The sequence below is a fragment of the Peptococcaceae bacterium genome, from assembly GCA_024655825.1.
Lineage (GTDB): Bacteria > Bacillota > Peptococcia > DRI-13 > PHAD01 > JANLFJ01.
Genome location: JANLFJ010000021.1, coordinates 1 through 52,480 on the forward strand (window position 1 = coordinate 1; position 52,480 = coordinate 52,480).

A 52,480-nucleotide genomic window follows, 5' to 3' on the forward strand; every position below is an offset into this window, starting at 1 on the left:
GCCGGGGTTATCGGTTCCGCCGTCGCCGCCGGCGTCCTGCTTTCCCTGTTCAAGTAAAAATAACAATAAAAAAGAGCCTGCGGGCTCTTTTTTATTGTTATTTTTTGCCAGGCGAAACCAGGTATTTAATTTAAAAAAGAATAAAAAATATCAACGAGGGTATTAGTAAAAATAAACCTTAATTGGTAAAACATTTTAAAAAAATATTTTAGTATGAAGGTATAAACGATTTGTGTACGGATAATACTAAGCTTGCATATGAATATTTCCCTCAAGGGAGTTAGAGGCCTGAGAAGGGAGGTGAAAAGGAAATGACGAGGAACACCAACAAGCCAGCTGTTCAAGGCGCGGAAAATGCTCTTGACCAACTGAAGTATGAAATAGCCGGCGAACTTGGCCTGACCAACTATGGCCAGATCGACAAGGGACAGTTGACTTCCCGCCAGAACGGCTACGTCGGGGGATATATGGTCAGAAAGATGATCCAGTTTGCTGAAGAAAACCTGACCAGGGGCGTCAGATAAATCAAAAACAAGCAGGAATAATATTCCTGCTTGTTTTAAAGTTTATAAAACGCTTCAGTTAATGAAGATAATGCTCAACCTCGCCAGGGGGCATTCCTGGATGAAGGGCGATTGCTAGTGACATGGCTATAACCCTTGCTGTGTTGGAAATTTGTTCGTCAATTTCTTTGGGCGTGACCATGAGTTCACCGCCAAATGGCTCCAGTACCCTGGCGATCATTTCATTTACGGCCACGGGACGCAAGCCCATGTAAACGCTCTGCAGGGCCGGCGTGGCACGCAAGTGGTTGAACAGTTCCTCCATGGCCTGGTGAGCAATGATCCCTGCCGGGACAACCGTTGGGACACCGATTGCTATGACCGGCACACCCATCGTTTCCATGTTGATACCCATACGTTTATTTCCTATCCCGGAACCCGGACTGATACCGGTTGTAGCTATCTGGATGCTGGCATTTATTCTTTCCACGCTTCCTGCCGCCAAAGCGTCGATGCAAATCAACAAATCAGGTTTGACATGGTCCACGGTCCCTTTGATGATTTCAGCAGTCTCAATTCCTGTAATACCTAGAACACCGGGAGCCAGTACCGCGACAGGTCTCAAGCCTTGGCGCAGTTCTTCGGGCGCGTATTGAAACAGGTGACGGGTGGCCATGGATAAATTGACAACCTTGGGCCCTAAAGAATCGGGGGTGGCGTTCCAGTTGCCCAAACCAATGACCAGGATGACCGAGTCGTTCTTTAAAGGTAAAATTTCTTTTAATTTTTGGGCAAGCGTTTCACCGATAATTTTATGTTCCGTCCTGTTGTTGTTCCTGAGAGATGCCGATTCAAGCGTTATGTAGCTTCCTCGCGGCCTTCCCATTATTTGTTCGCCCTGTTCGTCAAGAATGGTTATTGTTTTTATTGTGCCATAATCAAATCGGCTTTCTTCCATTTTCACGCCTGGTACTTCACGCCCGGTCTCTCCCCTGATAAGATTATGCGCTTCCACGGCAAGACCAAGATGAATTCCCAGCAGTCTATATAACTCGCTTTTTGTTTTCAATCCGGGGACCTCCTTATGCCTTACTGGCATTTATTTTCTCCTGCCCTGTGAGCTTTTATGTAATCCGACGCTTGACAACATGCCAGAAATAAAAAGTAACAGTGAGTTTTTATGACTCATATTATATTAAGGGCAGCATCCATAATTAAATAAAAGAAAGGAGAGTTGGGCTAATATGGTTGAAACTCAACAGGCTGGTTGCGGCTGGGGATTTGGCAGCACCGGCATGCTCTTCCTGATCATCCTCATTCTAGTGCTATTCCCGGGATGGCCCTTCGTCGGATACGGTAACTAGGCAGCCAGGATGTATCGATAAACAATCGATTTATAGTGAAAGAGGCGGCGGGTAACCCCGCTGTCTCTTGCTGATAAATGGGATTTTTAACGTGTTCTTAAAGCATAATTTTATGAAAAAACAAGGCTAAATAAAAATAAAAGGCCCGCAAAATGCGGGCTGGTAAGCCAAAGGGACTGATGAGGAAAGATTTTACCGGTAATTTGTCCTTTTCTCCTTTTCTTTTATATTATAAACGAAAAGGAAACTCGATATGAGCGGCGAATAAAGGAAATAAAGGAAATATAAAATAAAGGCAATAATGTGATATAATTTTTTAAAAGGAGCCAATGAAAGACGTTGCGCGTGATCGCTGGTACGGCCCGGGGCCACAACCTCAAGTCGTTGAAAGGTTTGAAAACGAGGCCCACATTGGACAGGGTAAGAGAAGCTGTTTTTAATGTTATCGGCAGCAAGGTTCAAAGTGCGGTTTTTTTGGACCTTTTTGCCGGAACGGGAGCGGTAGGGATTGAGTCTTTAAGCAGGGGAGCACGGTGTTGTTATTTTAATGATATTGATAAAAATTCGTGCCGTCTTGTCCGTGAGAACTTGCTGCGCTGCCGCTTCCAAGAAAACAGCCGGGTCTTCAACATGGATGCTGTAGATCTGCTCAGATTTCTTGAGAAAGAAGGTGGCGCTTGCTTTGATGTGGTGTATGTGGACCCGCCGTATGAAAGAGGTCTCTATGACCTTGTGCTGGGGCTGCTCGGGAAATCAAATCTTGTAAATGATCAATCGCTGGTTATCGCCGAAACTGGTGGTAAAACAATCCTGCCAGAGAGGTTTGGACAGCTGGCGCTTACCAGGACAAGCCGTTACGGGGATACGGTTATTTGGTATTACCAGTATGATGCCAATAGATAAAAAGCATATGTAAAAATGATGGAGGAATAAAACATGGAAATTTTGCGCTTGCTTGATGAATTTGAAAACACAATAGAAGAGTGTTCTCGTATTCCTATGACCGGTAAACTGATTATACACGAAGATACGCTTTACAGTATTCTAGACAGGATCCGTGCCGTATTGCCTGAATCGGTCAATGAGGCCGAGTGGATTATGCGGGAGAGAGAAAGGATCATCAGTGAAGCCAACCGCGAAGCAGAGACAATAATCGAAACAGCCAAGTCCAAACTGCAGAGAATTGCAGGGGAAAGCGAAGTGGTTAAGCTTGCAAAACTGCAAAGCGACGAGATAATAGAGAACTCCAAGAACATTGCCAAAGAAGTGACCCAGGGAGCTTTTAACTATGCCGATGACGTTATGCTCCAGCTCCAGAGCGAGCTGGAAAAAATACTGCAGGTGGTAAGAAAAGGACGGGAGGAGATAAGGCAAAACCTGCAGAAAAAGGGGTAAGAGAAGGCGCCGTTTGGCCATAATGACTGTCCTATCAAGCTTTGAACCTGATGGTATTCAGGTTTTTTGCTTTAATAATCATTTTTGAAAAAGCAAATAGCTAAAGAGACGAAAACAGTTACGACCATGATAAGAATTGACCATTTGCAGGCAGACCAAAAACCGTAAATAAGGTTGTATTTAAAAACAAAAAGAGGAGAACCATTTACCGGGAATGTAGAAAAGGCAGGGACAGCTGTGAAGTTTTCCCAGAGCCGGCTGGTGATAGAAAGTAAAAAAGCGATTGCTCCAGCCAAAACGCTTTGGATTATCCTGCCTAAATAATAAAGGCGCGGTCTTATTCCCGAACCTGCCAGCACGCTGGTAACCTGGGCTTGGATAGAAAGCCCGCTCCACCCGAGGATGACGCTAGCGGAAACGGCCTTTACCGTCAAAGGTAAATCGCAGCGAGAAAGCTCTTTTAGACCAAGAGTTATTTCCCAGAAGCCTGTTGTAAAAGGTGTCTTTAAAGCCGGGTCCAAGCCCAGCATGTATAATATGGCCCTGATGGTGTTTTCGATGTGCTCCTGTATGCCGGAAGTTTGGAGAACCCTTATTAGCACGGCAAAGAAGACTATAAAGCCGCCGATGAGGGTAATTGTATTGATCCCGGAGCGAATAGCTTCCCCAAGCAATTGACCGAGAGGTTTTTTCTTTTTCCAGGTCTCAAACAGGGTGCGGGCACTTTTTTTTAAAATGCCCCTAAACACCGAGTTTTGCTTTTTTCTGGGGCTAAAAACGCCAAGAATTACACCGAGCAAAAAATTTGAACAATAGTGCGATAAAGCCAGCACCATTCCCAGGGCTTGATTATGGAACATGCCCACACCAACAGCGGCCAGGATGAAAAGCGGACTGGAATTGTTGGTGAAGGCTACAAGCCGCTCGCCTTCCTCCTTTGTGCACAGCTGCTCTTCGCACAGCCTTCTGGTGAACACTGCTCCCATGGGAAAACCGGAACTGAAGCCCATAGTCACCACAAAAGAGGCCGCTCCGGGGAGATTAAAAAGGGGGCGCATCAGGGGTTCGACCAGTTCTCCCAACATGGCTACGATGCCTAAATTGAGCAGCATTTCGGCAATAATAAAGAATGGCAGCAGTGAGGGCGCCAGGACGGTTGCCCAGAGTTCCAGCCCCAAACGGGCTCCCTGGTAGCTTGCTTCCGGCCAGATAAGCATGGATATGGCGAGAAAGAAAACAAGCCCGGCTAAAAACGCTGAAAGAAAACCGCCGCTGTTTTTTTTCCAGATGTCCAGCATAAGACAGCCACCTTTCCCGGCGCCCCTTAAAATTATATGGCGGGAAAAGTGCTGCTAGACCATTCAGTTGATGGAAGCGGCTTTTTTGTATATTGAAAAGAGGTGGAGTGTCATGAAAAAACTCGGATTGGCCTTGGGAGCGGGAGGGGCGAAAGGACTGGCCCATATCGGCGTTCTCCAGGTTTTTAAAGAGAAAAAATTAAAGGTTGACATGATCGCCGGCTCAAGCATGGGAGCCCTGATCGGAGCTGCTTACGCCTCCGGGACGGATATCGATCTGCTGGCCAAACTCGCCTCCACTCTTCAGCGCTCGCTCTTTATCGATGTCAACATACCCAGGGTCGGGCTTCTTAAGGGTGAAAAGGTGCTTGGTCTAATCCGGCTTCTGACACACAATAAGGAATTTTCAGAGCTTCATATCCCGCTGGCTGTAGTGGCCACGGATATCGAAAAGGGCGAACCGGTTGTTTTCAGGGAAGAAGGGGACGTGGCCCAGGCTGTGAGGGCCAGTATTTCAATACCGGGGATTTTCAACCCCGTTAGGGCCGGAGACAGGCTCCTGGTAGATGGAGCTGTTACCGAAAGGCTTCCCGTTTCAATACTAAAAGAAATGGGCGCCGATTACGTCGTGGCCGTAGATGTTAAGGCTTGCCCCGCGGGTGAGAGGATAAAAATACAGAATATCTACGATATTATCATGCATTCAATTGAGATACTGGAAAACAAAGCTTGTAAGGAAAGCCTGGAAGCGGCGGATTTTTTGATTACGCCCGATACTAAAGAAATAGGGACAACGGAATTTCACAAGGCTGAGGAGTGCGTGGAAGCTGGCCGGATCGCCGCAGAGGCAATAATTGAAGAAATAATGATTGAACTGGCAGGGAACCGGAAAGCTGGGCACTTCAATTAGGACAGATTTACCGGAGCGCGAAAATAGTCGGCGTTGCCATGCCTGCATGCAGCGGCGGGGTAAAGAAGGGAATAAAGGCTGGCGGCCAGGAGATCAGTTTCCCAGAAGACGCTGAATGTCTCCCCGGATGCAGAAAACTTGCGGCAGTGTGCAGCCTTAGTAATTACTGGCAACATGCTTGTTTCTTTTATTTTTTTGATCAGTTTACGGCCTGTGCTGGTGAACCCCAGTATGCGCAAGTACGGAGGACCTCCTTTGAGCACTGATTCCTTATCCTTTGTATAGTTGAGGAGAAGGTGAACCAGGAAACGCTGCAGCCTGGTGTATGTGTATCTTTTTGTTTTCAGTTTATCCAAAAAGTCACTGATGCCGACAGACATTTGGGCCGTTTTTACGATCCGGTTTTCCAAGCCTTCAGTCAAATCAACGATTTTAAGCAATTCGCTTTCGCTGCTGCGGCGCAGAAGCGTCATTACCTGCCGGTCCATGTCCTCGCGGGAGACCGGGCCGCGGCCTTTTTCAAATTCCCTGCACAGAATTTTTATACTTGTCTGCGGTAGAAACTCCTCCATTCCTGCGGTGACATGAAGAGGGCCATCACCGCTATTTATGATGCGGTGTCGAATTGCTGTAGCGCTGGGCAGCCGGCCTGGAGCAAGTTGGGTTTCTTCATAGCCTGCTCCTTTCCTGGTAACGGGAACAGGCTCCAGGGGAATTTTCATTTCCTGCAGTACCTGAATGTAAGTCAGGGCGAGAATATTATTTGGTTTATTCCAAACCGCAGATTCCATAAATTCACCCGCCAGGGCCAAACTTCTCGCTTTAGGGAAGGAATGGCCTTTTTTCAAGGCCCTTTTTAAAGCCGACCTGAATTCCGGTGTTTCTTGAACAAGCAGACGGGCGGTTTTAAGAAACATGTCGGGTTCGTGGGTTTCCACACCGAAAGAGAGATGAGTCACTACACCTGTCCGGTACAGGGTTTCGATACCGCCGCGGGCGAACCAGTACGCGCTTCGAGTAGCGTACAACGCTGGAAGTTCCAGGACCAGGTCCGCCCCGTTTGCCAGGGCCATTTCAGCCCTGGCCCATTTATCGACTATGGCCGGTTCGCCCCTTTGCATAAAATTCCCGCTCATGACGCAGATTACGGCAGCGGCACCGGTTTTTTCCCGGGCCCGAGTCAGGTGGTATAGGTGCCCGTTGTGGAAAGGGTTGTACTCGGCGATGATGCCGGTTACTTTCATTTCATTCCCCTCAACTTTATCTATAAATTGAACAGAATTAACATGGATTTCTTTCAAAAAAATATTAATCAAAATAGGAAAAACAAAAGAAATGGAGAATATTAATTTGGTTAATGAAAATTATACCAAAGGAGGACGCCTTTATGAACCTGATCGAAAAAATTCGAGAAAAGGCCAGAAATAATAAAAGGACCCTGGTGCTGGCCGAAGGAACAGAAGAACGAACAGTTCAAGCCGCAGGAATAATAGCTGAAGAAAGAATAGCCAGAGTTATACTTCTAGGGGAAGAAAGCGAGATAAAACTAGTTGCCCAGAAGACCGGCGCGGACCTGTCTAAAGTTACAATCATCAACCCTGCTTACTCCGAGCAGTTCTCGGAATATGTCGAGGCGTTATTGGAAATCAGAAAGAGCAAAGGCCTTAAAAGAGACGAAGCGGTCGCCCTGATGAAAAACCCGCTGTACTTCGGCGCGATGCTGGTGTTCAAGGGAGCTGCCGACGGGATGGTGGCCGGCGCGCAGAACACCACGGGGGATGTTCTAAGGGCTGCGTTGCAAGTAATAAAAACCGCTCCGGGCATCTCCGTGGTATCAGGCGCTTTTTTGATGGTCTCACCGCTGAAAGAATACGGCGAAGATGGGGTGATGGTCTTTGCCGACTGCGCAGTTACACCAAACCCTACTGCTGAACAGCTTGCTGAAATTGCCTACGCGTCGTCCAAAACCGCGCGGGACCTGGTAGGAATGGAACCTAGGGTAGCCATGCTTTCTTTCTCCACGAAAGGCAGCGCCAGCCACGAATTGGTCGATAAAGTGGTAAGGGCTACCCAAATCGCCAAGGAAAGATATCCTGGGCTGGAGATCGACGGTGAACTGCAGCTTGATGCGGCCATAGTTCCCAAGGTGGCGAAATCAAAAGCTCCCGGCAGCCCTGTGGCGGGTAAAGCCAATGTCCTTGTCTTTCCGGACCTGCAGGCCGGCAACATAGGCTACAAACTTGTGCAGCGCTTAGGAGACGCAGAAGCAGTGGGACCTGTGCTGCAGGGGATGGCCAAGCCGGTGAATGACCTTTCCAGGGGCTGCAGCATCGGAGACATTGTTAATACTGGCGCCATGACCTGCTGCCAGGAGATCAGCTAGCCTATCGTTAAAAACAACGTGCTCCTTCCGCCTGAGCGAGATGAAGAACCGGACTGCGGCACAGAACCGGACTGCGGCGTGTTGACAGCATGCTTTTATCTTTGTATAATGACGTAGTTACAATGTGTAGCTCAAACAGAGGTGAACAACCGGTGAAATTGAACGTCAGCCGTCTTCGCAAAGAGCCGGGTTCCAGGGAAGAGTTCGGTTGTGTAATAGCGAGCTTCAGGGACGAGGGGGATATTGTTATTTGCAGCCCTATACAGGTGGAAGGATGCGTTGTTAATACGGGAAAATTGCTGGAAATGAAAGCTAAAGTAAAAACGGCTTTTTTAACCAGTTGCAGCAGGTGCCTTGAAGAGGTGCGACTTCCCGTTGATTTCGAGTTCACTGAGCATTACTGCCATGAAAGCGACTGCGACCAAGAGATGATAAACAGCGCGGACAAAAATGATATTACTGTATTTAACGAAGAATGGATAGACATTACCCAGGCAGTCCAGCAGAACCTTATTCTCAACATGCCGATGCGAGTATTATGCAGTCCCGGTTGCCCGGGTATTTGCCCGCACTGCGGGAAAAACCTGAAAGAAGGAAAGTGCGAATGCCGGGAGGGCGATATTGACCCGCGAATGGCTGTACTGGCCAAATTAATAAAGGACCAGGCAAACAATTAAGGAAAAGAGGAGGTGGTCTTCATGGGCGTACAACAACACCGCCGTTCAAAATGCAGGATTCGCAGGAGAAGAGCAGAAATTCTCAAACTGGAAATTCCCAGTATAGTCACCTGCCCGAAATGCCACGAACTTAAACAGCCCCACCGAATATGCCCTGCCTGCGGGTATTATGACGGCAGGAAAATTTTCGAAGTAAAAAAGAAAGCTGAGTAGGCTTTCTTTTTTTGTGTTTTTTGCTTGCCAAAAACAGCGTTAGAATTTATACTAGGTATTGATACCTGCTATAAATCTGGTAAGGAGCTGAATGGCAATGGTAACCAGGTTGAGTAAAAATCAACGGCAAAGAGAATTAGCCCGGTTGCTTTTTACAAACCCGTTTACCACTGATGAAGAACTGGCAAAAATATTCGATGTCAGTGTCCAAACAATCAGGCTTGACAGGATTGAACTGGGGATCCCGGAACTCAGGGAAAGAACAAAGCAGGTGGCTGAACAGGCTTTTAAAAAAGTGCGCTCCATGTCGGGCAAAGAGTTCGTGGGAGAACTTCTCGAACTTGAGCTGGGCAATTATGCCACTTCTGTTCTGGAAGTGGGAGAAGAGATGGTGGCGGAAAAAAGCCAGGTCTGCCGGGGCGACCATATTTTTTCACAGGCCAATACCCTGGCTACCGCGCTCATTGATGCCGACATCGTGCTTACAGGCAGCGCCAGGCTGAGATACCGAAGACCGGTTTACTTGCATGAAAAAATTGTGGCCAAGGCGGTTTTTGCCAGGAAAAAGTATAACAAATACCTGGTTAAAGTGGTGTCCAAGGTCGGGGCGGAAGAGGTTTTTGTCGGTAAATTCATTCTGGTGGCCAGATAGACGAGGAGGAAGGTGATTTGATGAGGATTGCGGTTGACGCAATGGGCGGCGACCACGCGCCCGCTGAGATTATCAAAGGCGCGCTGGCTGCGGCGGAACTGGATAGCAGTCTGCACATAATCCTGGTTGGGCAGGAAAAAGAGATAATAAAACACCTGCCGGGTGAACTGGCAAACAGCAGCCGGTTGTCAATAGTCCACTGCCAGGAAGTTATTGGCATGCACGAACACCCGGCCACGGCCTATCGAAAAAAAAAGGACGCTTCCATAACGGTAGCGACACGGCTGGTAAAGGAAAAAGAAGCCCAGGCCGTCGTTTCGGCTGGAAGTACGGGAGCGCAAATGGTGGCGGCCCTGTTCGGCCTGGGAAGGCTGGAAGGAGTTGACAGGCCTGCTATTCTCATTATTCTTCCGACACTCCAAGGACCAGCCCTGCTCCTTGACGGGGGCGCCAATGCGGACTGCAAACCGGCAAACCTTTTACAGTTCGCAAAAATGGGAAAAATTTACGCTGAAAAGGTCCTGGGGATGAATAATCCTCGAGTGGGTTTAATCAACATAGGTGAAGAAGCCGCCAAGGGCAACGATTTGACGATTAAGGCTTATGAACTGCTGGGTTCTGACCGAGACCTGAACTTTATAGGAAATATCGAAGGGAGAGACATTTTATCCGGCAAAGCGGAGGTCATGGTCTGCGACGGTTTTGTAGGCAACATCGCCCTGAAAATTATTGAAGGCACGGCAGGAACCATCATGGCTCTGCTGAAGGAAGAAATGACGGCCAGCCTTTGGCGAAAAATAGGGGCGCTCATGTTAAAACCGGGGCTCAAGAGATTGAAATGGCGCCTTGATTATGCGGAGTACGGGGGTATGCCTCTTCTCGGAGTAAAAGGGGTCAGCATCATTTGCCACGGCAGCTCCCAGGCAAAAGCGATTAAAAATGCCATTGCGGCAGCCAAGGATTGTGTAAACAGCAACTTCATTGATGAACTGCAAAAGAGCATCGAAAAATGGTAAGGTTGGTGAGAAGATGTCTGCATTTTTAAGACCGGCGGGGATTACTGGCATCGGCACTTATTTGCCCTCGCAAAAGATTACGAACGCGGACCTGGAGAAAATGGTGGATACCTCGGACGAATGGATTCGCACGCGCACCGGGATTTCAGAACGCCGAAAAGCGGATCCGGCGGAAGCCGCGTCGGATCTGGGAACCAAGGCCGCGCTGAAAGCGCTGGAAGATGCGGGAGTGACACCTGAGGAAATAGAGATGATAATTGTTTCCACCGCCAATCCAGACATGCTGTTTCCGGCTACTGCCTGTTTGATCCAGGATAACCTGGGAGCCAAGAACTCGGGAGCTTTTGACTTGTTTGCCGCCTGCACGGGATTCATTTACGCGCTGGCGGTAGCCAACCAGTTTGTGGCTTCGGGGATGTATAACACCGTGCTGGTGGTGGCGACGGAAATACTGACAAGATTGGTCAACTGGGAAGACCGCAACACCTGCGTGCTGTTTGGCGATGGGGCCGGGGCGGCGGTGGTGAGACCAGTCGGGGAAGGTGAAGGCTTTCTATCCTTCGATTTGCATGCCGAAGGCGCCGGCGGCGACCTGCTGAAAGTTCCGGCAGGCGGTTCCAGGATGCCTGCTTCCCTGGATACCGTCGCTAACAAGATGCATTACATACACATGGCCGGCAACGAGGTCTTCAAATTCGCCGTAAGGATTATGGGGGAAACAGCGTTGAAGGCGCTGGAAAAAGCGGGTTTATCGAAAGAAGACGTGGATTTTCTTATTCCTCATCAGGCCAACACGCGGATCATTGACTCGGCTGTAAAACGGCTTGGACTTTCACCGGACAAAGTATATATAAACCTGGATAAGTACGGCAACATGTCGAGCGCATCCATCCCCGTGGCTTTGGAAGAAGCCCTGGAAAAGGGTTTGATCAAAAAAGGAGACTGTCTTGTGCTGGTAGGGTTTGGGGCCGGGTTAACCTACGGAGCCTGCGTGCTGAAATGGTGCAAGTGATTAGTAAAGGGGAGATTGTGAATTGGAAACAGCTTTACATACGGAATTATGCGATTTAATAGGGATAAAGCACCCGGTCATCCAGGGAGGAATGGCCTGGGTGGCCACCGCCGAGCTTGCGGCGGCAGTATCCGAAGCCGGCGGCCTGGGGATCATAGGCGCGGGAAACGCGCCTGGAGAGGTGGTGCGCCAGCAAATCAGGAAAGCGAAAGCCCTGACGGCAAAACCTTTTGGGGTTAACGTGTATTACCTGTCGCCGTTCGTGGAGGAGGTTATCGAAGCGGTCATCGACGAAAAGGTCGCCGTTATCACCACCGGGGCCGGCAACCCGGGGAAACACATTCCCAGGCTCAAGGAAGCGGGAATAAAAACCATACCGGTTGTATCTGCTGTTGCCCTGGCCAAGCGCCTGGAAAAAGCGGGCGTGGATGCCGTGATTGCGGAAGGAATGGAGTGCGGCGGGCACACGGGAGAACTGACCACGATGGCTCTTGTGCCGCAGATTGTGGATGCGGTTCAGGTCCCCGTGATCGCCGCCGGGGGCATAGCTGACGGAAGGCAGCTCGCGGCTGCCTTATGTCTGGGAGCGAAGGGCGTGCAGATGGGAACGCGTTTTATCTGCGCCAAGGAATGCACTGTGCACATGAATTACAAACAGGCCGTTATTGGGGCAAAGGACCGCGATACAGTTCTCACGGGCTATCCGGGGCATTATGTCCGTGTCCTCAAAAACAAGCTGACACTGGAGTTCGAAAAATTGACCAGGGCCGGGGCGGAGGAAGGGGAATTCGAAAAGCTTGGCACAGGCAGACTCAGGGCAGCGGCGGTTGAGGGCGATGTCCTGACGGGTTCGGTAATGGCCGGGCAGGTTGCGGCAATGGTCAAAAAAATCCAGCCGGCTTCAGAGATCATTGAGGAAATAATCGGCGAAGCAAGGCAAGTCCTGACTCAAAAAAGCAAATTATTCAGGTGAGGGGTTTTTGGTATCATTATGGATAAAAAAATTATGGCGTTTGTTTTTCCCGGGCAGGGTTCCCAGTATGTCGGAATGGGAAAAGAAATATGCGAAGAGTATCCTGCCGCCAAAAACGTTTTTGACGAGGCTGAGGAAAGACTTGGTTTCTCGATAAGCGAGCTCTGTTTTAACGGGCCGGAAGACGAGCTTAAGCTGACCGTAAACACGCAGCCCGCCATTTTGACCACCAGCGTCGCTCTGCTGAGGGTGGTGGAACAAGAGGGGATCAGACCGTGTTTTGTGGCCGGTCACAGTCTCGGCGAGTATTCGGCGCTGGTTGCCGCGGGAGCGCTTTCCTTCGGTGATGCCGTATGGCTGGTAAGAAAAAGGGGGGCCTTCATGCAGGAAGCAGTAGGGCCGGGAAAAGGGACAATGGCGGCCATCATGGGACTGGAAGAGAAGGAAGTCCAAAAGATATGCCGTGAGGCCTCGCTTAGCGGGGTGGTGGAACCAGCGAACTTCAACTCGCCCGGGCAGATTGTCATCGCCGGCGAGACGCATGCGGTGAATAAGGCGGTGGAACTGGCCAAGTCCGCAGGCGCAAAGAGGGCCGTCATGCTTCCGGTCAGCGGCCCGTTTCATTCAAGCCTTTTGAAGCCGGCCTCCTCCAGGTTGAGCGAGGAGCTGGCAAAAGTGGAAATCAAACAAGCCAGCATTCCCGTGGTGGCCAATTATACGGCCCGGCTGGAAAAAGACCCTAAAGAAATCAGGCGCAACTTGGTGGAACAGGTGAACAACGCCGTATTGTGGCAGCAATCTGTGGAAACACTTCTTGAGCTGGGCGTGAACGCCTTCATTGAAATAGGTCCGGGAAAAGTTTTAAGCGGTTTGATTAAAAAGGTTGCTAAAAACGCAGAAATGTATAATATTGAAGATGTAGCCAGTTTAAGGGAAACGCTGACCACGCTTAAAGGAGGTCAGGACATTGGCAGATTGCAGGAAATCGTTTGAGGACAAGGTGGTGCTTGTCACCGGGGCTTCCCGGGGTATTGGAAGGGCGGTCGCCCTTGCTTTTGCTAAAGAAGGCGCCGTGGTGATTATTAACTACCAGAGCAGCGACGAGGCTGCCGCTCAAACCCTGGAGCAGGTCAAAGCGCTTGGCGGCAAGGGCGAAACGGTTAAGGCGGACGTAGCGCTGGCAGGACAGGTCGAACAGATGATCAGGGATGTGGTCGGCAAATACGGGCGTCTGGATGTTCTGGTCAACAATGCCGGTATAACCCGTGACGGCCTGCTCGTAAGAATGAAAGACGAAGAATGGGATCGGGTCATCTCGACAAATCTTACCGGATCCTTTAATTGTCTGAGAGCAGCCGCGAAGCCGATGATGAAGCAGCGCTCCGGCAGGATCATCAATATCAGCTCCGTCGTGGGCCTGACAGGAAATACCGGGCAGGCAAACTATGCGGCGGCAAAGGCGGGCCTTTTGGGGTTGACAAAGAGCGCGGCCAGGGAACTGGCCTCGCGGGGAATAACGGTGAATGCCGTGGCCCCTGGTTATATTACCACCGACATGACGGAACAGATTTCCAAAGATGCCAGGGAACAGCTGGCTGCGCGCATACCAGCCGGCCGCCTGGGTAATCCTGATGATGTGGCCCAGCTCGTGCTTTTTCTGGCAGGCCCAGGCGCGACATACATAACTGGCCAGGTCGTGGCCGTTGACGGCGGCATGACCATGTAAAACAAGAAACAACAGGCGGCATTTGGAAGGAGGTGAAAGGATGAACATATTTGAGAAGGTTAAATCAATAGTGGCTGAACAGCTGGGTGTTGAAGCGGCTGATATAACGCTGGAAACCACCTTTGATGACCTGAATGCTGATTCCCTGGACGTTGTCGAATTAATTATGGCCCTGGAAGAGGAGTTTGATATCGAAATCCCTGATGAGGATGCAGAGAAGATTAAAACTGTCGGTGACGCGGTGGATTACATCAAAGAAAGACAGTAGTTTAATTAGGAGGTCCCGTAACCCCAAGCGGCGGGACCTCCTAATAAAAAGCAGGAGGTAAGACGGTGAAATTACCAGAACTCAGCATAAGCAATCTAAAACCGGCGATACCTATTATCCAGGGTGGAATGGCCATCCGGATATCCACCTCGCGTCTTGCCGCGGCCGTAGCCAATGAAGGCGGAATCGGCCTGATTGCCGGAAGCGGCATGTCACCACAGGAATTAAAAGAAGAGATTAAAAGCGCGCGCAGTCTTTCCCAAGGGATTATTGGGGTTAACATCATGTATGCGGTATCGGCCTTCGCCGAACTGGTTAAAACAGCGATCGAAGAAAAAATAGATTTGATTGTATCCGGGGCTGGTTTTTCCCGCGACATGTTCGGTTGGGGAAAGGAAGCCGGGGTTCCCGTCGTCCCCATTGTCGGTACGGACAAACTTGCGGCAATTTCGCAAAAACTGGGGGCTTCGGCGGTAATCGTGGAAGGGAAGGAAGCAGGCGGGCACCTTGGGACCAGCGAATCCGTTAAAGAACTCCTCCCGAAAGTCAAAAAAGCCGTTTCCATCCCGGTCATTGCCGCGGGCGGGATTGTTGACGGCAAGGATATGGCGGAAATGATCAAACTGGGCGCCGACGGCGTGCAAATCGGTATTCGTTTTGCGGCAAGCGAGGAGTCGAATGCGGACACCAGGCTGAAAGAGGCTTACGTTAAAGCCAAAGATGAAGACATCATACTGATCAACAGCCCTGTCGGTCTTCCGGGAAGAGCCATCCGCAACGAATTCACCGAAAAACTGAGCCAAGGCCTGACACTTTTTCCGAAAAGCTGTGTCAAATGCTTGAAGGAATGCGCCAAAAACTTTTGCATCATGGAAGCGCTTCAAAACGCCCAGCAGGGAAAATTGGCGGAAGGCTTGATTTTTTCGGGGGAGTATATTGGCAAAATAAAGGAAATATTACCGGTGAGAGAGATTATTCGCAACCTGCTGCGCGAAGCGGCAGAGTGCGTTTGAAATAAAAATCATGGGGGTGTTGTATGAAAAGACGAGTGGTAATAACCGGGATGTCCGCAATTTCACCGGTCGGAACAGGACTAGAATTGTTTTGGGAAAGGATAACCGCAGGCCAGTCAGGGATAGTAAAAATATCGCGGTTTGAGACGACTGGTTACTCCACGCAAATAGCTGGCGAAGTAAACGATTTTGACCCTTCAATATATATCGACAAAAAGGAAGCCAGGCGAATGGATCGTTTTGCTCAGTTTGCCGTGGCCGGGGCACGAATGGCGCTTGCTGACGCCGGGATCAAACCGGAAGAACTGGAAAAAGAAAGAACCGGGGTAATAATGGGTTCAGGGATAGGCGGCATCGAAACGTTGGAAGAGACGGCCCGGGTCCTCCATGAAAAAGGTCCAAGCCGTGTAAGCCCGTTTTTTGTGCCGATGATGATTGGCAACATGGCGGCGGGCCAAGTGGCTATCAATTTGGGAGCAACCGGCCCCAATATTACTGTGGTTACGGCCTGCGCTTCAGGAACCAACGCCATTGGCGACGCCTTTAAGCTGATCCAGCGCGGCGCAGCAGAACTGGTGATTACCGGGGGAACCGAAGCATCGATAACCCCTCTTGCTCTTGCCGGATTCTGTGCGATGAAGGCTCTTTCCACGCACAACGACGAACCGCAAAAAGCCAGCCGTCCTTTCGATGCGGAGCGTGATGGTTTCGTTATGGGAGAAGGGGCAGGCATACTTGTCCTGGAAAGCCTGGAGCACGCACAGGCAAGGGGGGCCCGGATCTATGCGGAAGTACTTGGATACGGAGCTACCGCCGACGCTTATCATATTACGGCGCCTGCACCCGGCGGCGAGGGCATGTCCAGGTCGATGAGCGAAGCCTTGAAAGACGCGGGACTTCGGCCGGAAGACATCGACTATATCAATGCGCACGGCACTTCCACAGACCTGAATGATAAGTTCGAAACCATGGCCATCAAGAATGTTTTTGGAGGACATGCCTCTAAACTGGCCATCAGCTCAATCAAATCAATGACCGGACACTTGCTTGGGGCGGCAGGCGGGATTGAAATGGTTGCCACGGTGTTATCCGTGTATAAAGACCTTGTCCCGCCAACAATCAATTATGAAAATCCTGATCCCGACTGCGATCTCGACTACGTTCCGAATAAGGCGCGCAAAATGACAGTTCACTGCGCTCTCAGCAATTCCTTCGGCTTCGGAGGACAAAACGCCACTGTCGTGGTAGGCAAATACAATTCGCCAAATAAACGTGAATAACCATTCCATCTTGTGGTTTCATCGAAATAGCGTCATAATATAAGGGAGGCTCGCGAAAGCCTCCCTTGTGTTATGCAGGGCTATAGGCAAACAAAGGGGTGTTAAACGACCTTGAACAGCACGCGTGAAGAACAACTGAAAGAACTGCTGGCCGTGGTAAAAGTAAAAAAGACAATCAACCTGGAACTGGTAAACCAGGCCCTCACACATCCTTCCTACCTTTACGAAAGCGGCGGCGGCATTGAACACAACCAGCGGCTGGAGTTCCTTGGGGATGCGGTTATAGGGCTGATCATTGCCCAGCATCTCTATGAAAAATACCCTGGTAAAACGGAGGGAGAACTCACAAAAATGAGGGCCGCGGTTGTCTGTGAAACGTCACTGGCTGAAGCGGCAAGAGCCTTAAACCTTGGCCGGTATATCCTGATGGGAAAAGGTGAAGAACAGACTGGTGGGGCGGGCAGGGCTTCCAACCTGGCCGACTGCTTAGAAGCCTTCATCGGGGCGCTTTATCTGACCCTTGGCCTTGAAAAAACGAATTATTTCGTCATTTCTCTGCTGAAAACCAGGATAAAAAACGCCGCCAGGGGGTTTTTCGGCGATTATAAAACACAACTGCAGGAGTATATCCAGCGCAATCCTGAAAACCAAGTCTGTTACAGGATACTGCAGGAAGAAGGACCCGATCATGACAAAACGTTTTACGCCGCGGTTTATCTTAATGAAAAAGAGCTGGCCAGGGGAAGGGGCCATACAAAAAAAGAGGCGGAACAGATGGCGGCCTTGCTTGCCCTGAATGCCCTGGGAGCCGAGTGATGGACAAGTTTCTGGTTGTACCGTTTTTTATTCCCCACGCCGGCTGTCCTTTTACCTGCGTCTTCTGTGACCAGCGGAAAATCAGCGGGGTAAAACACGCCATGTCTCCCGTTTCTGTCGCGCCGGTGGTGAAAAAATATTTGCAAACAGTAAAAGAGATTCCCGCGAAGGTGGAAGCGGCTTTTTTCGGCGGCAATTTTACCGGACTGCCGCTGGAGGAGCAAAAAAGGTGGCTGGAAGCGGCGGCCGAATTAAAAAGAGCGGGAATAATCACCGGCATTCGCCTTTCCACCCGGCCGGACTTTATCGATGAAACGAAGGCGAGGCTACTCAATGAATACGGGGTGACTGCGGTTGAGCTGGGCGTGCAGTCACTGGACGAGGACGTTCTGGAGAAAAGCTATAGGGGACATACTGCCGCCGACACATCCAAGGCTACAGAAACCCTGAGGAAGTACGGATTTGAGATTATTTACCAGCTGATGCTGGGACTGCCGGGAGACAATGCCCGCACGGCCAGAACGACCGCGCTGAAAACAATTTGCTCCAGACCGGACGGAGTGCGCATTTACCCGGCCCTGATTCTTAAAGGGACAACCCTGGCCTGTTGGTATGAAAAGGGGATTTACAGGCCGTGGAGTCTGGAAGAAACAGTGGAAATAGGCTCGCAGTGGTTCGCCCTGTTTTCATTATACGGTATAAGAATAATCCGCATGGGACTGCAGGCATCAGAAAACTTAACCCTGGAAAATGATTTGCTGGCCGGTCCGTATCACCCTGCATATGGTGAACTGGTTGAAAGCCGGCTGTTCTTGAAGCAGTTAACAGAAATATTTTGTCTTGCCGGGTGTCCACCTGGTAAAACGGTGGTCATGTTTAACCCACGCGATATTTCTAAGGTTGTGGGTCAAAGGAAAGAAAACCTGGCCCACCTAAAAGAAAGATTTCCACACTCAGAGATCGGGCTGGCCAATGATCCCGGTATTCCAGCCGGCGATCTGGCCCTGATCTACGGCTGGAAAAGGCTTTTTTTGTCAAGAAAGGAGTTTCTGGAAAAATATCGAATAAAAGAAAATGAGTTTTTTGGTGAAAAGGGCGTGAACCCGTGTATTTGAAAAAGCTGGAGATTCATGGTTTCAAATCGTTTGCCGATAAAACCGTTCTGGAGTTTAAACCAGGTATTACCCTGGTTGTAGGTCCAAACGGCAGCGGCAAATCGAATATAGCCGATGCCGTTCGCTGGGTTTTGGGAGAACAGAGCGTGAAATCGCTGCGCGGCGGGAAGATGGAAGACGTGATCTTTGCCGGTAGCGAAAAGAGACGCTCCCTGGGTATGGCGGAAGTATCGCTCACCCTCGACAATTCTTCGGGCCTTTTTCCGCTCGAATTCAACGAGATCACGGTAACACGCCGTCTTTACCGGTCTGGAGAAAGCGATTATTTGATTAACCGCGTTCCCTGTCGCCTGCGTGATATTCACGAGCTGTTCATGGATACCGGCATAGGCAAGGAAGGGATTTCGATAATTGGCCAGGGAAAAGTGGATGAAATCCTTTCGGTCAGGCCAGAAGAGAGACGCGGCCTGCTCGAGGAGGCGGCAGGCATCGTCAAATACCGCCACAGGAAGCGGGAAGCCGCCAAAAAACTGGAAGAAACGGAAGCCAGCCTTGTCAGGTTGCGCGATATTGTAAGCGAACTTGAATCACAGGAAGAGCCTCTGGCTGAGCAAGCCAAGACGGCTTTACTGTACAGGGATATGAAGAGTGAGCTGGACGGTCTGGAGATTGGCATGCTGGTGGATGAGATGGAGACATGCCGTCGCCGCTTGGAAAGCATCGGTAGGAGCCGGCAAAACGAGGAAAAAGAAATTGAACAGGCCCGCACCGAATACTATGAAGCCCTGTCAAAGGAAGAAAAATACAAACTGCTGCTGCAAAAGCAAGAAGAAAATCTGGCTGTTCAGCAAGAAAGCATTTATGAAGAAAACCTGCGCCTGGAAAAAAACGAAAGCGAAATGAAGCTCGCAGCGGAACGCATTTCCGATCTCGTCCAGCAGGCAAAGAATTACGGCGGCGAAATCCGGAAATTAAACGAAGAACTGGAAAGCATGAAAAGCGATTGCGAACATCACAAGGCAGCCGGTGAAGCGCTCGGCAAGTCCCTGGAAGAAGCGCGGGAAAAGCTTAGACAGTATGAGGATTATCTATCCGGCGATTCCCTGGAAGAACAGGGCCTTGCACAAAGATTGGACGAGTTGAAAACTGAACACTTCGAGTTTTTGCAGGAAGAAACAAGAATAAACAATGAGATAAACAGCGTAAAACAACGGCTGTCACTGCTGGAAAGGCACGAAGAACAGCTTAGGGATAAAGAGAAACAACTGGTATCGGGGCTTGATTCAATCAAAAACAGGGCAGACGAATTGGAAAGTGAAGCCGGCGAATTCTCGGCAAGGCAGCTTTTCCTGGAGAAGCAGCTGGCCGAAAGCGAGATGCATTACCGCGAAGAAGAGAAAAAGTATAAACAGATCCAGCAAAGAATTCGCGGCCTGCTGGATGAAAAGAACAGCATCGCAGCCCGCCAGAGGGTTTTCAGCGAAATGGAAAGAGAGGGGCAGGGCTACGGGCAAGGGGTCAGGGAAATACTGCTCCAAAAGGCCAGGGGCGGTTTCGAGCAAATCGTGGGCACGGTGGCCCAGGTAATAAGCGTTCCCAAGGAATATGAACTGGCCGTTGAAGTTGCGCTGGGAAGCGCACTCCAGCACCTGATCGCGGAAAATGAAGACGCTGCGGAAAAAGCTGTCGAATGGCTCAAAAATAACGATAAAGGAAGGGCCACCTTCTTGCCCCTAACCACTGTAAAGGGAACGACAGCCGCCGAAAAGCCGCCGCAGGAAGAAGGAGTGGTGGGATTATTAAGCGAGATCGTCCAATATGAAAAAAGGTTCAAAGGGATTATGGATTTCCTGCTGGGACGTGTTTGGCTGATAAAAGACCTTTCAACCGCCATAAAACAGGCCAGAGCAATCGGCTTTCGCTGCCGCATGGTCACTCTGGACGGGCAGCTTGTCAACACCGGAGGTTCAATTACCGGCGGCAGCGTAAAAGCAAACGCCAGCGGCATCTTAAGCCGAAAACGCGCTGTCGGGGAGCTTGAGTCGGCCATAGAAATGCTCAGGCAGGAAATTGAACAGGCTGAAAAAGAAGCGGAAGAACAAGCTGCCGTTGTTGCGGCATCCGAGGAAAGAATCGCGAAACTTAAAGCAGACCTTCAGGAACTGATCATTAAGAAAACGGAGAACTTAAAAACGCAGGAAAGGTGGAAGGCCGATCACGAGCGCTGCCAGACAGAACTGGAGACGGTCAGGTGGCAGCTTGCCGAAACAACGGAAGAAAAAGCCGGTTTCCAGAAGAGCATTAACGAGGCGGAAGAAAGAAGCAATGAATTGAAAAAGCTGATCGTAGAGATAAACAATGAATTGTTGACCTTGCAGGATGAGGTGAAAAAGAAACAGAGCGAAAGATTGAAAAAGAACGAGAAACTGACCCAACTGCGCATTGAAGCAGCGACGATAGAAGAAAAGATGGCTTCTTTCCAGAAGGAAAACAGCTACCTGTCAAACAGGCTGAAACAAATTAAACAGCATAAAGAGGAAAAGGAAACAGTCCAGGCGGAACTTAAAGAAAAGAAAATGGAGCTTGAAAAAACGTTAAATTCTCTGGAGTACGAGAAAGAGAGAATATTATTGAGCTTAAGAGAGAAAGAAAAACAGCTGGAGAAAATGAAAGCAAAAAAATACCAGTTGCAGGAAGAACTAAGCAGAATCGAGCGGGAAGCGAAGGAAAAAAGCGCTTGGATGAAGGAAAAGGAAGAAAAACTGCACCAGTATGAACTACAGCAGTCAAAATACGAGACATCCCTGGAAGCGGTGGCGAGCCGCCTCAATGAACAGTACGGGCTGACCTGCGAAGAAGCCAAAGAAAAAAGCACGTCTATTCTGGACAAGCGTTCCTCGCAACAAAGGATAAGCTGGTTGAAGGAAGAAATATCAGCCCTTGGACAGGTCAATACCGGAGCCATAGAAGAATACGGCCGTCTAAAAGAAAGGCTTGATTTCCTGACCGGGCAGATAAACGACATGACCGGGGCCAAGGAAAGACTTGAGCAGGTAATAAAAGAAATGGACCAGATCATGACCAGGCGGTTTAAAGAAACCTTTGCCCTTGTTGACAAGTACTTTCAGGAGATGTTTTCCCGCCTGTTCGGGGGTGGCCGGGCCCAGCTTTTGCTTACTGATGCCGAGAGCCTGCTTGAAGCCGGCGTTGAGATTGTGGTCCAGCCCCCGGGTAAAAAATCGCAGCACCTTTCTCTTTTATCGGGCGGAGAAAAATCCTTGACAGCCATCGCCTTGCTCATGGCCGTTCTTAAAGTGAAACCGAGCCCTTTTTGCGTGCTCGACGAGATCGAGTCAAACCTTGATGAATCAAATGTGGCCGGCTTCGCCCAGTTGCTCAAGGAATTCTCCACCGATACGCAGTTTATCGTCATCTCCCACCGCAAGGGAACGATGGAGATTGCCCATGTCTTATACGGCGTCACTATTGAGGAAACCGGGGTATCCAGCCTGGTTTCAGTAAAACTGGAAGATGCCAAAAAAGAGGCCAGTTAAACTTAAATATCGGCGAGCGCAGTGAGGAAAAATACTTTTTAAAATGCCGCGGGGAGGACAGCGATGAATATCTTTGATCAGGTTGCCGGCGGGCTTGCCAAAACCAAACGAGCATTTTTCGATAAAGTTGCAGGACTCCTGACAGGTGTAAAACCCATTGACGAGGAACTGTTTGAAAAACTGGAAGAAGCCTTAATCGGGGCTGATGTTGGTGTGGCCACCTCATTAAAACTCGTCGGGAATATCAGAAAAAAAGCCGGCGAAAAAAAACTGCGCGAAGCACATGAGCTGCGCGCAGTGCTGGAAGAAGAAATCAAGCGTATGCTGGCCGAAGGCGACCATGAACTTCACCTGGACAAAAACGCCCTCAACGTCATCCTCATGGTGGGAGTGAACGGCACCGGGAAAACAACGTCCATCGGCAAACTGGGTTACAGGTTGAAGAAGGAAGGATACAGCGTCATGGCGGCGGCAGGCGATACTTTCAGGGCCGCAGCCATTGAGCAGCTGCAGGTCTGGTGCCAGAGGAGCGGTATTGACCTGATTAAACACAATGAAGGCGCAGACCCGGCGGCAGTTGTTTACGATGCCCTGCAGGCCGCCAGGTCGCGAAAAATTGAAGTACTGCTTGTTGATACCGCCGGACGGCTGCAGACAAAAACAAACCTGATGGAAGAATTAAAAAAGATGCGGAGAGTCATCGCCAGGGAATGCCCGGGGGCACCCCAGGAAGTGCTGCTGACGCTTGACGCCGCAACCGGGCAGAATGCTCTTTCCCAGGCCAAGCTCTTCAGCGAGGCGGTTACAGTTACAGGCGTAATTCTCACCAAACTGGACGGAACGGCCAGGGGAGGCGTAATCCTTGGAATACAGGATGAATACAAGCTTCCCGTAAAATTCATCGGGACCGGCGAAAAAATCGCGGACCTGGAAAAGTTCGTGCCGGAAAACTTCAGCAGGGCATTGCTCAGCTGAGCGAGGAAAAACCGTTTATTCTTTAAGGAAGGATGAGGCAAATGGCCAGGGCAGATCTCGCCGTCATTGGCGGCACCGGCGTATACAGAGCAGATATGCTGGAAAAGACAATGGAAATCGAGGTGGAGACAAGTTACGGCAGGGTAAACCTATTGAAAGGCAGTTTAAAAGGAAGGGAGATCGCCTTTTTGGCCAGGCACGGCAAAGGGCATACCGTCCCGCCCCACCTTATTGATTACCGGGCCAACATTTGCGCCCTGAAAAACCTGGGCGTCAAACGCATCATCGCCACTGCGGCTGTCGGCTCGCTTAATGAAAACATGAAACCGCTTGATTTTGTTATAGTTGACCAGTTCCTCGACTTTACCAAAGGCCGGAAATTCACGTTTTACGAAGGAGGAGAAAAAGGAGTCCTTCATGTGGACATGACCGAACCATACTGCCGTGAAGCCGGCAGTTTCATTTACGACCAGGCCAAGGCGCTGGATTTGCCCGTTCACTTGGGCGGCTGCTATGTGGCCACGGAAGGGCCGCGTTTTGAAACCCCGGCCGAGATCAGGATGTTTAAACTGCTGGGAGGTGATGTGGTGGGAATGACCGGTGTGCCCGAAGTGGTTCTTGCCCGCGAGGCCGGGATGTGTTATGCAGCAATAGCCATGGTCACAAACTTTGCGGCCGGCATCTCGCCAGCAGCCTTATCGCACGGCGAAGTGGTGGAAGCAGTGAAAAAAATAAATTCAAATATATCCCGCCTGATCATGTCCGTCCTGGAAAGCATCCCGCTTGACACGGGCTGCAGGTGCAAACTGGGCCCGGAAGAAGCCGGCAAACTGTAGGTGAAAAAATGTTAAAGGCTCTTGCATATGAACACGGCAAACTGCTGCTCCTTGACCAGACCCTCCTGCCGTTCGAAAAACGGTACGTGACCTGCACAACGCCGGAAGAAACAGCGGAGGCCATTATATCGATGAAAGTGAGGGGTGCGCCGGCTATCGGGGTCGCAGCGGCCTATGGAATTGTTCTTGCCGCTCGGATGTATGAAGGAGATGATCGGGCAGTCCTGGATCACAGGCTCCTTAAAGCAAGCGAGATACTGGCGGCAACCAGACCGACGGCTGTTAACCTCTTTTGGGCAATCGAACGCATGGCCGCGCTCCGGGAACAGAACCCGCACCTTTCAGTAAAAGAATTAAAGCTCCTCTTGGAAAAAGAAGCCCTGAACATCGAAAAGGAAGACCTTGAACGAAACAAGCGCCTAGCGGTTTTGGGAAGCGAACTTATCGGAAAAAAGGCCAACGTTTTAACCCACTGCAACGCCGGGGCGCTGGCGACAGCCGGTTACGGCACAGCGCTTGGCATCATCAGGGCCGCCTGGGAAAAAGGTAAACAAGTCCATGTGTTTGCCGGTGAGACCAGGCCGCTGCTGCAGGGAGCAAGGCTCACAACCTGGGAACTAATGGAAGATAACATACCGGTAACATTAATCACGGACAGCATGGCCGGCTACCTCATGCAACAGGGGAAAATTGACCTGGTTGTAGTTGGAGCCGATCGGATTGCCGCCAACGGCGACACAGCCAATAAGATCGGCACATACAGCCTGGCGGTTTTAGCTAATTATCACGGTATTCCTTTTTACGTCGCTGCGCCGTATTCCACACTTGACATGAGCATAAAGTCTGGGGCGGAAATACCCATCGAAGAGCGCGGCCATAATGAAGTCAAATTTTTCGGCAGTGTCCAGGTTGCGCCTGGGGAGGCAAACGTCTGCAACCCGGCTTTCGACGTTACGCCGTCGCGGCTGATAACGGCTATAATATCAGACTGCGGGATTGCATGGCCGCCTTACACGGAAAGTATCAAAATGCTCTATGAAAAAGAAATGGAGAGGAGAAAAAGGATATGAGCAGGCTGCTCATCAAAAATGCCCTTGTTGTTCCCTGCGCGGTGGAAGAAAAGGAGAATCCCTGGTTCTTCGGTGATGTTGCGGTGGATAACAATATTATCAGGGAAACGGGCAAAGACCTGCATGAAAAATACCCCGGTTGGGAGCTTATTGATGCCAGGGACTGCCTTGTTATGCCGGGGTTTATCAACTGTCATACACACGCAGCCATGACCATGCTCCGCAGTTATGCCGACGACCTGCCGCTGATGGAATGGCTTTCTCAAAAAATATGGCCCCGGGAAGCCCACCTCAATGAAGAGGACATCTACTGGGGGACGCTTCTTTCCATCCTGGAAATGATTAAATCGGGAACAACCTGCTTTGCCGATATGTATTTTTTCATGGACAGGGTTGCGCAGGCCGTGGAAGAGTCGGGTATCCGGGCCTCGTTGTCCAGAGGGATGATTGGTTTTGGCGATAAAGCCGAACTCAGTTTGCGTGAAAGCGAGGAATTTGTAAAAACCTGGCATGGCAGGGCAGACGGCAGGATAACCTGCCTGCTCGGCCCACACGCGCCATACACCTGCCCTCCCGCATACCTCAAAGAGGTTATGACCTTGGCCGATTCGCTGGGAGTGGGACTGCATATCCACCTGGCCGAAACCGTCTCGGAAGTGACTGATATTGAAAAACAGTACGGCCTTAGACCCATCAGTCTTATGGACTCGCTCGGTTTTTTTCAAGGCAGGCATGTCCTGGCGGCACACTGTGTTCACCTATCGGAGGAAGAAATGGATATTCTGGCCTGTCGCAGGGTTGGAGTAGCTCATAACCCTGAAAGCAACATGAAGCTGGCCAGCGGCATTGCCCCGGTCCCTCAGCTTTTGAAAAAAGGGGTTGTTGTTGGATTGGGAACGGACGGAGCAGCCAGCAATAACAACCTTGATATGTTGGAAGAAATGAGGACCTGCGCCCTGCTGCACAAGGTCTCCACACTAGATCCAACCGTCCTCCCGTCATTTGAGGTGCTCAAGATGGCTACCACCAACGGGGCCAGGGTACTTGGCCTGGATAAACTTGGTGCCGTCAAGCCAGGATACAAAGCGGATCTCATTATCTTGGACCTCCACAGGCCACACCTTATGCCCATGCACGACCCAGTCGCCAATATCGTTTATGCGGCGCAGTCATCGGATGTACGTACCGTGATTATTAACGGAAAATTGGTGATGAAAGACCGCCAGGTTTTAACCCTTGACGAGGAAAGAATATTGTACCAGGCCCAGCTGCGCGGTCAGGACCTGGTGAGACGCCAGTAATAACAGCAGTGGTATGCTGTTATTATTTACCAATAATAATCCTCCGAAAAAATAAAATAATAGAATTAGAATCACCAAAAAACAGGAGGTGTCAATTTGCCTAGAAAAGCAACGCCCAAAAATAAAGCGCGCAGTTCGATTGTCGAGGAGGGAATCAGTATTACGCCTATCCCGGCGACCGAAGGCGAAACGATTACCATCACTTACGACGGGTTGCTTGCCAAAAGCGGGGCCAAAAGTATTTATACACATATCGGCTATGGGAGCAATGACCACTGGGCCGACATCGAGGATATCCCCATGAGCAGGCTTCCGCATGGATGGACCTGCGACATACTGCCCAAAAAGGAAAGAATGAACTTTTGCTTTCACGACGGAGCGAACAACTGGGATAACAATTACGGGCGCAATTGGAGCATTTCCATCCACAACGGGGAAGATGTGTGAGAAAATGTGTTTATTATTACTCATGAATGCTCAGCATTATTGTTGAGCATTTTTGCATATGGATGATTTTAATCATAATAGGGAATAATGTTCTATAACGATAATAAACGACAGGGGCTCATTCTTATGCGCCATCTTTTAAAAATCATTAACCAGAATAAACCAAAGCTTCGGGAACTTGATCCGACAACAGTCCAAAGGATTAAAGAGGGTATATACTTGGTCAAAATTATCAGCGAAACTGAAGTAACTGCCCGTAAATGCGATTTCTATGCCGGGAACGCCACCGATCAGGAAATAGCCAAATTTTTTCAAGAACAGGCGGATACACTAAAGAAAGCCAAGAATTTACTGCAGGAATACTACGAAAGCATGACCCAGGAGTGATTTATCGATGAAATTTACTGATATGGACATGCTCCAGGATTATGAAAAAGATACAAGAATGGCCACAGTGGCCTACGCGCTGATCCAGACTGAGATTATCGACCCCACATTAAGGAAAATCATAGGCAAGGTTAACAACGAAGCGGCCAAGGCTCAAGAAAAGGCCGCCAAGCTGATTCTATCAAGAGGAGACCGCCCGTAGGATCTTGAATTTTAGTCGCTGGCAAAAAAAGGAGGTTCAAAAACCGCTGAAAAACTGCTATAATTTAATTGTTCCTTAGGGAGAGGCGAGTCTGAACCCGAGGGAAAATGTTCAATTTGAACCCTAAAAACAAGGGATTTCTGAGTTGCAGGGGGGTGTGCGGCATGATCATTTCAGCAGCTTTATCCGTAAACGGCTACGGGTAAGGCTTTTTATTTTCCCTCCAGGCAGTTTGGAGACAAGACCAGTCATCGAAATTCAGAGGTGATGGTTACAAGTGACGTTGATTACAGAAATGCTGGATTCATATGCAACCGGTTCGGAACTGAAACGGGAGCATCTTATCGCGCTGCTTGGCGTGGAGTCAACAGAAGAGCTCTTAAGAATTCAGGAAAAGGTTAATGAAGTACGCCGAGAATGGGTAGGCGATGCCGTCCATATACGAGGCATCATTGAATTCTCCAACTACTGCACGCGCAGTTGCGCATACTGTGGGTTAAACCGGCACAACCGCAGCCTGAAACGGTACCGGATGACCCCGGAAGATATTGTCACAACTGCTCTTAAAGCATCAAAGATGGGATTTCGCACCATCGTGCTGCAGTCCGGCGAAGACCCGTTTTTTACGGCAGAAATACTGGCCGATGTTATCAGGGAAATAAAGAAAACGGGGACGGCCGTAACCCTAAGCGTTGGCGAACGGCCAGCCAGGGATTATCAATTGTGGCGGGAAGTGGGGGCCGACCGTTACCTGCTCAAGTTTGAGACATCGAACCCCGCGCTTTATGCCCGGCTGCATCCGGGAAGTTCTCTGAAGAACAGGTTGCGCTGCCTACAGGATTTGCACGAGCTGGGTTACCAGGTCGGGTCCGGCAATATTGTAGGTCTCCCGCGGCAGGAGGCCGGTATCTTAGCGGACGATCTACTGCTGATGAGAGAACTAAAACTGGAAATGGCCGGGATAGGACCATTTCTGCCGCATCCCGGCACAACTTTAGCGCGCCACCCAGCGCCCGATGTCAGCATGTGCCTGAAGGTTCTTGCCCTGGCCCGGCTGGTCATTCCCTGGGCCCACCTGCCGGCAACCACAGCCCTGGGGTGTTTAAATCCAGACGGCTTCAAACTCGGACTGGAGTGGGGCGCCAATGTCCTGATGGCCAGCCTGACCCCAGCGGTTTACCGTCAATATTATGAAATCTACCCGCAAAAAGCACAGAGCGATAAGGCGGTCCAAATGAAGCTGCTGGCGTCCCAGCTGAGACGCGATGTAGCCGCCGATCCGGGCCACGGACTGCTTACTTTAAATTTAAATAATAGAAACAGGGAGGTTAAAACATGACGCTTCAGGCAAAAGATTTTATCAATGAAAATGAAATTTGGTCGCTTCTTGAAAACAGCAGGCATCTTCCAACTGAAGAAATAGAGGGGATCATCGAACGGGCTCGCCGGGCCAAGGGACTTGAACCCTGGGAAGTAGCGGCCCTTATCCAGGTCGAAGACGTTAACCTGCTCCAAAAAATGTACACCGCGGCCAAGGAGATCAAAGAGAAGATTTACGGCAAAAGGATGGTACTATTTGCGCCGCTGTATATCAGCAATTATTGCCTAAATGCCTGCGATTACTGTGGTTATAATTGCCACAACAATGACATGTCGCGCCGCAAGCTGACCATGGACGAGATTGCTGAAGAAGTGCGCATTCTCGAAAGAATGGGTCACAAGCGCATTGCGCTGGAAACAGGGGAGCATCCCGTAATCTGCCCTATAGATTATGTGATTGAGGCCATGGAAACCATTTACCGGGTCCAGGATAACAACGGCGCAATTCGCAGGATTAATGTAAACATTGCCGCAACCACGGTGGAAGATTATCGCAAGCTCAAAGCGGCAGGCATCGGCACGTACGTATTATTCCAAGAAACATATCATCACGAAACCTACCAGAAAGTGCACAAACAGGGGCCAAAATCCGATTACCTCTGGCATTTGACGGCCATGGACCGGGCAATGGAGGCCGGGATTGACGACGTAGGTCTTGGGGTTCTGTTTGGACTTTACGATTACCGGTTCGACGTGATGGGATTGATAATGCATGCCCGGCACCTGGAAAGCGTCTTCGGTGTGGGCCCGCATACTATTTCCTTTCCACGGTTGCGGCCGGCGGAAGGCGTTAGCCTGAAAAATTTCCCATACCTTGTTGCTGATCAAGATTTTCGTAAAATTATTGCAGTTTTGCGGCTGGCCGTTCCTTACACCGGAATGATTCTTTCAACCCGCGAGAGGCCTGGATTCCGCGACGAACTGCTGGAACTCGGCATCAGCCAGATAAGTTCGGGCTCCTGCACCGGGGTGGGGGGCTACAAGCTGGAAGCGCAAGGTAAGAAAAGCCAAAATACCGCCCAATTTGTTATCGAAGACGAAAGGACGCCGCAGGAAATGCTCTACAGCCTCTGCCAGAGCGGGTATATTCCCAGCTACTGCACAGCATGCTACCGCAGCGGGCGAACAGGGGATCGCTTCATGGCCCTGGCCAAATCGGGCGAGATCGGCAACGTCTGCCAGCCCAACGCCATCCTGACATTCAAGGAATTCCTCGTAGACTACGCAAGCCCTGAGTTACGGGCTATTGGCGAAAAAACCATTGAGGCGCACTTGAATTTGATCGAAAACAGAACAGTTCGTGACAAAACCGTGGAAAGACTGCAGGCCATCGAGCAAGGCCAGCGCGATCTTTATTTTTGAGGTGAATAAACATGCTAGAAACGCCCAAAGCAAACCGGCTGCATATAGCCATTTTCGGAATGCGAAATGCCGGAAAATCAAGCCTGATCAACGCTTTAACCAATCAACCCATCGCGCTTGTCTCTGACATACCGGGAACTACGACCGATCCTGTTTTCAAGGCCATGGAGATACTTCCTATTGGTCCCTGCATGATCATTGACACGGCGGGAATAGATGACGAAGGGCTGCTTGGAGAACTTAGGATAAAAAAGACGTATGAAGTATTGAACCAGACGGATCTGGCCCTTCTGGTGGTTGATCCCATTCTTGGGATAACCCGATACGTCCATGAACTAAAAAAGGCCCTGGAGGCAAAAAAAATTCCCGTTATCGGGGTGTTCAATAAGGCCGACCTTGCTGGAACTTTGAACGGCCAACTTAAACAAATGGAAAACGAGTTGGGCCTTCCGCTGGTCGAAGTGAGCGTTAAGACCGGCGCGGGAATTGACCGGCTAAAGGAAGAGATAATTCGCCTGGCCCCCTTTGAGTTTGAGAAACCATACATTGTAGGCGATTTGATCAATCCAGGCGATGTGTGCCTGCTGGTGGTACCCATAGACCTGGCAGCCCCCAAGGGAAGGCTGATCCTTCCTCAAGTCCAGACCCTAAGAGACATCCTGGACAGCAATGCCGTGGGGATAGTTGTGAAAGAGACGGAACTTGCTGAAACCTTGAACCAGCTCAATAAAAAGCCGCGACTGGTTATTACCGATTCACAGGCCTTTTCGAAAGTGGCTACGGATACCCCAGACGATGTGTTGATGACATCATTTTCCATTCTCTTTGCCCGCTTCAAGGCTGACTTGGCGGAAATGGTAAGCGGGATAAAGGGAGTAAAAAGGCTTAAATCTGGTGATAGAGTTTTAATTTCGGAAGCCTGCACACACCATGTTCAGGCCGACGACATCGGACGGGTAAAAATCCCGCGCCTGCTTCGCCAGTACGTGGGTGGAGAACTGGACTTTCAATGGTCAAGCGGCACTGGCTACCCGGAAAACCTGGAAACTTTCAAACTTGTTGTTCACTGCGGGGGCTGCATGATCAACCGCCGTCAGATGATATACCGCATCCAGCAAGCTAGGAATAAGGGAATATCAGTAGTAAATTACGGTATCCTGCTGGCCTTTTTACACGGCATTCTGGACAGGGCGCTCAAGCCCTTCGGGTCAGCTTACAAGGTCTTTAAAGAAGAGTGTGTATAAACCGAGCTTTACAAAAGCGAACAATTGTTCTATTATTATGATGAAAGGTTTGACGCACAAAAGGGAGGTAAAAATGCGAACCGGTATCGCCAGTATTCCCCTTCATGGGGGACACTGCCCGCCCTGGCTTTTTGAAAAGATGAAGAAGCTGGGAACGGCCATAATCCAGGTAATCGTTTATGAATACGGGACAGCAGAGGTGCTGACCAGGTTGTCTGACCCTGTCTGGTTTCAGACCCTGGGCTCCGTACTCGGCTTTGACTGGCATTCTTCCGGTTTGACCACTGTACTCTGCGGGGCTTTAAAAGAAGGAGTCGTTGAAATGCAAGGAGAACTGGGCCTCTTTTTTGCCGGAGGAAAGGGGAGAACCTCGCGCCAGACCCCGCAGGAAATCGCGGAAGCAGGAGAAAAATACGGGCTGCCCGGTAGTTACGAGGTGCTCCAGCGGGCAAGCCGTATGGTGGCTAAAGTAGACTCTGCCGCCGTACAGGACGGCTACCAGTTGTATCACCATTTCTTCGCTTTCGATAAAAACGGAAGATGGGCCGTCGTCCAGCAGGGCATGAATGAAGCCAATCGCTATGCGCGCAGGTATCACTGGTTGAGCGATAATGTAAAGAGCTTCGTCGAAGAACCACACACCGGTATTTGCGGAACTCGGGAAAAAGAGGTGTTGAATCTCGTTTCCCAGGAAAATAGTAAGTTAAGAACAGCATCGGTCGAACTATGCAGCGAGAAACCGGAAAAGTTGATAAAATTAATAATGCCCGCGGGGCATGACATTCCTCGCCAGGCTTACTTGAATAAAATTTTATACAAGCTGTATGAAAGGCCGCCACAATATTACGAAACCCTGCTGGAGACACCCGGCGTTGGAGCCAGCACTTTAAGGGCTCTGGTCATGGTAGCAGAGGCAACTCACGGTGTCAAACCTTCCTATCAAGACCCTGTCCGCTATGCATTTGCCCACGGCGGGAAAGACGGGTTCCCTTTCCCCGTCCAGCGTAAAGATTACGAGTATTCAATTGAAGTATTAGAAAAAGCCGTCCAGAAAGCTAAAATGGGCTGCAGCGATAGGCTCGCCGCCTTAAGAAGGTTAGCTTACTTTCAACAAAATGCTTGAACGAAAATTATAGTTTTTAAATACTTATATTAAGGATGTGGAAGCACTTGCACGAGAAAATAAAACTTTTTATTATTGTTGTTTTGATCCTGGTTATTTTGTTCATATTCCCCATTTTTTTGAGCGGTATTGAAAATTATGCCCTGAATTTTGCAATTAGAAGCCTGTTAATTCTCATTGTCGTTTACCTCATTCTTATTATGTTGAAATATTTAAGAAAATAGAACTGATTCAAGGAATCCTGTTTTCGCAAGGAACTGCCGTCTGGCATTTTCCGCAACCGTAACGCGGTGCGAATCTTGCCCCTGCGTCCTCGTGGGCAAATTGGGCGCAGGGGGGGTTTTCTTTTCCTTTTTCCATGGATATTGCCTCAACAGGGCAGCGGGAAATACAAACCCCGCATTTCTTGCAGTATTCGTAGATGTCTTTATAAGGACGCGGAGTTGGTTCGAGTTTCAAGCTGGTTATCACGCTCCCATACCTGCCGGCGCATCCTTTTTTGGAAATAAGCGACCGGGTCAGACTAAATGTTCCAAGACCGGCTACAAATGCCGCATGACGTTCTGACCAGTTGCTGCTGTAGCCGCCTACCCTTTTAAAGCGAGGATCGAGGACGGGAGCCACGGCTTTACCCCCGGCCTTTTTAATTTCTTCGCATATAAACCTACGTAAAGCCTCGTTGCAGCTCTCGCCCTCAACACGTCCATAAACCCACTCCAGAGCTGGATACCCTTTACCATAATTGGCCTTGCGTACTGCAGGCGAAAAAGGGAGAAAATAACATATTACCGTGCGCGCCTCAGGAAGCCATTCTTGAGGGGTAAGGTGGTGGGGACCTATTACCTCAGGTTCCTTCAATTTTATGAATAGTGGATCATCTGCCGACGCTGCAGCAAAAATAGGCGCATCCCAAATGACCATATTCCGCAATTCTTTAACAATGTTCAACGGGCTAGAGGCAATGAATTGTTCAGATATCTTCGAAACATGGATTAAATCAAACATGTTATTACCCTCCAGTAATAAATTGTTTATTAATATAACAATTTAATAATATTCTTGCAGAAACAAAAAAATCCTTCTTCTAAATCTGGCGAAGGAAGGGGAAGCTGAAAATATCTGTTTAATATATAAATATTAAACGGATTAATTATTTTGCCGCCCTATGAAATAAAAACAAGAAGCGTGTCGAAACCGCTTGCTTATACAAAAACACGCCTAACCCGTTATTTTTATTAAAATTATTTATTGAATAATAAGAAGAAGCAGGCCAGGCCGGTAAAAAATACGTAAAAAACCATCAGGATAAGCCAACCTCCTAAGCCGGAGCATTTATAATCTCTCAATACTTTACGGCTGGGGGAGGGAGGAGCGGACTTTAATAGTGAACCAAAATGTTCATCCACTGTACTATCTTCATTGCTTTCTTCTGTCTTTACTGAACCGTTGGCCAATTGATTTTCTCTTATTTTTTTAAAACTCGAATTAGTAATTAACAAAGCATTCCAAACAAGGTTATCACCGGTCAACCGCTCAGAATAATATATTCTTGAACATTCCAGGGCTGCCTTATAGATGGCATTGCGGTATATCTCGTTACCTTCTCGCTTTTTTACCAGGTATTTCAGCAAAATCAACACCGAACTTATGGCGTAATACTCTATCCCTTTTCCGAAAACGTCAAAAACTTCCGGCTTCAGCTCGAAAATAATATCTTGACCATACGTTAAATTGGCAAAAATAATTTCCTCTCCTGGTGAACCCTGGTACTCCATAAGCTTCGCCACGTTAGGATAATCGTTATTCGTTAGAAGGGGAAGAGGTTTGAAGGCCCCGGACAAAATAGCCGCCAGCGAATTGGCGCCTTCATAATCTCTGCCTAAATTCCACATCACCCGCAGGGTAAAAAAGCAAAAAAGGAGGATCTCGCCAAACATTTCATCGCTGTCATACTGGTTGTATTTTAATATAACAGAAGCGGCGTCTGGCCGGTGGTAATGAATTTCCAAATTCAAGACCTTGTCCAAAGAAGCCACGTCTCCTTGAAGAAGAGATTTGTTTCCTAAATATTATTTTAACTAGACTTTTTTAATGACGCAAACGAAAATATCTGAAGATTACAGAGTAGTTTTTATACCCAGACCCGAACCTGTATTTTTGACATTGCTCCAACCTATTGTAACAGGTGGTTCTGTGGTTCTATCGTAGGTGTTTTAGAGGCTGCCTGTCCTAATTATTAATTAAATTAGGGACCTAAACTTCAAAAAACAGCATATATGATTTATAATATTTATTAGTAAAATCTAATGACAGAATTTTTGTCGTTATACTATATTTTTGAATCTGAACAAAAAGAGGCGATGGATAATGGAAAAAAACAAATCGTATGTTGCCCACGCTGCGACCGACGTTTATGATCAGGATGGATGCCTGCTTTTGGCTAAAGGAAAACCGGTAACTGAAAGTTTGTTAAAATTGTTAGCAAAAAGGAATATTGATATAAAAATGATTATTTCTGAAGAGACCGAAGGAAAAAATAATAACGAGAAAAACCTGGAAAAGACGTTGAATGAAAATGTACAAGAATTTTTATTAAAAATAAAGGGTATAGATCAGTTTTTTTATAAAAAGGTACCAGAACTAATCGAAAAAATAATGATTAACATCAGGGAAAATCATTATTTTAATATATTACTAAATATTTTATGTGATAGGATTAAATGGGTTTATTCTCATTCAATTAACGTTTCTCTTTTATCCTCTTTTATCGGCTATAAATTGTGTTTATCAGAAAACGATGTTGAGAAAATTGCTATTGGTTCTTTATTCCATGATATTGGACAAATCTTAATACCATCGGAAATATTAAACAAATCATCCGCATTAACTAAAAATGAGTGTGAAATAATAAAGATGCATCCACATTTAGGATTTGATTAAAAATACAAATCTGGATAAATCAGTACCACTCATTGCAAAGCAACACCATGAACGCCTTGACGGAACAGGTTATCCGTATGGGTTGCTTATTGATAAAATACACATCTATTCGCAAATTGTTATGGCCGCAGACGTTTTTGACGCCCTAACAACTTCAAGACCTTATAGAGGCCCGTTCAGCATAATAGATTCCTTGGAAATAATACAAAAAGGCAGGGGTAATAAGTTTAACAATGAGGTAATAGACGCATTATGTGATTTGTTTTCATATACTTATAAGGTTGATCATAAAAATGGTCATTAGACATTTTAATAAATAACAAGAATTTAACGATGCAGCCAAAATTATATTCAAAGTTTACATAATGTCCATTATCGGAAGTTAATTATTGTCTAAAAAGTCGCTTGGCAGGGCGACTTTTTCTGTATTTGGCGGCTTCTTTTTCATCGGTAATAACGCGTATAATTTTTATTGCCCGGTAATCAGCTTCATCAAGGCATTTGCAGCAGTCATTGCACAGTTTTTCCGGATCAAGGTCGCAGTAAAGGCACTCTTTGCAATCATCGCATATCTTTCTTTCGTCAAGCTGGCATATTTTATTGGCCACGATATCAGCTCGTTTCTTCACGCTTATGTTTAATTCCTTGCGCTTTAATTATATATCACCTTATACTGCGCTGTACAGGCTTGATTTTTCTAGTCTCACTCATAGACAGGTAAAATGATGCGCTGACCGGGCTGAAGGACACTGTTATCGAGGTGGTTGTATTTTTCGATTATGTAGATATACTGGCGAAGGTCCATTTTGTTGTTGTCATATTTTTCCGCTATTTTCCATAGTGAATCTCCCTTTTTAACAACGACTGTAACATAATTTAGCGGTTCGTGAGCCTCGGTTTTTAACGGTTTCATGATTTGGCAAAAAATAACTAGAAACACGAACAGCAAGCAGCATATGGCTGCAATGTTTTGCCTGCGCGCTTTGAAAACTATTTTTCGCTGCAAGATCATTCACCCCAAACACATGTTCTATACTTAAATATACAGAACATGTGTTTGTTTGTCAACTCTTTTTTAGAAAAAACGAACAAATGTTTGCGTTTTCTGCAGGATATGGTATAATTTTGTATGAGATAATCATGTTTTTGGAGGGAAAGCCATGTTCGAAGACCTTTCCAGCCGGCAAATAGCGATTCTTGAATTCATTAAAAAGGAAATAAAGACGAAGGGTTACCCCCCTGCTGTGCGCGAAATTGGAGAAGCAGTAGGTTTAAACTCCAGTTCTACGGTTCATAACCACCTAAACCAGCTCGAAAGTAAAGGATATATTAAAAGGGACCCCACAAAACCGCGGGCGATAGAAATACTGGACAGGCATTTCAGGCCGAATAAGGATGTGGTTGAAGTGCCGCTGGTGGGAAGGGTTACGGCAGGGGCGCCCATTTTGGCAGTGGAAAACATTGAAGAGACTTTTCCTTTACCGTCGGAATTTGTTGATTCAAGCGAAACGTTCATGCTTAGGGTCCAGGGTGACAGCATGGTAAATGCCGGGATATTGGACGGCGACCTCGTTATCATCAGGAAACAGGATACCGCCAGGAATGGCGATATTGTTGTCGCCCTGCTTGACGACGAAGCGACAGTTAAACGGTTTTTTAAAGAAGACCGGTATATACGCCTGCAGCCGGAAAATGAAAACTACGAGCCGATAATCACGCAGGATTTAAGGATACTGGGCAAGGTGGTCGGCTTAATGAGGAAATATTAAATTTCTACCCCGTGTAAGTGCGAACGCTCAATTTAGCCTCTTCCCTCCTTTCCAAGGCCAGTTCCACCAGCCTTTTCACCAGTTCGCCCATGGGTATGCCCGCATGCTCCCACATTTTCGGATACATGCTTATGCTGGTAAAGCCCGGCATTGTGTTTATTTCATTAATTAAGATTTGGCCGGTATCTTTTACGATAAAGAAATCTATCCTGGCCAGTCCTGCGCAATCAATTGCCTTGTATGCGGCCAGGGCGATCTCCTGGATCATCTTTACCTGGTCGTCCGACAACCTGGCCGGTATATGAAGTTCCGAACGGTCGTCAACGTATTTGGCGTTATAATCGTAGAATTCATTGCAGGGAACGATTTCGCCGGGAATAGAGGCAAGGGGGTCTTCGTTGCCCAAAACGCTTATCTCTATTTCCCTGGCGTTGACGCCCTTTTCCACAATCACCTTCCGGTCGTATTGCGCTGCCAAGACAAGAGCCCTATCCAGTTCATTCCTGTTTTTGGCCTTGGAAATGCCCACACTGGAGCCGAGATTGGCCGGTTTAACAAAGCACGGGTAACCAAGCCCGTTTTCTATTTTGTCGATCACTTCCTCCCGCCGCTCCCTGATTTCTTTTCTTAAGAATCCAATATACGGCACTTGCGGAAGACCGGCATGGGCAAATACCGCTTTCATCATCAACTTATCCATTCCCAGCGCAGACGCAAGCACGCCCCCACCGACATAAGGCACCTCCGCCATTTCCAGCAATCCCTGGACCGTACCGTCTTCGCCAAAAGTGCCGTGCAAAACCGGGAAAAACACATGAACCCTGGATATTGGCTCAAGGTCCGGCAGGCTGTAAATCGTACCGCCGCTCTGCGGGTTTGGCAAAATCGTTACAGCCTTCTTTTCATATTTTTCCGGGGTAAAAACCGGGATCTCATCTATTTTGACAGGTCCGCACCACTGGCCGTCCTTGGCTATACCCACTGGAAACACTTCAAACGAACCGGTCAAAGCCTTGGCCACCGAAAAAGCTGAATTCCGGGACACCTCATGTTCACCGGAGCGCCCCCCGAAAAGCACCGCCACCTTTAACCTAGGCAATTTTCAACACCACCTTCCTTGCTTTCTTTACTATTCTATGATTAATTTGCCTCCTTATGATGTTTTCGTGCCTTTTCCATTTCCTGCGCTGCCAAGGCCAGCCCGATTTTGACATGGCCCAGGGAAAGCCCGCCCTGCAGGTAAATATTGTACGGCGGCTGCGCAGGCCCATCAGCGCTCAATTCGATTGACGAACCCTGCACAAAGGTGCCACCAGCCATTATTATCTCGTGTTCATAACCTGGCAAGGGCGCTGGTTCGGGGGAAACATGCGAATCAAGCGGCGAAGCTTTTTGTATGCCCCTGGCGAAGGCCTTCATCAATTCTTTGTCATCCAGGCACACTGCCTGGATGATATCCGTCCGCTGCTCATCATATGCCGGCAAGACCTTATAACCGAGCAGCTGGAAAAACCTTGCCGCCAATACGGCTCCTTTCAACGCTTCGCCGACCACCAGGGGCGCCAGGAACAGCCCCTGGAACGCGCTCCGGTTAAAATTCAGGCTTGCTCCCACGTCCATTCCGATGCCGGGCGCAGTCAGTCTGGCCGCGGCCCGTTCGATGTATTCACGTTTTCCGGCCAGGTATCCGCCAGTCAGGGCCAGGCCGCCGCCAGGGTTCTTGATCAGCGAGCCGGCAACCAGGTCCGCTCCGGCCTCGCAGGGTTCGGACAATTCAACGAATTCGCCGTAGCAGTTATCAACAAAGCAGATGATCTCGGGCCGCAGCGATTTTACCGCCGAGATGGCCTCGCTCAGGTCCCGAACCGAAAACGACGGTCTCCAGCAGTAACCACGGGAACGTTGGAAAAATACCATCCTGGTGCGGAAGGTAATACTTTCTCTCAACTTGTCCAGGTCAATTTTCCCGTCCGGCCTTAATGGCACTTCCTTGTAATTCACTCCGTACCCGGCCAGCGAACCCTCCTCCCCTCCTTCGCCGATTACTTTGAGCAGGGTATCGTAAGGTCTGCCGGTTGCCGAGACCAGTTCATCGCCTTGTTTCAGGTTTCCCAGCATCCCCAGGGCAATCGCATGGGTCCCCGAAACAATCTGCAGGCGGGTGATGGCTTTTTCGGCCCGGAAAACATCGGCAAAAATTCTTTCCAGCACATCGCGGCCGGAATCGCCATACCCGTAACCGGTAGACCCGTTCAAGTGGAAATCGGCAACACCATTTTTTTGAAAGCAGCGCAGCACTTTAAACTGGTTGCATTCAACCGTACCCGATATTTCCCGAAAAAATGGCTCACAGTCCCTTTCCGCCCTTTCCAACAGCGATTGTATCTGATCCTCAACGCCATAAGCTTCCTGCAGGCCCTTTAAAAAAAACGTCATGTTATCCCCTTTCCCTCAGTTTTTCATCTTTTAGCCCCTGTTTGCCTTTTTCCGGCACCAAAAGAACCAACCCCATTCCGGCAAGGATTATTGCGCTTCCTGCCAGAATCGCCGGCTGAAGTGATCCTGTGAGGTCGCTGAGATAACCGGAAACTACCGGAGCAATAACGGCAGAGGTCATGATTGCGCTGTTGTGCAGGCCTGCCGCCGCGCCCATGCAGCCGGGATAGCGCAGGTTGACGATATCCGCCACCCAGGCTATCATCACCGGACAAAACGCCGAGTTGGCAAAAAGCCCGTAAACCAAAAACACCCCTATGACCCCTGCTGCGCTTTTTACCAATGATAACAGGCAAAGGCTTACTGCTGCAAAAGGCATGATCATCAGGGCGACACGCTTCCTTCCCACCCTGTCGGACAACCTCCCCCAAAAAAGTCCGGCAGGTACGGCTGTCAGTGCCGTAAGTCCCGTAAAAAGGCCTGCCTGCACCATTGAAAAGCTTCGTTCGACTTGAAGAAAAGTCGGCCCCCAGGAAACTGCGACCCAAAAGCCGTATAAGGCTGTAAACGTAGCAAGGTTTATTAACCAGATCTGCTTGTCCAGCAGGATGTTCCTGTACTGCTCCCAGCCAGCCTGAACGCCCCCGCTTGTGTTGGGGATTTTTAAATAGAATAGCATCACCAGGGCAAAGGTCGGCAAACTCATCAAGATAAAGGGCGCCCTGAACGAATTCATGGCTTCATAAACAAGCCCGCTAAACGCCAACCCCGCGAGCAGGCCAAAAGCCATCCCAACGCCAATAATCGACGAACTAATACCCCTCCGTCCTGGTTCAACCACCTGGAACATCGTTCCGTAGGCAGAAGTGTAATAACCGCCGGCTCCAAATCCATGCAGGGCGACAAACAAGAGCAGAAGCGGGTAACTGATCCCCAGCGTGCCCAGGCCGAACAGTCCGAGCGCGGATATGAAAATCATCACCAGCAGCACCTTTTTTCGTCCCACCAGGTCTCCAATGACCCCCGCTGGTATTTGCATAATTACATATAATAAAAAGTAAGCGCTGGTTAGTGCGCCGGCCTGGGTTGAAGTCAAGCCAATCTCTTGAGCAATAACCGAAAGCAATGGATAAAGGCAGGTCCTATCTGCGTAAATAACAGCCCAACCTAATACCAGCGCTGCTAACATGATGAGCCTTCTCTCTTATAATTTCTCTTTAAATTTATACAAAGATGAAATTATTTTTATGGCGGGAGCGTGTGGGAATCGAACCCACCCAGCGAAGGATCGCTTCGCCGCACTGGTTTTGAAGACCAGGCGCAACACCAGTCACAATCCGCCCCCGTAAAAGCGGCAAAACTAACTGTTTGGATCGGCCTTTAATCGTAAGCGCATGCCTTTTGTCCGGACATCGCCTGTTCTTGACGTGTATTTGGCTGCATCCAGAAATTCCAATAGCGGCACGGCAATTTTGCGGGAGGTGTTCAGATAATCCCTAAACTGCGCCACCGTTAATTCGTTTTCCTCTTCAAACCACTCAGCCAGTTTGTTTATCAAGTCATTAAATAGGCTGTGCCAAAGATACAAATCGCCGCCGATGCTTATTAACTTTTGGGATCGGATCAGATACTGCAAGAGCTGGCTGCCGCTCTTCTCATCGATTCCAGCCTGTCGCAGCACTTCGCTCCAGTCAGGTATCTGCCATTTTTTAGCGGTGTAAATCCCGCCTGTTTGTTCAATCCATTTGGTCCATTTTGCGTCCAAGGCATGCTGGTACCCGTAGGGAGAAACGTAATTATTGTCTACCAGTTTGTATTTATGGGCTTTTATCCAATAGCCCAGCAATGCGTTAAACTCTTTCGTCGACCAATTGGGCCAATACTTGGCCCGCAGTGCTTCTTTGTTCACGCCGGGCTCCAGCGGGTTCATTTCCCTGTTGAGGCTGATTTCCCTGGCGATGTTTCTTTCCCAGGCAGTTATTGTTTGGGGGTCAATAAAGGCCTGCTCATCCCCCGGCTGACAAACGACGACCTCGTCTTTTTGTGCCAAGGAAAGCAGGATGCCCTCCACCTTATCCTTTTCCATATTCATATACCGGCATATTTCTTCAATGCTGCAAAAGCCCTTTTTCTCCTCGATAAAAAGCTTGACGACACCCGCTTTGTCTCCTGAAGCCTTCATCCGCAGCCTGTTCACCAGATCTTTTTCTTTTCTGCCGTGCTTGGCGGCTCTGGGTTCCAGTACCTTGCCGCCGCCGATGGTCGTAACCGGAGAGTAGCTCCGCATGATATAACGGTCCTCTCTAACCACGGCTGACGGTTCTTCCAGCACCAGTTGAATAAAGGCCTCGTCTCCGGGCGCTATTTCTTCCCGATCCAAAGGCATTATCCGGGCCAACGTTTCTTTGGTGCCCTGGTGAAAGCGGACGCGGGTCATCCTTTTCAAAACCACGGGAGAGCTTTCCAGCAGCTTGCAGGTGGCATCCAGGCGGGTGGTCGGGACCAGCCAGCCGGGCGTTGACAGCACATCTCCCCTGGCAAGCTCTGTTACCTCAACGCCGCCGATGTTTACCGCCACCCGCTGTCCCTTGACCGCTTTTTTAACGGGTCTGTGATGCACCTGGATATTCCTGACGCGGGCAATTTTTCCTTTGGCTGCGACCTCCAGGGCATCGCCGGCCTGAATCTCCCCGTCAAACAACGTGCCCGTGACCACCGTGCCGAAGCCCTTGACGCTGAATACCCTGTCAATAGGCAGCCTGGCATAGGCAGGGCCGTTGCCGCCGCTGCCAGTCTCCTTTTCAATGGTCTCAATCAGCGCAACCAGTTGATCAAGCCCCTCTTTGGTTGCCGCTGAAGTTTTTACCACAGGCGCACCCTGATACCCTGTGTTTTTTAACAATTCTTCAATATCATCAACGACCAGTTCGATAATGGCGGGTTCAGCCAGGTCTGTTTTGGTGACGACGACTATCAGCTTATTGATCTCCAAAAGCCTGAGTATATCCAGGTGCTCTTTGGTTTGAGGCATGATTCCTTCCTCGGCCGATACCACCAGCAAGGCCAAGTCTATGCCCGCAACCCCGGCCAGCATGTTTTTCACAAACTTCTCATGGCCCGGCACATCGATGAAGGCGACCTCCTTGCCAGACGGAAGCACCATGTGGGCAAAACCCAGCTCTATGGTTATGCCCCGTTCTTTTTCTTCCTTCAGACGGTCGGTGTCAATGCCGGTTAAGGCCTTCACCAGCGAAGTCTTCCCGTGGTCGATGTGTCCAGCCGTCCCGATTATCATATACGACATGACGCTTGGCTCAGCCCTCTTCTCAGACCTTTATTTTGATTTTATATTGTCTTCAGCCTTTCTACAATATCTAAAAATCTGTATTGCTATTCTTTCTTCAGCAGCAATTCATAATAAACATATATTAAAATAAAAATTATCATTGATAATGAAGAATATAAATACATGGTCGAGTAGTTTGTCTTTTCGGCTATAAAGCCCAACAAGACAGAACCGCCGCCTATGCCAAGGTCATAGGTGTTATAGAAGGTGGCATTTGCCAGCCCTCGGCGTTCGGGTTTAACCCGGTTTATCATCCAGGCTTGAAGATATGGCAAAAGCGCCCCTACGCCAAATCCATACAACAATGCGGATGCTATTAAGGTAACAGAAGATTTGGCTTGCGATAAAACGATTAAACCAATAAGCAGAATGAATGCTCCAGGCAAAAGAACCCAAAAATATCCTCGGCGGTCACAAATCCTGCCGCCCAGAATCCGGCTGATAAACACAGCCAAGGTATTGAACAAAAAGAACCAGCCTATATTAACTATTCTCAGCTCTTTACCGTACAGCGAAATGAAACTCACCACACCACCTGTGCAAATGCCTGTCAACAAGGCTAGAAATGAAGGAAAGAGGGCTTGACGTTCCATAATCTTGCTTAACAGTGAATCGTCTGAGTTTTTTTCTTCAACTGCTGTAAGCGTGTCTGGTTTGAAGAAGAACTTAATGCATATAAAAGAAATGACAAGGCATAAAGCTGTTACCATAAAAAGAAGGGTAAAACCGCTGCTTTTGACCAGTTCTACCCCCAGTATTGGTGCAATTGACATGGAAATTGTCGTGCACAAGCCGTAATACCCCATCCCTTCCCCCCGGCGGGAAGCGGGTATGATGTCGGCCGCCAAAGTGGCATACAAAGTGGTGGATATCCCAAACCCAAGGCCGTGAATTGTCCGTGTTAACAGAGCCAGAGTTACATTCGTGGCAAAATTATAACCAGCAGCCGCTACAAAACAGACAAATATCCCCAACAGTAAAAAGGACTTTTTGCCCAACCATTTTATTGCCATTGCCGAAAAGGGACGAATGAGGATCGCCGAATAAGTGAATGAACCCACTACCAGCCCTATCTGCGCCTCAGTAGCTCCAAACCCTGAAATCAACAGAGGAAATGTGGGAAGAAGTATCTGGAATCCAAAAGAAGAAAAACCATTCGAGATGAACAGAAACAGGAAATTTTTTGTCCAGAGCGGCTGCGCTGACATTTTCAAATCCTCCTGTGTTCCCTGCGTTTCACAGAAACGACTGGGCAAGCCCGTCAATTTCAGGAGCATCCTCACCAACACAGGATTCTTATTGGTTTTTCTTGGCTTATCAATATCAAATACCTTACAGGAGCTCAAAAATACCGGCCGCACCCATGCCGCCGCCGATGCACATGGTTACCAACCCGTACTTGCCATTGTTGTCCTTCAGATAATCAAGCGCCTTGCAAGTAAGGATGACGCCGGTCGCGCCAAGGGGATGACCAAGCGCTATAGCACCGCCGTAGGGGTTGACCTTGTCCGGATTTAAGCCCAACTCCTTGATGCAGGGTATAGCCTGGGCGGCAAAGGCTTCATTGAGTTCAACGACATCCATCTCGTCCACGCTCAGACCTGCTCGCCTCATGGCCTTGGGCACGGCATGGATGGGTCCCAATCCCATGACTGTCGCATCGCAGCCGGCTACAGCAAAGCTTACCAGCCTGGCGACAGGTTTGATGCCAAGTTCAGCAGCCTTTTCACCGCTCAGGAGGACGATAAAGGCTGCTGCGTCGGACACCTGGGAAGAAGTGGCCGCAGTGACGACGCCGTCCGGTTTGAAACAGGGCTTCAGGCTGGCTAGGCTTTCCATGCTGGTGTCGGGACGGATGCCCTCGTCCTTGACTACAACCTTGTCGTTGCCTTCAGCGTCTTTAACCGTCACCGGGACAATAGAAACAAACTTGCCGCCTGTCTGCGCTGCAAAGGCCTTGCGGTGAGATTCGACCGCCATGCGGTCCATCTCTTCACGGGTGATTTTGTACCGCTCGGCAACGTTCTCGGCGGTGATGCCCATACTCATATAAGCCCCTGGGTAGTTCTCGCTCAGCCATTTGTTTTGATACTTTTCGTCATAGGGGATAAAGGTGTGCGACATGTCTTCCACTCCGCCGGCCACCACGACATCGCCTTGACCGGCCATAATAGCCCCGGCCGCGGTAGCGATGGCCTGCAGGCCGGAAGAGCAAAAACGGTTGATGGTCTGAGCGGAGACGCTGTCGGGAAGCTCTGCCCTGTTGACCACCAGCCGAGCTATGTTCATGCCTGTCTCGTTATGAGGAAAGGAACAGCCCATGATCACGTCTTCTATCTCGGCATGATCCAGTTGAGGAATGCGGGCCAGAACGCCCTTGAGGGTTTGGGCGGAATATTCGATAGGGTGGGTTTCTGCGAAGGAACCCTTTTTCGCCCGGCAGATTGCGGACCTGCCATACGCTGCGATGAAAACCTCTCTTGCCATGTATTGGTATCCTCCTTTTTAATTTGTTAGTCTTTACAAAAATTGAAACCGCTGAACACCGGCACACCCGTATATTTTTTGGGAGCCTCTTCCCCCCGCAGCACACGGAGCGCGCCGTGTGCAAGGGCTTCCATCTCAAACTCACCGGGATAGACGCGAATCGGCGCTATAAACCCCACCATTTCTTTAAGTCTGGCTACCAGGTTCGTATCATTGACGATACCTCCCGTGAGCAAAATGGCATCCACCTCCCCCCGTAGCGCCACAGCAAACGAGCCTATGCTCTTGGCGATCTGGTAGATGAAGGCTTCATAGACCAGGCGGGCATATTCATTGCCTTGAGCAATCATTTCTTTTATTTCCAGCATGTCGCTCGTCCCCAGGTGGTCAACGAAACCGCCGGATATTAAAAGGCGGTCCGACATTTCTTCCCTGGAGTATTTGCCGGAAAAGCACAACTCCATGAAGGGTATTATGGGAAGAGTCCCGGCGCGGGTGGGCGTCATCGGGCCGTCACACATGATGTTGCTGCTGGTGTCTATTGCCCGGCCCTTTTGGTGTGCCGTCACGGAAACGCCTCCGCCGATGTGGGCAATCACAAAATTGACTTCGCTGTATTGCTTCCCCATTTCCTTGGCGGCGCGGACGGCGATCTCTTTTTGGTTGAGGGCATGGAATTGGCTGCCCCGGTATATGTCCCGAAAGCCCGTTATCCTGGCTATATCCACCATTTCGTCCACATCAGGCGGATTGACGACAAAGGCCTTGCCGCCATAGGTTTTAGCCATGTCAGCCACTAACCCCGGACCGAAAACTGCCGGGTGTTTGAGGGTTGTATTCCGGCAATGTTCGACCATCAAATCGTTGACGAGATAGACGCCGCCTTCCAGGGGCATCATGCCGCCGCCCCGCCCGGCAAAAGCATCTACCCCTTTTAAGTCGATTCCCCGGGCGGTCACCGTCTCCAGGATCGTCTCCTTGCAATGCTCAAACCGGTTTAATTCAGCGTATTTAGAAGCGGTATGTATAGCCTTGGCGCTAAAAACCTCCGTCTCGTTTTCATACATGGCCACCTTGGTGGACGTGGACCCTGGATTGATTGCAAATATTTTGTATTTTTTCATGGATGGCAATTCCTCCTGCCTGCATTCTTCATCGTTCGTGGTTGTACCGGGGAACCCTTTTTTCCACAAAGGCTTTCATGCCTTCTTTTTGGTCGCTGCTGGCAAAGGATAAGGAAAACAGGCTTCTTTCATAGAGTTTGCCACTGCTGATGTCATGGTTCAAACAGCAGCCGATCGCCATTTTGGCTAACGCCAGCGCCGCGGCAGGCTTTTCCATCAGCCGGGCTGCCATTTTCCTTGCTTCAGCCATGACTTCGCCGTCAGGAACAACCTTGTTCACAATGCCCATTTCATATGCTTCTTGACCATTTATTCTTCTGCCCAACATGATGATCTCCTTGGCTTTCACCGGGCCTATTAACCTAGTGAGCCTTTGAGTACCCCCTGCACCGGGGATTATGCCTAAACCGGTCTCTGGGAGTCCAAATACGCTGTTTTCTCCCGCAATGCGAAAATCGCAGGAAAGCGCCAGCTCAAATCCGCCGCCCAAGGCTAAACCGTTGATTGCCGCAATCACAGGTATCTTCAGGCTTTCCAGCCGGTCGTTGATTTTGTGGGCTGTTTCGGCTGTCCTTTCCGCCTCAAAAGGGGTGGCGTCCATCATTTCTACAATATCCGCGCCGGCGGCAAAGTTATTGTTGGCGCCGCCGATAATCAACACCCTGATTTTGGCGTCCTCTTCAAGCCGGTCAAGGACTTCCATCAGCTCTGAGTTCATCTGGGCGCACAGCGCGTTGTATGCTTGGGGCCTGTTCAAGGTGATTGTCGCAATCCCCGCGTCTTCCGCATAAATGATTTGCTGGTGGTTCATGATTCGCTTCACCCTTCTCGTTCAAAACCGGTTTTACCAGACATGGCCAAACGCTTTTCAGCAGAGCCATCTGCTCTCGGCCTTTATTTGTTCTGTCCCTGCATCTGCCGGTATTTCTCCAGGACTTTGCGCGGGGTGACGGTCTTCCGCCGGTAGATCGGGATATCGTCCTCGATGCCCGCCAGGTATTTCGCTATCCCTTTCAATTCTTCCAGGTCATATCTGGACATCATGGCCACCATTTCCATCTGTGGAGACCCGCCGCCATGCAGGCCCGCAACAATCTGGGCGCTGCCGAATTCAGACACGATCTGGTCTTGAATCATCCTGAAGCACCTGTGCACATTCTCAGCCGGGATCTTGGGATTGCGCATGATGTATTTGTGCAGCAATTCTCCCACGTTGTCCCCGGCATAAAAGGTGTCTTCCAACGGCAGGGTGGCAATCAACCCGCCGGCCAGGTCCGCCAGAATCCTCGCTTCGTTGTATATCTCTTCGCCCGCCAGCTTGCGCCCTGCGTTGGTTAGTATTTCATCAGGGATCATCGTTCCGGAGGGCGATCGTTCCGCCCTGTATGCGCTGGCCATGCCCGCCGCATATACCAACTCGGCAATGCCGATGATGTGGCAGATTTTTTCCCGGACATGGTCTTCTTTTTCTATGCCGTTGTATTCTGCAACCAACGCCGCCTGACTGGCAAGCACTTCTGAAGCCGCAGGCTTGCAGCCCGTGTAGGAATGCCGGTGGAAATGGGCGAACATCAGGGCCAGGAAACCAGCATACGGCGTTACCCTGCTGTCAGCCAACCCGTCCATGAAAACCCTTTCGCGCGGAACGAAGACGTCGTCGAAGATGGTCAGGGACTCCACATCGCCAACCCTGGCGACAGGCGCCTGAATCCTACCCCGCCTGGGCCGCAACCCGTGGATGCAGGCCAGCTTTACGCCCGGCCAGTCTGCCGGTACGGCGAAGGATACCGCATAGGCGTTGTCCTTTTGTCCCATAAAGCGGGTCGGGAGTACGATGATCTCGTCCACATACGGCGCTGCGGAATTGCAGGCCTTAGCTCCTCTTACCACGATCCCGTCCGGTCTCGTTTCAATGATTCTGACATACATGTCGGGGTCTTCTTGTTCATGCGGCCGCTTGGTCCTGTTGCCCTTCACGTCCGTCTGGGCGCAGTTGGCCACTATATCGTTTTCCTGTACCCAGCCCAGGTATTTCAGGAAGCTCTGGTAGTAATCGGTCCCAAGCTCGGCATCCATTTCGTAGGTCACCACCGACAAAGCGTTCAGGGCGTCGATCCCCATGCACCTTTGAATGCAGCCGCCAACCCGGTGGGACAATAGCTTCGTCATCTCCTGCTTTTTCAGCAGGTCGTCGAGGGACTGATGGATGTGCGTGAAACGGTTGATGGTTTCACCGGTGAGATGCGATGTGGCTGTGCAGACGTCCCTGTACCGCTCATCGTAAGCGCAGTCAAAAGTCTGCTTCATGCAGTAAAGCCCGCCTGCAAGCCTCGAGTCCGATCTGTCAACTACTTCTTTCCCGAGGTAGATGTTTGGTTTCATTTTCAATAACCTGTTGTAATACTGCTCATAGGTTCCTACCGGCATTTTTATCCTCTCCTGTTCACGGTGTGTTTCGCCGAACAAACTCTATTTCTGGTAATCGTACCAGCCGCGGCCGTTCTTTACCCCATAACGCCCAGCCCGCACATTCGCCTTAATGGATTGCGGGGTCGCCCACTTGGGGTCTTTGAACTCCGCAAAAAGGTATTCGCAAATGCTCGGGAAAGTGTCCAGTCCGCCGAGGTCCATCAGCGCGAAGGGGCCCATGGGATGATTGAGGCCGTGCTTGATGGCCAGGTCGATGTCTTCCTTGCTGGCGATACCTTCTTCATAAATGTGGACAGCTTCCAGCAAAAAGGCAAACAGGATGCGGTTCACAATGAAGCCCGGCGTGTCTTTTTCCAGTTTTACGGATACTTTGTCCAGCGCACCGGCCAGCTCCTTGGCTGCTGCAAAGGTCTCCTCGGAAGTGTAGTAGCCTTTGACGAGTTCCACCAGCTTCATGATGTGCACCGGGTTGAAGAAGTGCATGCCGATAACTTTGTCAGGCCGTTTGGTGGCGGCTGCCAGCGCGGTGATCGACAGGGATGAGGTGTTGGTGGCCACAATGGCCTCCGGCTTGCAGATTTCGTCCATTTTAGCCAAGGTCGACTTTTTCAGTTCCATGTCCTCGGCCAGAGCTTCGATGACTATGTCGCAGTCCGCGCATTCCTCCAGCCGGTCAGTGGTGTTGATGTTGGCCAAAGCGGCCGCTTTTTGTTCTTCGGTCATGACACCCTTGGCGATGCTCTTGTCCATGGCCGCGCCCATCCGCTCCACCACGGCCTTTACCTTCGCCAGCGACCTGCCGTACAGCATGACTTGAAAGCCTTTCGCGGCCGCATGCTGGGCAATGCCGCTACCCATCTGCCCTTGGCCCAATACCGCAATTTTTTTGATGCTCATGTCGGTATCCTCCCCGTTTGTTTATTTTTCCTTTAACCGCCTCTCGTCTGGCCACCGTCAATTACGTTAATTACAATAACTGCCATTCGCTCATTATCCTTCCTCTTCCCCGGCAGTAGCCGCCTTAGGCGGTTTCAGCATCATAACCAGGGCCAGCGATATTACCAGCAGACATGCGGCTATAAGGTACGCCGCATGGTATGACTTGGTCAAATCCACAACATACCCGGCCATGATTGGCCCGATGACCCCAGCCACCCCCCAGGCTGAAAACACTATCCCGTAATTCACCCCGCCATTTTTCATTCCATAGTAATCAAACGTAAGCGCGGGAAAGATGGCCAGCAATGAGCCGTAACAAGTCCCGGCAATCGCTATGCCTAGGACCAGCCAGGCGGCGGTGGTATAGTATTTAAACAACAGCATGTTCGCAGCCTGAAACGCAAACACCAATAACAACGCCGTTCGGCGCCCAACCCGGTCGGAGATTAATCCCCCTACAACCCGGCCGCCGGCGTTGAATATGGCCAACATGGCCACAAAGGCAAAAGCCCAGTCAATGTCGGCCTGTACCTTGGCTATTAAGGCAATATGCCCGATGATCATTAAACCTGCCAGGGCTCCACAGGCAAGCATCCCCCAAATCAGCCAAAATTGCACGGTTTTGCTCATTTCCAGCGGCGTGAAATCACGCTTGGAGGCGACGCCATCTGCCCCTGCCTGTTCTGGCATGCCTGGAGGAATATAGCCTGCCGGCGGGTTGGCCAAAAACTGGGATAAGACCAGGATAACCGCGCCAAAAACCAGCCCCTCGATTAAAAAAGTCTGCTTGACGCCGAAGCTGTTGACAAAATACTGGGTCATGGGCGCTACATAAACCGGCGCCAACCCCACCCCACCAACCACCAAGCCGCTGATAAAGCCTCGCTTCTGCGGCGGGAACCACTTGACAGCCGATGGCGTGGTGGCGCCGTATCCCAATCCGATGCCGGACCCAGCTATTATCCCAAATCCAACGATAAGGATGGCTGTGGAGCTTGTAAACCCACAGATAATCAATCCGGCGCCGCATAATATACCGCAGACGGTCGCGCAAAGGCGTGCCCCGAAGCGGTCCTGCAGCCTGCCCCCCGGGATGGACAACAAGGCCAGCATGGCCAGGGCGATCGTATACGGAAGCGTTGCCTGGGTCTTGGTAAACCCCAGCTCTTTTACGAGGGCGGCCGCATACACGCTCCAGCTGTAGAGCATCCCGCACGCCAGATTGATCCCAACTGCGCACCCGGTTACCAGCCACCCTTTATTGCCGTGTTTCATTGTTTCATCGTTCCCCTGCCTTCGTCTTGCGCTGGGCTAGCAGGACGGCGAACGCTATGGCGTTAAGCCTCAGTTCCAGGCGGGTTGCCCGGGAAGTGAAAACAATGGGTACCTTTGCACCCATAACGATGCTCACGGTGACATAATCAGTAAAATAATCGAAGGTCTTGGCCAGCACATTGCCCACTTCCAACGAAGGTACGACGAGCAAATCTGCCCTGCCGGCGACGGGATGGGTATAACCTTTATGCCTGGCCGCTTCCTGCGACACCGCAAGGTCCAAAGAAATCGGTCCCGCTATGACGCAGCCTTGTATCTCGTTCCGCTGATTCATTTCCTCAAGCCGTCTGGCGTCAACAGTGGCCTGCATCTTTGGGTTTATCGATTCCGTCGCGCAGACAACCGCCACCTTGGGCTCCTTTATCCCAAGCAAATGCATGGTTTCAACGGCGTTTTCAATGATCTTTTTCTTGGTCTCCAGGTCGGGCAGGGGAACAAACCCTATGTCTGTTATAAACAGGAACCTGTTTTCTTTTTTTAATTCAACCGCCAGCATGGAACTGATGATCCTGTCCCCCTGCCTCAACCCGGCATCGGGATCTATGACAGCTTTCATGAAGTCCTTGGTCTCAAGCAGTCCCTTCATCAGGATGTCGGCTTTCCCGCTGGCGACAAGCCGAACTGCTTCAGCCGCGGCTTGCGCCGGCTCATTAATGTCTACGATTTCAAAAGGCGTTGGATCGATCTTTAAGTCTCCGGCAATTCTTTTGATTCCTTTTTCATCGCCGATTAAAACCGCATTGGCCAACCCCAATTGCTTGGCTGCGCTCACTGTGTTTAGAACAAGGTCATCTGCGGCCATGGCCACCGCCAGTTTTGGCGGGTTCTCGTTTTTTACGGCCTTCATCACATCCTGGATGCTCCTAATCCCTATCATGATCACATCTCCAATATGCAGTTGATGATTTGTATAGCTCCTTCTCAGCCAATGAAATCAGCAAACATATTAATTGAACGTTCAATTAATTCTAAAGCAATTCTATCACCCTCAAAAAACCCTGTCAATATCGAATTTGGGGCATAAGAAACCTGTTCTTTTCCGCCGGGATGAAAATAAACGACCTTGCTGCGCTAAGAGGGGATTTTAACTCAAAAAAAATTGAACGCTTGTTCCGGTCCTGGTAAAAACTCAAACATAAACCTTGGCCTCTTCCTTGCCTTTCAGGACCCGCAACACGC

General features: G+C 49.7%; 51 protein-coding genes and 1 tRNA gene. 32 read left to right on the top strand and 20 right to left on the bottom strand.

Going from position 1 to position 52,480, the window contains the following annotated elements:
- The first annotated feature begins 311 nt into the window (after window positions 1–311).
- Window positions 312–524: an alpha/beta-type small acid-soluble spore protein gene (locus tag NUV48_09310; GenBank protein MCR4442334.1), complete on the top strand. Its 213-nt coding sequence runs from the start codon at window positions 312–314 to the stop codon at window positions 522–524.
- Window positions 525–582: 58 nt separating this feature from the next.
- On the opposite strand, the gene gpr is transcribed toward NUV48_09310, so the two are convergent.
- Window positions 583–1,572, bottom strand: a complete 990-nt coding sequence (gpr, locus tag NUV48_09315) for a GPR endopeptidase (GenBank protein ID MCR4442335.1) — start codon at window positions 1,570–1,572, stop codon at window positions 583–585.
- 640 nt (window positions 1,573–2,212) lie between these two features.
- Between gpr and rsmD the strand changes: the two genes are divergently transcribed.
- Window positions 2,213–2,770 (top strand): 16S rRNA (guanine(966)-N(2))-methyltransferase RsmD, encoded by a 558-nt coding sequence (gene rsmD / locus NUV48_09320; GenBank protein MCR4442336.1) that lies wholly within the window; start codon window positions 2,213–2,215, stop codon window positions 2,768–2,770.
- A gap of 33 nt (window positions 2,771–2,803) precedes the next feature.
- Entirely contained in the window at window positions 2,804–3,262 is a 459-nt protein-coding gene (locus NUV48_09325) for an ATPase (protein ID MCR4442337.1), read from the top strand.
- A 71-nt stretch (window positions 3,263–3,333) separates the two neighbouring features.
- Here NUV48_09325 and ylbJ read toward each other — a convergent pair whose 3' ends face one another.
- Window positions 3,334–4,560 carry a sporulation integral membrane protein YlbJ gene (gene ylbJ, locus NUV48_09330; GenBank protein ID MCR4442338.1) on the bottom strand — a complete coding sequence of 409 codons (1,227 nt, stop codon included), beginning with the start codon at window positions 4,558–4,560 and terminating at the stop codon, window positions 3,334–3,336.
- Window positions 4,561–4,672: 112 nt separating this feature from the next.
- Here ylbJ and NUV48_09335 point away from each other — a divergent pair, with 112 nt between their 5' ends.
- Window positions 4,673–5,470, top strand: a complete 798-nt coding sequence (locus tag NUV48_09335; GenBank protein MCR4442339.1) for a patatin-like phospholipase family protein — start codon at window positions 4,673–4,675, stop codon at window positions 5,468–5,470.
- Here the strand turns inward: NUV48_09335 and NUV48_09340 are convergent.
- Window positions 5,467–6,714 carry a nucleotidyltransferase gene (locus NUV48_09340; GenBank protein ID MCR4442340.1) on the bottom strand — a complete coding sequence of 416 codons (1,248 nt, stop codon included), beginning with the start codon at window positions 6,712–6,714 and terminating at the stop codon, window positions 5,467–5,469. The genes NUV48_09335 and NUV48_09340 overlap by 4 nt on opposite strands.
- A 143-nt stretch (window positions 6,715–6,857) precedes the next feature.
- On the opposite strand from NUV48_09340, the gene pta reads away from it, so the two are divergent.
- The 26 genes from pta to NUV48_09470 all read left to right on the top strand — a co-directional run bounded on the left by pta (window position 6,858) and on the right by NUV48_09470 (window position 32,495).
- Window positions 6,858–7,853 carry a phosphate acetyltransferase gene (gene pta / locus NUV48_09345; GenBank protein MCR4442341.1) on the top strand — a complete coding sequence of 332 codons (996 nt, stop codon included), beginning with the start codon at window positions 6,858–6,860 and terminating at the stop codon, window positions 7,851–7,853.
- Window positions 7,854–8,005: 152 nt separating this feature from the next.
- Window positions 8,006–8,530: a DUF177 domain-containing protein gene (locus NUV48_09350; protein MCR4442342.1), complete on the top strand. Its 525-nt coding sequence runs from the start codon at window positions 8,006–8,008 to the stop codon at window positions 8,528–8,530.
- Window positions 8,531–8,551: 21 nt separating this feature from the next.
- Window positions 8,552–8,743, top strand: coding sequence for a 50S ribosomal protein L32 (gene rpmF / locus NUV48_09355; protein ID MCR4442343.1), 192 nt, complete (start codon window positions 8,552–8,554; stop codon window positions 8,741–8,743).
- A 97-nt stretch (window positions 8,744–8,840) separates the two neighbouring features.
- On the top strand, window positions 8,841–9,395 hold the full coding sequence (gene fapR, locus NUV48_09360) for a transcription factor FapR (GenBank protein MCR4442344.1): 555 nt from the start codon (window positions 8,841–8,843) through the stop codon (window positions 9,393–9,395).
- A gap of 20 nt (window positions 9,396–9,415) precedes the next feature.
- Entirely contained in the window at window positions 9,416–10,411 is a 996-nt protein-coding gene (gene plsX, locus NUV48_09365) for a phosphate acyltransferase PlsX (GenBank protein ID MCR4442345.1), read from the top strand.
- 13 nt (window positions 10,412–10,424) lie between these two features.
- On the top strand, window positions 10,425–11,423 hold the full coding sequence (locus NUV48_09370; GenBank protein MCR4442346.1) for a ketoacyl-ACP synthase III: 999 nt from the start codon (window positions 10,425–10,427) through the stop codon (window positions 11,421–11,423).
- 22 nt (window positions 11,424–11,445) lie between these two features.
- On the top strand, window positions 11,446–12,396 hold the full coding sequence (gene fabK, locus NUV48_09375; protein MCR4442347.1) for an enoyl-[acyl-carrier-protein] reductase FabK: 951 nt from the start codon (window positions 11,446–11,448) through the stop codon (window positions 12,394–12,396).
- 18 nt (window positions 12,397–12,414) lie between these two features.
- Complete coding sequence (fabD, locus tag NUV48_09380; GenBank protein ID MCR4442348.1) at window positions 12,415–13,389, top strand: ACP S-malonyltransferase; 975 nt, start codon at window positions 12,415–12,417, stop codon at window positions 13,387–13,389.
- Window positions 13,364–14,122, top strand: coding sequence for a 3-oxoacyl-[acyl-carrier-protein] reductase (gene fabG / locus NUV48_09385; GenBank protein MCR4442349.1), 759 nt, complete (start codon window positions 13,364–13,366; stop codon window positions 14,120–14,122). The genes fabD and fabG overlap by 26 nt, the downstream gene beginning before the upstream one ends.
- 40 nt (window positions 14,123–14,162) lie before the next feature.
- Complete coding sequence (gene acpP, locus NUV48_09390) at window positions 14,163–14,390, top strand: acyl carrier protein (protein ID MCR4442350.1); 228 nt, start codon at window positions 14,163–14,165, stop codon at window positions 14,388–14,390.
- Window positions 14,391–14,455: 65 nt separating this feature from the next.
- Window positions 14,456–15,403: a nitronate monooxygenase gene (locus NUV48_09395; protein MCR4442351.1), complete on the top strand. Its 948-nt coding sequence runs from the start codon at window positions 14,456–14,458 to the stop codon at window positions 15,401–15,403.
- Between the two features lie 23 nt (window positions 15,404–15,426).
- A complete protein-coding gene (gene fabF / locus NUV48_09400; protein ID MCR4442352.1) occupies window positions 15,427–16,683 on the top strand; it encodes a beta-ketoacyl-ACP synthase II in 1,257 nt (418 codons plus the stop codon).
- A gap of 111 nt (window positions 16,684–16,794) precedes the next feature.
- Window positions 16,795–17,499 carry a ribonuclease III gene (gene rnc, locus NUV48_09405; GenBank protein MCR4442353.1) on the top strand — a complete coding sequence of 235 codons (705 nt, stop codon included), beginning with the start codon at window positions 16,795–16,797 and terminating at the stop codon, window positions 17,497–17,499.
- Window positions 17,499–18,614 (top strand): radical SAM protein, encoded by a 1,116-nt coding sequence (locus NUV48_09410; protein ID MCR4442354.1) that lies wholly within the window; start codon window positions 17,499–17,501, stop codon window positions 18,612–18,614. Before rnc ends, NUV48_09410 begins: the two co-directional genes overlap by 1 nt.
- Complete coding sequence (smc, locus tag NUV48_09415) at window positions 18,605–22,168, top strand: chromosome segregation protein SMC (protein MCR4442355.1); 3,564 nt, start codon at window positions 18,605–18,607, stop codon at window positions 22,166–22,168. The genes NUV48_09410 and smc overlap by 10 nt, the downstream gene beginning before the upstream one ends.
- 63 nt (window positions 22,169–22,231) lie before the next feature.
- Complete coding sequence (ftsY, locus tag NUV48_09420; protein MCR4442356.1) at window positions 22,232–23,143, top strand: signal recognition particle-docking protein FtsY; 912 nt, start codon at window positions 22,232–22,234, stop codon at window positions 23,141–23,143.
- A gap of 41 nt (window positions 23,144–23,184) precedes the next feature.
- Window positions 23,185–23,979: an S-methyl-5'-thioadenosine phosphorylase gene (gene mtnP / locus NUV48_09425; protein ID MCR4442357.1), complete on the top strand. Its 795-nt coding sequence runs from the start codon at window positions 23,185–23,187 to the stop codon at window positions 23,977–23,979.
- A gap of 8 nt (window positions 23,980–23,987) precedes the next feature.
- Entirely contained in the window at window positions 23,988–25,049 is a 1,062-nt protein-coding gene (gene mtnA, locus NUV48_09430; protein MCR4442358.1) for an S-methyl-5-thioribose-1-phosphate isomerase, read from the top strand.
- Complete coding sequence (locus tag NUV48_09435; protein ID MCR4442359.1) at window positions 25,046–26,350, top strand: amidohydrolase; 1,305 nt, start codon at window positions 25,046–25,048, stop codon at window positions 26,348–26,350. The genes mtnA and NUV48_09435 overlap by 4 nt, the downstream gene beginning before the upstream one ends.
- 96 nt (window positions 26,351–26,446) lie before the next feature.
- Window positions 26,447–26,797: a carbohydrate-binding protein gene (locus NUV48_09440; protein ID MCR4442360.1), complete on the top strand. Its 351-nt coding sequence runs from the start codon at window positions 26,447–26,449 to the stop codon at window positions 26,795–26,797.
- 126 nt (window positions 26,798–26,923) lie between these two features.
- Window positions 26,924–27,184: a hypothetical protein gene (locus tag NUV48_09445; GenBank protein ID MCR4442361.1), complete on the top strand. Its 261-nt coding sequence runs from the start codon at window positions 26,924–26,926 to the stop codon at window positions 27,182–27,184.
- Between the two features lie 7 nt (window positions 27,185–27,191).
- Window positions 27,192–27,386: a hypothetical protein gene (locus NUV48_09450; protein MCR4442362.1), complete on the top strand. Its 195-nt coding sequence runs from the start codon at window positions 27,192–27,194 to the stop codon at window positions 27,384–27,386.
- A gap of 277 nt (window positions 27,387–27,663) precedes the next feature.
- Window positions 27,664–28,725 (top strand): [FeFe] hydrogenase H-cluster radical SAM maturase HydE, encoded by a 1,062-nt coding sequence (gene hydE / locus NUV48_09455; protein MCR4442363.1) that lies wholly within the window; start codon window positions 27,664–27,666, stop codon window positions 28,723–28,725.
- The gene (hydG, locus tag NUV48_09460; protein MCR4442364.1) at window positions 28,722–30,128 is read left to right on the top strand and encodes a [FeFe] hydrogenase H-cluster radical SAM maturase HydG; all 1,407 of its coding nucleotides are present in this window, start codon (window positions 28,722–28,724) and stop codon (window positions 30,126–30,128) included. The genes hydE and hydG overlap by 4 nt, the downstream gene beginning before the upstream one ends.
- A gap of 11 nt (window positions 30,129–30,139) precedes the next feature.
- Window positions 30,140–31,372, top strand: a complete 1,233-nt coding sequence (gene hydF, locus NUV48_09465) for a [FeFe] hydrogenase H-cluster maturation GTPase HydF (GenBank protein ID MCR4442365.1) — start codon at window positions 30,140–30,142, stop codon at window positions 31,370–31,372.
- Window positions 31,373–31,445: 73 nt separating this feature from the next.
- Window positions 31,446–32,495 (top strand): DUF763 domain-containing protein, encoded by a 1,050-nt coding sequence (locus NUV48_09470; protein MCR4442366.1) that lies wholly within the window; start codon window positions 31,446–31,448, stop codon window positions 32,493–32,495.
- A 231-nt stretch (window positions 32,496–32,726) separates the two neighbouring features.
- Here NUV48_09470 and NUV48_09475 read toward each other — a convergent pair whose 3' ends face one another.
- Both NUV48_09475 and NUV48_09480 read right to left on the bottom strand, forming a co-directional pair.
- Window positions 32,727–33,500, bottom strand: a complete 774-nt coding sequence (locus NUV48_09475) for a 4Fe-4S binding protein (protein MCR4442367.1) — start codon at window positions 33,498–33,500, stop codon at window positions 32,727–32,729.
- Between the two features lie 236 nt (window positions 33,501–33,736).
- Complete coding sequence (locus NUV48_09480) at window positions 33,737–34,432, bottom strand: hypothetical protein (protein ID MCR4442368.1); 696 nt, start codon at window positions 34,430–34,432, stop codon at window positions 33,737–33,739.
- A gap of 430 nt (window positions 34,433–34,862) precedes the next feature.
- On the opposite strand from NUV48_09480, the gene NUV48_09485 reads away from it, so the two are divergent.
- A complete protein-coding gene (locus NUV48_09485; GenBank protein ID MCR4442369.1) occupies window positions 34,863–35,435 on the top strand; it encodes an HD domain-containing protein in 573 nt (190 codons plus the stop codon).
- Between the two features lie 386 nt (window positions 35,436–35,821).
- Here NUV48_09485 and NUV48_09490 read toward each other — a convergent pair whose 3' ends face one another.
- Together NUV48_09490 and NUV48_09495 are read right to left on the bottom strand one after the other, a co-directional pair.
- A complete protein-coding gene (locus tag NUV48_09490) occupies window positions 35,822–36,064 on the bottom strand; it encodes a hypothetical protein (protein MCR4442370.1) in 243 nt (80 codons plus the stop codon).
- Window positions 36,065–36,138: 74 nt separating this feature from the next.
- Window positions 36,139–36,441 (bottom strand): LysM peptidoglycan-binding domain-containing protein, encoded by a 303-nt coding sequence (locus NUV48_09495; GenBank protein ID MCR4442371.1) that lies wholly within the window; start codon window positions 36,439–36,441, stop codon window positions 36,139–36,141.
- Between the two features lie 154 nt (window positions 36,442–36,595).
- Here NUV48_09495 and lexA point away from each other — a divergent pair, with 154 nt between their 5' ends.
- Entirely contained in the window at window positions 36,596–37,204 is a 609-nt protein-coding gene (lexA, locus tag NUV48_09500) for a transcriptional repressor LexA (GenBank protein MCR4442372.1), read from the top strand.
- 4 nt (window positions 37,205–37,208) lie between these two features.
- Here lexA and NUV48_09505 read toward each other — a convergent pair whose 3' ends face one another.
- The 13 genes from NUV48_09505 to NUV48_09565 form a co-directional block, all read right to left on the bottom strand.
- Window positions 37,209–38,303, bottom strand: coding sequence for a D-alanine--D-alanine ligase (locus NUV48_09505; protein MCR4442373.1), 1,095 nt, complete (start codon window positions 38,301–38,303; stop codon window positions 37,209–37,211).
- A gap of 41 nt (window positions 38,304–38,344) precedes the next feature.
- On the bottom strand, window positions 38,345–39,640 hold the full coding sequence (locus tag NUV48_09510) for a methionine gamma-lyase family protein (GenBank protein MCR4442374.1): 1,296 nt from the start codon (window positions 39,638–39,640) through the stop codon (window positions 38,345–38,347).
- Window position 39,641: 1 nt separating this feature from the next.
- Window positions 39,642–40,829, bottom strand: coding sequence for an MFS transporter (locus tag NUV48_09515; GenBank protein MCR4442375.1), 1,188 nt, complete (start codon window positions 40,827–40,829; stop codon window positions 39,642–39,644).
- A gap of 59 nt (window positions 40,830–40,888) precedes the next feature.
- Window positions 40,889–40,985, bottom strand: a tRNA-Sec gene (locus NUV48_09520).
- A 15-nt stretch (window positions 40,986–41,000) separates the two neighbouring features.
- Complete coding sequence (selB, locus tag NUV48_09525; GenBank protein MCR4442376.1) at window positions 41,001–42,944, bottom strand: selenocysteine-specific translation elongation factor; 1,944 nt, start codon at window positions 42,942–42,944, stop codon at window positions 41,001–41,003.
- A gap of 86 nt (window positions 42,945–43,030) precedes the next feature.
- On the bottom strand, window positions 43,031–44,347 hold the full coding sequence (locus NUV48_09530) for an MFS transporter (GenBank protein MCR4442377.1): 1,317 nt from the start codon (window positions 44,345–44,347) through the stop codon (window positions 43,031–43,033).
- Window positions 44,319–45,473, bottom strand: coding sequence for a thiolase family protein (locus NUV48_09535; protein ID MCR4442378.1), 1,155 nt, complete (start codon window positions 45,471–45,473; stop codon window positions 44,319–44,321). Before NUV48_09535 ends, NUV48_09530 begins: the two co-directional genes overlap by 29 nt.
- A gap of 26 nt (window positions 45,474–45,499) precedes the next feature.
- A complete protein-coding gene (buk, locus tag NUV48_09540; protein ID MCR4442379.1) occupies window positions 45,500–46,597 on the bottom strand; it encodes a butyrate kinase in 1,098 nt (365 codons plus the stop codon).
- A 28-nt stretch (window positions 46,598–46,625) separates the two neighbouring features.
- The gene (locus tag NUV48_09545; GenBank protein MCR4442380.1) at window positions 46,626–47,408 is read right to left on the bottom strand and encodes an enoyl-CoA hydratase/isomerase family protein; all 783 of its coding nucleotides are present in this window, start codon (window positions 47,406–47,408) and stop codon (window positions 46,626–46,628) included.
- Window positions 47,409–47,491: 83 nt separating this feature from the next.
- The gene (locus NUV48_09550; protein ID MCR4442381.1) at window positions 47,492–49,024 is read right to left on the bottom strand and encodes an aromatic ring hydroxylase; all 1,533 of its coding nucleotides are present in this window, start codon (window positions 49,022–49,024) and stop codon (window positions 47,492–47,494) included.
- Between the two features lie 42 nt (window positions 49,025–49,066).
- Entirely contained in the window at window positions 49,067–49,924 is an 858-nt protein-coding gene (locus tag NUV48_09555) for a 3-hydroxyacyl-CoA dehydrogenase family protein (protein MCR4442382.1), read from the bottom strand.
- A gap of 93 nt (window positions 49,925–50,017) precedes the next feature.
- Entirely contained in the window at window positions 50,018–51,241 is a 1,224-nt protein-coding gene (locus NUV48_09560; GenBank protein ID MCR4442383.1) for an OFA family MFS transporter, read from the bottom strand.
- 4 nt (window positions 51,242–51,245) lie between these two features.
- Window positions 51,246–52,193, bottom strand: a complete 948-nt coding sequence (locus NUV48_09565; protein ID MCR4442384.1) for a bifunctional enoyl-CoA hydratase/phosphate acetyltransferase — start codon at window positions 52,191–52,193, stop codon at window positions 51,246–51,248.
- Window positions 52,194–52,480 lie beyond the last annotated feature (287 nt).

Excerpts from the sequence above, each read along its gene's own strand:
- ftsY (MCR4442356.1), top strand. The coding sequence starts at position 22,232 with ATGAATATCTTTGATCAGGTTGCCGGCGGGCTTGCCAAAACCAAACGA.
- NUV48_09335 (MCR4442339.1), top strand. The coding sequence starts at position 4,673 with ATGAAAAAACTCGGATTGGCCTTGGGAGCGGGAGGGGCGAAAGGACTG.
- NUV48_09485 (MCR4442369.1), top strand. The coding sequence starts at position 34,863 with ATGGAAAAAAACAAATCGTATGTTGCCCACGCTGCGACCGACGTTTAT.
- selB (MCR4442376.1), bottom strand. The coding sequence starts at position 42,944 with ATGTCGTATATGATAATCGGGACGGCTGGACACATCGACCACGGGAAG.
- NUV48_09435 (MCR4442359.1), top strand. The coding sequence starts at position 25,046 with ATGAGCAGGCTGCTCATCAAAAATGCCCTTGTTGTTCCCTGCGCGGTG.
- NUV48_09545 (MCR4442380.1), bottom strand. The coding sequence starts at position 47,408 with ATGAACCACCAGCAAATCATTTATGCGGAAGACGCGGGGATTGCGACA.
- hydG (MCR4442364.1), top strand. The coding sequence starts at position 28,722 with ATGACGCTTCAGGCAAAAGATTTTATCAATGAAAATGAAATTTGGTCG.
- plsX (MCR4442345.1), top strand. The coding sequence starts at position 9,416 with ATGAGGATTGCGGTTGACGCAATGGGCGGCGACCACGCGCCCGCTGAG.
- buk (MCR4442379.1), bottom strand. The coding sequence starts at position 46,597 with ATGAAAAAATACAAAATATTTGCAATCAATCCAGGGTCCACGTCCACC.
- NUV48_09560 (MCR4442383.1), bottom strand. The coding sequence starts at position 51,241 with ATGAAACACGGCAATAAAGGGTGGCTGGTAACCGGGTGCGCAGTTGGG.
- rpmF (MCR4442343.1), top strand. The coding sequence starts at position 8,552 with ATGGGCGTACAACAACACCGCCGTTCAAAATGCAGGATTCGCAGGAGA.
- NUV48_09340 (MCR4442340.1), bottom strand. The coding sequence starts at position 6,714 with ATGAAAGTAACCGGCATCATCGCCGAGTACAACCCTTTCCACAACGGG.
- fabD (MCR4442348.1), top strand. The coding sequence starts at position 12,415 with ATGGATAAAAAAATTATGGCGTTTGTTTTTCCCGGGCAGGGTTCCCAG.
- NUV48_09310 (MCR4442334.1), top strand. The coding sequence starts at position 312 with ATGACGAGGAACACCAACAAGCCAGCTGTTCAAGGCGCGGAAAATGCT.
- pta (MCR4442341.1), top strand. The coding sequence starts at position 6,858 with ATGAACCTGATCGAAAAAATTCGAGAAAAGGCCAGAAATAATAAAAGG.
- NUV48_09550 (MCR4442381.1), bottom strand. The coding sequence starts at position 49,024 with ATGCCGGTAGGAACCTATGAGCAGTATTACAACAGGTTATTGAAAATG.
- fabF (MCR4442352.1), top strand. The coding sequence starts at position 15,427 with ATGAAAAGACGAGTGGTAATAACCGGGATGTCCGCAATTTCACCGGTC.
- NUV48_09535 (MCR4442378.1), bottom strand. The coding sequence starts at position 45,473 with ATGGCAAGAGAGGTTTTCATCGCAGCGTATGGCAGGTCCGCAATCTGC.
- NUV48_09445 (MCR4442361.1), top strand. The coding sequence starts at position 26,924 with ATGCGCCATCTTTTAAAAATCATTAACCAGAATAAACCAAAGCTTCGG.
- hydF (MCR4442365.1), top strand. The coding sequence starts at position 30,140 with ATGCTAGAAACGCCCAAAGCAAACCGGCTGCATATAGCCATTTTCGGA.
- mtnP (MCR4442357.1), top strand. The coding sequence starts at position 23,185 with ATGGCCAGGGCAGATCTCGCCGTCATTGGCGGCACCGGCGTATACAGA.
- NUV48_09510 (MCR4442374.1), bottom strand. The coding sequence starts at position 39,640 with ATGACGTTTTTTTTAAAGGGCCTGCAGGAAGCTTATGGCGTTGAGGAT.
- NUV48_09370 (MCR4442346.1), top strand. The coding sequence starts at position 10,425 with ATGTCTGCATTTTTAAGACCGGCGGGGATTACTGGCATCGGCACTTAT.
- NUV48_09450 (MCR4442362.1), top strand. The coding sequence starts at position 27,192 with ATGAAATTTACTGATATGGACATGCTCCAGGATTATGAAAAAGATACA.
- NUV48_09470 (MCR4442366.1), top strand. The coding sequence starts at position 31,446 with ATGCGAACCGGTATCGCCAGTATTCCCCTTCATGGGGGACACTGCCCG.
- acpP (MCR4442350.1), top strand. The coding sequence starts at position 14,163 with ATGAACATATTTGAGAAGGTTAAATCAATAGTGGCTGAACAGCTGGGT.
- ylbJ (MCR4442338.1), bottom strand. The coding sequence starts at position 4,560 with ATGCTGGACATCTGGAAAAAAAACAGCGGCGGTTTTCTTTCAGCGTTT.
- NUV48_09410 (MCR4442354.1), top strand. The coding sequence starts at position 17,499 with ATGGACAAGTTTCTGGTTGTACCGTTTTTTATTCCCCACGCCGGCTGT.
- NUV48_09480 (MCR4442368.1), bottom strand. The coding sequence starts at position 34,432 with ATGTTTGGCGAGATCCTCCTTTTTTGCTTTTTTACCCTGCGGGTGATG.
- mtnA (MCR4442358.1), top strand. The coding sequence starts at position 23,988 with ATGTTAAAGGCTCTTGCATATGAACACGGCAAACTGCTGCTCCTTGAC.
- fapR (MCR4442344.1), top strand. The coding sequence starts at position 8,841 with ATGGTAACCAGGTTGAGTAAAAATCAACGGCAAAGAGAATTAGCCCGG.
- NUV48_09555 (MCR4442382.1), bottom strand. The coding sequence starts at position 49,924 with ATGAGCATCAAAAAAATTGCGGTATTGGGCCAAGGGCAGATGGGTAGC.
- lexA (MCR4442372.1), top strand. The coding sequence starts at position 36,596 with ATGTTCGAAGACCTTTCCAGCCGGCAAATAGCGATTCTTGAATTCATT.
- NUV48_09325 (MCR4442337.1), top strand. The coding sequence starts at position 2,804 with ATGGAAATTTTGCGCTTGCTTGATGAATTTGAAAACACAATAGAAGAG.
- NUV48_09515 (MCR4442375.1), bottom strand. The coding sequence starts at position 40,829 with ATGTTAGCAGCGCTGGTATTAGGTTGGGCTGTTATTTACGCAGATAGG.
- NUV48_09475 (MCR4442367.1), bottom strand. The coding sequence starts at position 33,500 with ATGTTTGATTTAATCCATGTTTCGAAGATATCTGAACAATTCATTGCC.